The organism is Xylanibacter caecicola, assembly GCF_013166515.1.
Taxonomy (GTDB): Bacteria; Bacteroidota; Bacteroidia; order Bacteroidales; family Bacteroidaceae; genus Prevotella; species Prevotella caecicola.
In genome coordinates this window covers 1-49,179 of sequence record NZ_JABKKJ010000018.1, presented here as the reverse complement: position 1 = coordinate 49,179, position 49,179 = coordinate 1, and the positions used below count along the sequence as shown (strand labels likewise).

Here is a 49,179-nt window from a genome sequence, read left to right as displayed (position 1 = left end):
TGTTTTGTCAGTTAAAAACTTTGGCTCCGTCCTCTCTTGGGGGCGCGCCCCCAAGAGAGGACGGACAATACTCTGAAAGAGGTAATTCCTAAATCAAAATTTTGCACTTCGATTTGGAATCTTCACTGTGTGGGAGCACAGTGGGGATATTGTTTTGATATTGTGACGAGATGCAGTGCTTTCGCGGTTTAAAACATAGGTTGAAGTAAATCTATGCAAAATAAAAAAATGGCGATAATGCAGTTCAAAAAGCATCATCGCCATCTCATTATGTCTTTATAAAACCCGCAAACTTTGCCGGTTCGTTGTTTTCAGTATTATTTAGCTTCCAGCATATCCCCCTCAACGTATAGACGTACCATTGAGGTGGCAGCATTGGTACGTATGGTTATACTTTTCTTGAAATGTCCGGGGAACTTGCCTTTACCGTTGTATGTAATAGTTATCTTGCCACTCTGCCCGGGTGCCACAGGTGACTTGGTATATTCGGGCACGGTGCATCCGCAACTTGCCACAGCCTGATTGATGACCAAAGGCGCGTTGCCGGTGTTTGTAAAAGTAAATGTGCATTTCTGTACCGGTGTGTTTTCGGAAAATGTTCCGAAGTTGTGTGTCAGCTTGTCGAACTTTATTTCAGCAGCAGACTGTGCCATGATTGTTGTCACGGCAAATATAAACATAAATGATATTGCAATGATCTTTTTCATATTCCAATGTTTTTAACTTGGTTATTAACTTTCGGCAAAGTTACCTTATTTTTTTTATTTATGTATATTTGCAATGTTAATTTAAGTTTTCATGTTATTTGTCGTTCAATAACTTGTCTGCCTTTTCCTGAAATCTGTTACCGTCTACGATAAATCTCGTGTGTGTGCCTTTGGCAATTGTAAGTCCGTCGGCATCGTTAACCTCTGCTTGGAATACAAGCCTTCTGCCGTCGACAGCAGTCAGTGTAGTTTCGCAAGTTACGGTCATGCCTACCGGTGTGGGTGCAAGGTGTTCGATGTCCAGTGCTGTTCCGACAGTACAACAGCCGTTGTCCATATATCTGTCAATGCTTTTCCATGCCGTCTTTTCAATGAGTGTTATTACAACAGGTGTGGCAAGCACTCTAAGCGTACCGCTTCCTACAGATACAGCCGTGTCGGCTTCGGTGACTTTCAGTTCCGATTTGAATTTTATTCCGATTTCCATGATTACATATTAAGCTGTTTATGATGATGTTAATATTATCTGATATGCCTGTACAGGCGTTATAGTCTTTCGGATAATCCTTTGTTTTCATGCAAAGATAAAGCTTGGCGGTATAATTATCAAATATATTGATATGTAATTTTGACAAACCGATGATTTATAGTATTTTTGCATTGATAAGCATAATGTAATAGAAAGCACAAAATGAAGAAATACATATTTATCCTGATAAGTCTGTTGTTTTCTTATTCGGGTTTGGCACAGATGAAGTGGAACTCACGTTATCAGGCATATATCGACCGGTATCGCGACCTTGCCATAGAGGAGATGCTGAGATACAGGATACCGGCAAGCATAACTCTGGCACAGGGACTTCTTGAAAGCGGAGCGGGAAACAGCGACCTTGCAAGGAAAGGTAATAATCATTTCGGCATAAAATGTCACGGGTGGACCGGGGCGAAAACATACCACGACGATGATGAGCGGCAAGAGTGTTTCAGAGCATACGACAATGTACGTGACAGTTATGAGGACCATAGCCGCTTCCTTTCGCAGCAAAAACGCTATCAGAGTCTGTTCTCGTTGAAAATAACCGACTATAAAGGGTGGGCAAAAGGTCTCAAGGCTTGTGGATATGCTACAAATCCGGCATATGCGCAGAAGCTGATAGGCATCATAGAACTGTACAAGCTGTATCGGTATGACACGGCGAAGACATACGACAGGTTCATGGCAGACCATCTGTCTAAGGATGTTCCGGCAAAGAAAGGCGGCACGTTGCATCCGATACATAAATATAACAAGAACTACTATCTGACGGTAAGACAGGGAGATACGTTCCGTGGAATAGCCAAGGAAGTGGGGATTTCATATAGAAAGCTTGCAAGATATAATGAGCGTGACAAGGACGGAATATTGCGCGTTGGCGAGATAATATATTTAAAGAAAAAACAGAAGAAGGCGGATAAAGTATATAAGAGACGCCCGCATACGGTTAAGCATGGGGAAAGCATGTATTCCATATCTCAGAAATATGGTATAAGACTAAAGAGTCTGTATAAAATGAACGGGCTGTCTCCCGATTATAACCTTAAGGTGGGTGACAGATTACGGGTGAGATGATATATGTCAAAAGAACGTGAATAATATTATTTTTTTATACCTGTAATTGATAATATTTTTTGTAAACACTGTATTTTTGCATTCAGAAAATGGGATGAAAAGATATAGATATATAAGGTAGGTTTTTAAGATAAAGAGATTGTTAAGGATTAAGGTTGGCTGTTCCGGTTCTTTTGTGGTTGAAATAATAGCCGGAAGCAGTATGAACCAATAAGTTCTGTATTGTAGGGCGGTTATTGTAGATGATACAATAACCGCCTTTTTATTTATCTTTCGTAACCCTATGCTTTAGACATCATAACCCTATGCATTAGGCACCGTAAAGCTATGCTTTATGCTTCGTAAACCATAGGGTTATTGTCGGTAAAACATATTAGAGCATATTGAAGTCATCTCAACTTTTATGACGAATAAAAATCTTAAACTTTTATATCTTCTAAATCCAATCTTTACCTTTCTTTTTGGTCTGTTTTTACCCTTTCATCGGTCGAGTAGCCTGCTATACTCCCTTTTCAAGTGCAAAAACACCCTCAAAAAAATAAAGGCAAATATTGAATCTCATAAAAGTTTAGATGACTTCATTATGCACTCGCGTTAAAATAATTTTAAACTTATGACAAATCATTGGTTATGAAGATTTTTTTTTTAACTTTGCGCCTCAAACATAATTGTATAAAAAATAAATATATAGATATATGACCAGCAAATTTGCCGAACACAACGGTCTTAATCTTGTTGAGACCAACAAAGAGGTTCTAGCATCGTGGAATGAGAATGACGTTTTTCACAAGACAATATCCGAGCGTGAGGGATGTCCGGAGTTTGTATTCTTCGAGGGACCTCCATCAGCGAACGGTCATCCCGGTATACATCACGTTTTGGCACGTGCGATAAAAGACACGTTCAACCGTTATAAGACGATGAAGGGATATATGGTCCGCCGCAAGGCAGGATGGGATACTCACGGACTTCCTGTTGAACTTGGTGTAGAAAAGGAACTGGGCATAACAAAGGCTGACATCGACAATCATGCCAGTGATAAATATATATCGGTGGAAGATTATAACCGTAAGTGCCGTCAGAACGTGATGATGTATACTGAGGAGTGGCGCAAGCTTACGGAAGAAATGGGATATTTTGTCGATCTGGACAATCCTTATATCACTTATGACAACAAATATATAGAGACGCTTTGGTGGCTCCTTAAGCAACTTTATGATAAAGGACTGTTGTACAAGGGCTATACTATACAGCCATACAGCCCAGCTGCCGGTACAGGATTGTCGAGCCATGAGCTGAACCAGCCCGGTTGCTACCGTGACGTTAAAGATACAACCGCTACGGCTCTGTTCAAGGTTGTCAATTCAAAGGCAGAATGGAAAGAGTGGGGAACCGCTTATTTTGCAGCATGGACAACAACGCCATGGACACTTCCTTCAAATACGGCACTTTGCGTAGGTCCTAATATAAAATATGTGGCATTGCAGACATACAACTCTTATAACGATGAAAAGATAACCGTTATAATGGCTGAGGTTCTTGTAAACGCTTATTTCAAGGCAGAAGGCAAAGATGCTGATATGGAGGCATATAAGCACGGCGACAAGATAATCCCATATCGTATCGTAGGTGAATATACAGGCAAGGAACTTGTCGGTATGGAATACGAACAGCTTATGCCTTGGGTAAAGCCTTCTGCAAAGGTCGACGAGAATGCCCCGGACTTTGTTAAAGCATATGCAGAGGAATATCCTGAGAAAGTTTTCGTTGGCGAAAACGGTAAGGACAAGTTTGTGGAAATGGGCAGCAAGGCGTTCCGCGTAATCCCCGGCGACTATGTGACGACGGAAGACGGTACCGGTATCGTACATATAGCTCCTACATTTGGTGCGGACGATGCCAAGGTTGCCAAGGATGCGGAAATACCTTCGTTGTTCCTTATCAACAAGAAAGGCGATACACGTCCGATGGTAGACTTGGAAGGTAAGTACTATGTTATGGACGAACTTGACAGTGAGTTCGCTGCACGTTGCCTGAATGCAGAAGCATACGCAAAACATGCCGGCGACTATGTAAAGAACGCTTATTCTCCGGCATTCAATTCCGATGGCAAGTATGACGAGAAAGCGGCGATGAAAGCCGAAGACCTCAACATCGTACTGTGTATGGAGATGAAACAGGAAGGCACTGCGCTGAAGATAGAGAAACATGTACACAACTATCCTCATTGCTGGCGCACGGACAAACCTGTGTTGTATTATCCTCTTGACTCTTGGTTCATACGTTCTTCTGCCAAGAAAGAGCGCATGAGCGAACTTAATAAAACTATAAACTGGCAACCGGAAAGTACCGGAACAGGACGTTTCGGAAACTGGCTTGACAACCTTAACGACTGGAATCTGTCGCGCAGCCGATATTGGGGCACACCGCTTCCGATATGGCGTAATGAAGACGGAGAGGAAATATGTATAGGTTCGATGCAGCAGCTTTATGATGAAATAGAAAAATCTGTTGCTGCCGGTATCATGCAGAGCAATCCTATGAAGGACAAGGGCTTTGTTCCCGGTGACTACAGCCGTGAGAATTATGATAAGATAGATATTCATCGCCCGTATGTAGACAACATCGTGCTTGTAAGTGATAGCGGTAAGGCTATGAAACGTGAGTCTGATCTTATCGATGTATGGTTTGATTCCGGTTCCATGCCATACGCCCAGGTACATTATCCTTTTGAGAACCGCGAACTTATAGACGAGAGAAAGGCATTCCCCGCTGATTTTATCAATGAGGGAGTGGATCAGACACGAGGCTGGTTCTTTACGCTTCATGCCATAGCGACAATGGTGTTTGATTCTGTTGCATTTAAGAATGTAATCTCGACAGGACTTGTCCTTGACTCTAAAGGTAACAAAATGTCAAAGCATGTGGGTAATGTTATAAATCCTTTCACCATGATTGACAAATTCGGTGCAGACCCCGTGCGTTTTTATATGATGACCAACTCGGAGCCATGGGACAACCTTAAGTTCGATCCGAATGGTGTTGACGAGGTTCGCCGTAAGTTCTTCGGCACATTGTATAATACCTATAGTTTCTTTGCGCTATATGCAAATGTTGATGCATTTGACTATTCGCAACAGGAAATACCAGTGGATGAGCGTCCTGAGATAGACCGTTGGATATTGTCTGTTCTGAATACGCTTATAAAAGGTGTTGAAAAGGAAATGGACAGTTATGATCCGACACGTGCAGGACGTCTTATCGATACATTTGTGAATGATGACCTCAGCAACTGGTTTGTGCGTCTTAACCGCAAACGTTTCTGGGGCAAGGATATGGACAAGGAAAAACTTTCTGCATATCAGACATTATATACATGTCTTGAAACCGTGGCAAAACTGTTGGCTCCGTTTGCTCCGTTCTATGCAGACCGGCTTTATATGGATCTGATAAAGGTTACCGGACGTGACAATGTCTGTTCCGTACACTTGGCAAAATATCCTGTTGCAGATGAAAGTCTTATAGACAGTGAGCTGGAAGAGCGTATGAGAATGGCTCAGAAGATTACGTCCATGACACTTGCTTTGCGCCGTAAAGTAAACATCAAGGTGAGACAGCCTCTGCAGAGCATTATGATACCTGCTGTAGATGACAGACAAAAAGAATATATATGTGCTGTCAAGGAGTTGATAATGAATGAGGTTAATGTCAAGGAACTTAATTTTGTAGAAGGTTCGGGAGTGCTTGTCAAGAAAGTGAAGTGTAACTTCCGTACTTTGGGTAAGAAGTTCGGAAAGCTGATGAAAAGCATTGCAGCCGGAATGGAAAACCTCACTCAGGAGGATATTGCATCTTTTGAGCAGAACTCTTCTATAGAGTTGAACGTGGAAGGACAGAGTGTTGTGGTGGATATCGCAGATGTAGAGATTATCAGCGAAGACATTCCGGGCTGGCTTGTTGCCAACGAAGGCAATCTGACAGTTGCTCTTGAAGTTGAGATCAGTGACGAACTACGAAAGGAAGGTATGGCACGTGAACTGATAAACCGTATACAGAACATAAGGAAAGATACGGGACTGGAAATAACAGACCGTATAAATGTGATTATAACTTCTGTAGATCAGGTTGAAGAGGCCGTGGAAGCATATTCGGAATATATAAAGGGACAGGTCTTGGCTGATGACATTGTTTTGGCAGACAATGACGGACCGGAATTCCAGTTCGATACGTTCAACTTGAATATTAAAGTGGAGAAAAAATAAAGTGAAGATAATTTTTCGGAACTTTATAAACTTATATAACTTAACAACTGATGATTATGGCAGAGAAAAAACGTTATACAGATGAAGAGCTTGAAGAGTTCAAGGCAATTATCAATGAAAAGCTCGCTTTGGCACGCCGTGACTACAATCAGATGATGCGCACACTGATGAATGCAGATGGAAATGATGTGGAGGATACATCGCCTACATATAAAATTCTGGAAGAAGGGAGCGCAACTCAGACAAAAGAGGAACTGACACAGTTTGCCGCACGTCAGCAGAAATTCATACAGGGACTTGAAGCTGCCTTGATACGTATAGAGAAAAAGACATACGGAATAGATCGTGTGACAGGAGAACTTATTCCGAAAGAACGTCTGCGTGTGGTTCCTCATGCAACTTTGAGCGTAGCATCAAAGAATGCGAGGAAGGGATAAATGAACAGATATATTATATCGTATGCACGCGGATTGTCCGCGTGCATACTAATTGTTCTTGTCCTGATTATAGACCAGATCATAAAGATTGAGGTCAAAACGGGCATGTGTCTGTATGAGTCGATAAGAATAACAGACTGGTTCTATATAAACTTTATAGAGAACAACGGAATGGCATACGGCATGACTTTTATAAACAAGCTGGTGCTCAGTCTGTTCCGTGTTCTGGCTATAAGTGCGCTCGGATATTATATATGCGTGCAGATAAGGCGGAAGGCACGTCTTTTGTATATCTGTCTTTTGTCTGTTGTCTTTGCCGGAGCTTTGGGAAATCTTATTGACTGTATGTTCTATGGGCTTATATTCAATGCTTCGTCGCCTTATTATGTATCGTATATGGTGCCTTTCGGACAGGGATATTCCTCTTTCCTTATGGGCAAGGTGGTGGATATGTTTTATTTTCCGCTCATAGTCACTACGTGGCCCGAATGGGTTCCGGTTTTTGGAGGAGATGAATTTATATTCTTCAGTCCTGTGTTCAATTTTGCCGATGCCTGTATCAGTGTTGGTGTTGTGTCGTTGATATTATTTTGCCGTAACGAACTGTCACAAATTACATTTAAGAGACAATGAAGAAAGACTGCTTTATAGTGTTGTGTCTCGCAATGGCGGTTGTCTTGCTGTCGTGTAAGCCGCGTGTACCTTCCGGATACATACAGCCGGGAGATATGGAAAATATCCTTTACGACTACTATATGGCAGACGGCATGGCTAATTGTGAATACGGAGAAGTTCAGGAACAGGCGTATAACAATAGGCTGTACAAACTTGCGGTATTGAAAAAACATGGTGTGACCCAATCAGAGTTTGATTCGTCTTTAGTCTATTATGCACGCCATGCAGACAGATTACATTCGATTTATGAAAATATAGAAAAACGTCTTGGCAATGCTGCTATAGGTATGGGAGCTTCTGCCGGGGATTTACAGCAGTTTGGCTCGTCTGTTTCGCATTCAGACACAGCCGATGTGTGGAATGAAGAACGTTCTTGTGTCTTGCATACCGGGATGCCTTATAATGTATTGTCCTATGCAATAAAGGCAGATACCGCATTCCATAAGGGAGACAGAATGGTTCTGAGTTTCGATACGCATTTCATTTATCAGGACGGAACCAAAGACGGTGTGGCTCTGTTGGCGGTACGTTTGTCTAATGACAGTGTTGTGTCGCGCACGATACACATGTCTTCTGATTCTCATTATACACTGAATGTCGTTGATGATGGAAATATAGGAATAAAGGATGTATATGGTTTTATCTTTCTGACAAAAAATCAAAATACTTCTTTTTCCACTATGAAGATGATGTTTGTGGATAATATACGGTTGGTAAGACTTCACAATACTTCTGACTCAAACATACATTCAAACGGGCAGCAGAACATAAACAGTGGTGATACTCTTAATGAAAATACAGGAACAGGCAGAGGCAGTATGGCAGGAGGAGTGAATGGTGTAACTCCCCATCCCGTAAGAATATCCAATCCCGGCATGAGAACTATCCGCAGACCGTAATTCTGTATTTTTGATTTCAACATATATTTATGTAGTTCTATTTATTTAATATTCGAAGTTAATCGGTTTGACGATTGTTATGTTGTTGAAAGGTACAGGTAGATTTGCTGCAAACAGACTGGTAATACGTGGAAATATCATTGTCAATGGTGTTGTTGAAATAGAAAATGGCACGGTCAGGTCATATTACCATTTCTCGGAAGAGTTGCCTTTTACTGAATGGATAGGCGGAACAATAGAACTTTTTGAAGAGGAAGGAGTACTTGCTGCCTATGCGCATGACTGATGCTTGTCATTAAAACTTTCTTGTTCTTATTTAATAGTTAGCATTAATAATCTTTTGTTTGTTCTACATTTTTTTATAATTTTGCATATCAAAATATATAGAACACTTATGTATAGAACGAACACATGTGGAGAACTGCGTATCTCTGATGTAGGCAAGAACGTAAAACTTGCCGGATGGGTGCAGCGTAGCCGTAAAATGGGAGGTATGACTTTCGTTGATTTGCGCGATCGTTACGGTATAACTCAGTTGGCTTTCAATGAAGAACTCGATGCCGATATATTTGCCAAGGCGAATAAACTTGGTCGTGAATATTGTATTCAGGCAATCGGTACTGTAAGTGAAAGGCAGAGCAAGAACAAAAATATTCCTACCGGTGACATTGAGATAATCGTTTCAGAATTGTCGGTTCTCAGTGAAAGTCTTACACCTCCGTTTACAATAGAGGACAATACGGACGGTGGAGACGACATACGTATGAAATACCGTTATCTTGATTTACGCCGTCCAGCTGTACGTGCTAATTTGGAGTTGCGTCATCGCATGACTATACTTATACGCAATTTTCTCGATTCAAAGGACTTTATAGAAGTGGAAACACCTATATTGATAGGTAGTACTCCGGAGGGAGCACGTGATTTTATAGTTCCTTCCCGTATGAATCCGGGACAATTCTACGCATTGCCGCAAAGTCCGCAGACACTGAAGCAGTTGCTTATGGTAAGTGGATTTGACAGATACTTCCAGATTGCAAAATGTTTTCGTGATGAAGATCTGCGTGCAGACCGTCAGCCGGAATTTACACAGATAGACTGTGAAATGTCTTTCGTTGATCAGGATGATGTGATAAACCTTTTTGAAGACATGGCACGCCACTTGTTTAAAGAAGTGCGTGGAGTGGATCTTCCTGAAAAGTTACAGCAGATGACGTGGCATGACGCAATGCGCCTGTATGGAAGTGATAAACCGGATATACGTTTCGGTATGGAATTCGTGGAACTTATGGATACTCTGAAAGGCACGGGCTCGTTCTCGGTATTCAATGATGCAGCATATATCGGTGGCATTTGCGTACCCGGTTGTGCGAACTATACGCGTAAACAGCTTGATCAGTTGACGGATTTTGTTAAAAGACCTCAGGTTGGCGCCAAAGGACTTGTGTATGTTAAGTATAATGAGGACGGAAGCATTAAAAGCAGTATAGATAAATTTTACGCTCCCGAAGTATGGAACAGTCTGAAAGAAGTAATGGGGGCAAAAGAAGGTGACCTTGTTCTTATACTTAGCGGTGATAATGCAAATAAGACACGGGTTCAGTTGTGCAGTTTACGTCTGGAAATGGGTGATCGTCTTGGTCTGCGTGACAAAGACAAATTCGAATGCTTGTGGATTGTCGATTTCCCGTTGTTTGAATGGAGTGATGAAGAGCAGAGACTGATGGCAACTCATCATCCGTTTACAATGCCTAATCCGGATGACATACCTTTGTTGGACGAGCATCCTGAAAGAGTGCGTGCAATGGCATACGATTTTGTATGCAATGGCATTGAAGTAGGAGGAGGAAGTCTGCGTATTCATGACTGTAATTTACAGGAGAAGATGTTCAATATTCTCGGCTTTACTCCTGAGAGGGCAATGGCTCAGTTTGGTTTCCTTATAAATGCGTTTAAGTATGGAGCACCTCCGCACGCCGGATTGGCTTTTGGTCTGGATCGTTTCGTATCGATAATGGCTGGGCTTGACAGTATACGTGATTGTATTGCATTCCCAAAGAATAACAGCGGTCGTGATGTAATGCTTGATGCTCCTTCTGCCGTTGATGTAAAGCAACTTGACGAATTGCAAATTAAAGTTGATTTAGGTCAATAGATTTGTTGGCAAATGTGTTAAAATACTGTATAAACGTAATTTATTTGTAGGAAAATACTACCATTTCGTGCCAAAGCATTATATTTGCAGCACAATTAATCGAAAGATTGAAATAAATAGAGGTCTAAATTAATTATTATGGCAGAAAAGAAAGTAGCAGCAACAAAGGCTGCAACAGAGAAGAAGACAACGGTAAAAAGAGCATGTGCTACAAAAAAGACAATTGCAAAGAAGACAGCGGTTGTTATTAATGCGGAAAACGTTGGTTTTAGAGCAGGAGACGTTTATCAGGCACTTGCTGCAGCAGGGAAATCACTTAGTGTTGCAGAGATAGCAAAAGTTGCCAATATATCAACAGAAGAAGTTCTTCTTGGTATAGGTTGGTTGTTTAAAGAAGGTAAGGTTAAAGAACAGGAAGATAAGATTGTTCTTGCTTAACAGTAAAGATAATATTTAAAGAAAGGTCGGTAAATTATTGTTACCGACCTTTTTTCAAAAATGGACTACGAGCGCGATATACTGAATATTCTGAAAGAGGCAGGCACCGAGGGACTTTGTGTTCACAAGATAGCCCGTCATGTCTTCAATACACATAACTCATTCTTCGGAACGTTATGTTTTGAAGATGTCTATCGCTATGTCAAGCAGTATCTGTATAAAAACAGCAAGACTCGCAGTTCGATAATCGAAAAGACCGGTGTCCGTGGTTTTTATCGTCTTAATGTGACATCCGGGGATAGGGGACAGCTTATGTTTCTGTTCGAGGATGAGAAAGAAGAGGAAGCACCCCGAAAGGTAGAGGACACTTCATTGTCTTTGTTTTGATATTGTTATAAGATAATGTGGGTTTGATTATTTAAGAAGGAATATGAATAAATCAACTTCACGTTGATGTGTGTTTTCAATTTATCTTATTATTTTTAGCACCCTCTTTCCCTTACGCCCCAATTCTAAATTATCAATTATCAATAATTAGTTATATCAGTCTTTTTCCTTTCTTTTTGATTTTTCATAACCCCGAAATACTGCGATATTCTGAAACAAGAAGCTTGTTGGAGCCAAATAACGCCTAAATTCGCGTGCAGGCAGAATGTGTTTGATATCAATATGTTACGACTAAAAACAAGTATATGTGCATTGTTTGGGATACGAAAGTTGCCTGATTACGTTTCAAAAGCAGCCCTTTTAGACTGCAAAAGGCGGCATTTCAGACTGCAAAAGCACGTACTTTCCCCTCTTTTGCACGTGCTATTCTTATAAAAAGCACGTTCGTTTATAACAAAATGCAGGACCGTTCGTCATTTACTATTACTATTAACAGATTTTAATACGTAGAACAAGACTTTCAGACGACGTTTTTAATTTGGCAAAATAACACGAAAATCAAATTATAATTGACAATTTGTAATTTATAATTCGCGTGGTTTTGGTGGATTTATCCATCCACGTTATTCACGTAAAGTATGCCACTTTAGCTTGTAATGTGCGTAACATCACGCTGCAAAGTGCGTAATATCACGCTGCAATGTGCGTAGGTTTACGGTGTGAAGTGGCGCACTTTATGAGATTGCAAGGAATGGAGGGTATAATCAGGAATGGCATTTGTGACACTTGTGACAATTATGACGCCATTTCTTATAACATTCTATATATTAATAAATACCCTTCCTTTAAAGGATACATATTTTATATTCCACAGCTCTTTATATAGAAAAGTGTCATAAGCGTCACAAGTGTCATAGGAAACCCCATTTAGTGGATATTTCTCGCGACAGATATAAGGGATATCAATATGGCGACAGTGCCGTCAATGCCATTGATGTGCCTGTTGGTCTTGGCGGGAAAAGCTGGAAATATTCCGGAGTTTGATGATTATATATTAAAATAGCGGTAAAAAAAGGAGGGGAATGTTGTTTGTTGTACGTACTATGTATAATAAAGTAATATTACGATTATGTCAAAACAATATTTATTAGGACTTGATATCGGCAGTTCGTCTGTAAAGGCATCGCTTGTCGATATTGATAATGGTCTGTGTGCAGCTTCCGCTTTCTATCCGGAGAAAGAAGCTCCGATAATGGCTAAGAAGATAGGATGGGCAGAACAAGAGCCTCAAATGTGGTGGGATAACGCCAAGTTGAGTATTAAGAAGATCATGTCGGATGCAAATGTCAAAGGTTCTGACATAAAGGCAGTGGGTATTTCATATCAGATGCATGGTCTTGTTTGTGTAGACAAAGAACAACAGGTTTTAAGACCTTCTATAATATGGTGTGACTCGCGGGCTGTTCCCTATGGCGACAAGGCTTTCAACGAGATTGGTTCTGAGCAGTGCCTTTCGCATCTGTTGAATTCGCCCGGCAACTTTACGGCTGCCAAACTGGCGTGGGTAAAGGAGAACGAGCCGCAGACGTTCGAGCGTATAGACAAGTTCATGTTGCCCGGAGACTATATCGCCATGCGCTTGACCGGTGTAGCAAATACTACGATAAGCGGACTTAGCGAGGGCATGCTTTGGGACTTTAAGACAAAGAAACCGGCAGATTTCCTGTTGGATTATTATGGCTTTGACAGCAAAATGGTGCCCGATATTGTCCCGACTTTCAGCATTCAGGGTGAGATAAACGCCGTTGCCGCTGCAGAGCTGGGGCTTGCAGAAGGAACTCCGGTAAGTTATCGTGCCGGCGACCAGCCCAACAACGCTCTCAGTCTGAATGTTTTTAATCCGGGCGAGATTGCATCTACGGCAGGAACATCTGGTGTGGTATATGGCGTTTTGGGTGACATAAACTATGATAAGAAGAGCCGTGTCAATACGTTTGCCCATGTAAACTACTCGAAAGACCTTGACCGTCTTGGAGTGTTGCTTTGTATAAACGGTACCGGTATATTGAATGCCTGGGTAAGAAGGAATATCGCGCCAGAGGGTATATCATATGCAGAAATGAACGAAATGACAGATTCTGTTTCGATTGGAAGCGATGGCGTCACTATTATTCCGTTTGGCAATGGTGCGGAAAGAGTGTTGGAAAACCGTGAAGTGGGATGTTCTGTCAACGGCATAAACTTCAACAAGCACGGCAAGGCTCATCTTATGCGTGCCGCACAGGAAGGCATAGTGTTCAGTTTCTGTTATGGAATGGAGATAATGCAGCAGATGGGCATGGATATACGTAAGATACATGCAGGAAAGGCAAATATGTTCCTGAGCAAGTTGTTCCGCGATACACTGGCTGGAGTAAGCGGTGCTACAATCGAGCTGTATGAGACAGACGGAAGCATCGGTGCTGCAAAAGGCGCCGGCATAGGTTGCGGCATATACAAGAACAACGATGAAGCTTTTGCCACATTGAACAAGCTTGCCGTCATAGAACCCGATGAGCACTTGCGTTCAGAATATCTTGAAGCATATTCCAAGTGGAAATGCCGGTTGGAGAGCATGATCAAGAATTAAAACACGATACTAAGTAATAATATAGTTTTTATAAATATTAAAACACAAGATTATGGCTAAAGAGTATTTTCCAGAAATCGGACAGATAAAGTTCGAAGGTAAAGACAGTAAAAATCCTATGGCTTACCGTTATTATGACGCAGAAAAGGTTGTAATGGGTAAGAAGATGAAGGACTGGTTGAAGTTTGCAATGGCTTGGTGGCATACACTTTGTGCAGAAGGTGGCGACCAGTTTGGAGGCACAACAAAACAGTTCCCATGGAACGGTAACCCCGATAAGGTTCAGGCTGCCAAAGATAAGGCTGATGCCGGTTTTGAGTTTATGCAGAAAATGGGAATCGAATACTACTGTTTCCATGATGTAGACCTGTGCACAGAGGCAGACACAATAGAAGAATATGAAGCAAATCTGAAAGAAGTTGTTGCATATCTGAAGAAGAAGCAGGAAGAAACCGGTATAAAACTGCTGTGGGGTACGGCAAACGTATTCAGCCACGCACGTTATATGAACGGTGCTGCTACAAATCCTGATTTTGATGTTGTTGCACGCGCAGCCGTTCAGATAAAGAATGCCATCGACGCAACAATCGAACTCGGCGGTACAAATTATGTATTCTGGGGCGGTCGTGAAGGCTATATGAGCTTGTTGAATACAGACCAGAAACGTGAGAAAGAGCATTTGGCACGTATCCTCACAATGGCACGCGACTATGCACGCAGCAAGGGATTTACAGGCACTTTCCTTATTGAACCGAAACCAATGGAACCGACAAAGCATCAGTATGATGTTGATACGGAAACAGTTGTTGGTTTCTTGAAAGCACATGGACTGGAAAAAGATTTCAAGGTTAATATTGAAGTAAACCATGCAACACTTGCCGGTCATACATTCGAGCACGAATTGGCAGTGGCTGTAGACAACGGCATGCTCGGTTCTATCGATGCTAACCGCGGAGATTATCAGAACGGTTGGGATACAGACCAGTTCCCGATAGACAACTATGAACTTATTCAGGCAATGATGCAGATTATCCGTAATGGAGGTCTTGGTAACGGCGGTACAAACTTCGATGCGAAGACACGCCGCAACTCAACCGACCTTGAAGATATCTTCATTGCTCATATTGCAGGAATGGATGCAATGGCGCGTGCATTGGAGAATGCTGCTGATCTCATTGAGAACTCTCCGATATGCAATATGGTCAAGGAGCGCTATTCTTCTTTCGATGCAGGTAAGGGTAAGGAGTTTGAAGAGGGCAGGATGTCTCTCGAGGAACTTGTTGCATATTCAAAGCAGACAGGTGAGCCTAAGCAGACTTCAGGCAAGCAGGAACTTTATGAGGCAATAGTAAACATGTATTGTTGATAAAGTAGTTTCTATTTGATATAAATCCGGTTGTATGGTAATACTTATATACCATATAACCGGTATTTTTTGTAGATATATAGTTCTGTATAGAATACTTTTTCGTATATTTGCATCAAAGAATTGGCACAGCCATTGCGCACCGGACTTTTGTCCGACACTTGCCATTATTTTTCTGCGAATATTAAAATAAGTATATTTGCACATTATTAATATTAGATTTAATTATTATGTCTTGTATGAACAATCATCTTGTTATAATGGCAGGTGGAGTCGGCAGCAGATTTTGGCCGATGAGTACGAAAGAATGTCCAAAACAGTTCATAGACGTGCTTGGGGTAGGGCGCTCTTTATTGCAACTTACGTTCGACCGCTTTAAAGAAATCTGTTCTCCTGCAAATGTCTGGGTTGTCACCAATAAGAGTTATGTGGATATTGTCAAGCAACAATTGCCGGAGATACCTGAAGGCAATATCCTTTGTGAGCCTTGCCGACGTAATACGGCTCCATGTATCGCATACGTAAGCTGGCGCATAAAGTCGGTGGATCCGTGTGCAAATATAGTGGTGTCTCCTAGTGACCATATCGTTACTAATGTCAAAGAGTTTGAAAGGGTTATAAAAGGCAGCCTTGATTTCACTGCAAATTCTGATGCTATATTGACTCTCGGAATGAAACCCACGCGTCCCGAGACAGGTTATGGATATATTCAGGCAGACATGTCTTTGCCATCGTCTGCAAACAATGAGATATTACGTGTAAACTCATTCCGTGAAAAACCCTGCCTTCAGATTGCCCGTGAGTATATCAAGGACAGCAGTTTCCATTGGAATGCCGGTATTTTTGTGTGGAATGTCAATACCATCGTAAAGGCGTTCCGTGAGTTTTGTCCTTCAATAAGCGATATTTTTGAGAGTATAGATGTTTATGGAACGGATAAAGAGCAGGATGAGATAGACCGTAAGTTTCCGATGTGTGACAACATATCTGTGGATTACGCAATAATGGAGAAGGCAAAAGACATATTTGTATATCCTGCGGATTTTGGTTGGAGTGACCTCGGCACTTGGGGTTCTCTGCTTCAGTTGTCGCCAAAAGATGCCGACGGCAACAGTATAATAGGCAGTGATGTTTCGTTGTTTGACACACATAACTGCATTGTACATACATTGGGCGACAATAAGATTGTGGTGCAAGGACTTGACGGGTATATCGTTGCAGAAGGAAAAGGAAAAATTCTTATATGCAAACTTTCAGAAGAGCAGCGCATAAAGGAATTTTCAGGAGAATAAATCAAATAGTTTTTTATATAACAGGTAATTAAAGAAAATGAAAAAAGTTGCATTGATAACAGGTATAACGGGTCAGGACGGGTCGTTCCTTGCCGAGTTTCTTATAGACAAAGGTTATGAGGTGCATGGATTGCTGCGCCGTTCGTCATCGTTCAATACAGGGCGTATCGAGCACTTGTATCTTGACGAGTGGGTACGCGATATGAAAAAGTCCCGTTTGGTCAACCTCCATTGGGCGGACATGACGGATTCATCTTCTCTTATACGTATCATCGGTGAGACAAAACCCGATGAGATATACAATCTTGCAGCACAAAGCCATGTAAAGGTTTCGTTTGACGTTCCCGAATATACGGCTGATACAGATGCCGTAGGGACGCTTCGACTGCTTGAGGCCGTGCGTATTTGCGGACTGGAAAATACATGTCGCATTTATCAGGCTTCCACTTCCGAACTTTACGGAAAGGTTCAGGAAGTGCCGCAAAGCGAGACAACACCGTTCTATCCGCGTTCTCCGTACTCGGTTGCAAAGCTATACGGTTTCTGGATAATGAAGAACTATCGTGAAAGTTACGACATGTATTGCTGCAACGGCATTCTGTTCAATCACGAGAGCGAGCGCAGAGGTGAGAATTTCGTTACACGTAAGATAACTCTTGCGGCGTGCCGTATAGCCCAGGGCTATCAGGACAAACTTTATCTTGGTAATCTTGACGCCCTTCGTGACTGGGGATATGCCCGTGACTATGTAGAGTGCATGTGGCTTATCCTTCAGCAACCGCAACCGGACGACTTTGTCATTGCAACGGGAGAGATGCATACCGTACGCGAGTTCTGTACACTGGCATTCAAAGAGGCGGGTATGGAACTGCGCTGGGAAGGCGAAGGCGTCAACGAAAGGGGTATAGACGTGGAGACTGGAAAAGTGCTTGTCGAGGTCGACCCCAAATATTTCCGTCCCTGTGAGGTTGAACAATTGCTTGGAAATCCTGCGAAAGCAAGGAAACAATTAGGTTGGAACCCGACGAAGACAACATTCCCCGAACTTATAAAGATTATGGTAAAGCATGACATGAAGTTCGTCAAGAAGATACATCTTAAAGCACAGATAGAGGATTAAGCCATGTTGGATAAATCATCTAAAATATATATAGCCGGTCACAACGGGCTTGTCGGTTCGGCTATATGGAACAACCTTGAACAAAGAGGTTACAGAAATCTTGTGGGCAGGAGCCATAAGGAACTGGATTTGTTGGATCCTGCAGCTGTAAAGGTTTTCTTTGACGAAGAACAACCGGATGCCGTAGTGCTTGCGGCAGCCCATGTCGGCGGTATAATGGCAAACCTGCAGTATCGCGCGGACTTCATTTACGAGAACCTGCAGATACAGCAGAACGTCATAGGTGAGAGCTTTCGTCATGGTGTAAAGAAACTCCTGTTTCTCGGAAGCACATGTATCTATCCACGTATGGCATGTCAGCCAATGGCAGAAGACGCATTGCTTACTTCGGAACTTGAATATACAAACGAGCCGTATGCAATAGCAAAGATTGCAGGCTTGAAGATGTGCGAGAGTTTCAGCATACAATACGGCTGCAACTATGTAGCCGTGATGCCGACAAACCTGTATGGACCCAATGACAACTTTCATCTGGAAAACAGCCATGTGTTGCCGGCGATGATAAGAAAAGTGTATCTTGCGAAGTGTCTTAACGAGAAAGACTGGGATGCAGTGCGCAAGGACCTTGACCTCAGACCGGTAAACGGTGTTTGCGGAAGCAATACCGATGAAGAGATACTTGCAGAGTTGAATAAATTCGGCATAACTCCCGAGTCCGTAACCCTGTGGGGTACAGGCAAGCCCATGCGTGAGTTCCTTTGGAGCGAGGACATGGCGGATGCAAGTGTGCATGTCCTTCTCAATGTAGATTTTAAGGATACATATCCCGAAGGATGCAAGGAAATACGCAATTGCCATATCAATGTTGGCACGGGACTTGAGGTCACCATACGTGAAGTGGCAGAGAAAGTCGTTGATACAATAGGCTTTAAAGGACTTTTGTTGTGGGACGATACAAAGCCGGACGGAACTCCGCGCAAACTTACAGACGTTACAAAACTTCACAGTCTTGGCTGGCATCACACCGTGGATATAGACGACGGAGTGGCAATATTGTACGAATGGTACAGAAAAGGCATTTGTATCAATCATCAGACAATATAATCTAAAAGGCAGATTCTTATTTAAAGAAATCTGCCTTTTTTATTTGTGCTGTTATGAATAATTAGTATTTTTGTGTGTTACAAAACACCTATGACAAACATCTTGATAAATAAATATTAATTTAAAGCTTAAATAAGAAATGAAAAACTATCCCAAAATTGGTATTCGTCCTATCATTGACGGTCGTCAGGGCGGTATACGCGAGAGTCTTGAAGACAAGACAATGAATCTTGCAAAGGCAGTTGCCGAACTTATATCAGGTAATTTAAGAAATGGAGACGGTTCTCCCATAGAGTGTGTAATAGCAGATGGTACCATAGGTCGTGTGGCAGAGGCTGCCGCATGTGCTGAGAAATTCGAGAAATGCGGTGTAGGAGCCACAATCTCCGTTACATCATGCTGGTGCTACGGTTCGGAAACAATGGATATGAACCCTCATTATCCCAAGGCCGTATGGGGTTTTAACGGTACGGAGCGCCCGGGTGCCGTTTATCTGGCAGCCGTTCTTGCAGCTCATGCACAAAAGGGACTGCCTGCATTCGGCATATACGGACACGACGTTCAGGACCTCGACGACAACAGCATACCCGAAGACGTTGCTGAGAAGATATTGCGCTGGGCACGTGCGGCACAGGCTGTGGCAACAATGCGCGGCAAGTCTTACCTCTCGGTGGGCAATGTTGCGATGGGTATAGCAGGCAGTATCGTCGATGCAGACTTCCTTCAAGAATATCTTGGCATACGTGCCGAGCAGGTGGACATGACCGAAGTGTTGCGCCGTATACAGCTTGGGATATACGATAAGGACGAGTATGAGAAAGCCATGGCTTGGACAAAGAAATACTGTGTGCCCAATGAAGGCTTTGACAAGAACCGGCCCGAGAAGCAGAAAGACCGCAAGGGCAAGGACGAGGACTGGGAGTTTGTTGTCAAGATGACCATGATTATCCGCGACCTCATGACCGGAAACCCGAAGTTGCTTGAGGCAGGATACAAGGAAGAGGCATTGGGACACAACGCCATAGCAGGCGGTTTCCAGGGACAGCGCCAGTGGACGGACTTCCTGCCTAACGGAGATTTTAGCGAGACAATACTCAATACATCGTTCGATTGGAACGGTATACGCGAGGCATACGTATTTGCAACGGAGAACGACTGCTGCAACGGACTTACGATGTTGTTCGAACATCTGCTTACAAACCGTGCCGCAATATTCTCCGACGTGCGTACATACTGGAGTCCGGAGGCTGTGAAGCGTGTAACAGGCAAGGAACTTACAGGGCGTGCATCTGGCGGTATGATACACCTTATCAACTCCGGAGCTACAACACTTGACGGAACCGGATACAGTACAGATGCCGAAGGAAATCCTGTAATGAAACAGTGCTGGGAGATGACAGACAAGGATGCCGAGGCTTGTCTTGCTGCAACAAACTGGTGTCCGGCAGACAGAGACTATTTCCGTGGCGGAGGTTTCTCTTCAAACTTCCTTACAAAGGGAGGAATGCCCGTAACTATGGCACGTCTGAACCTTGTGAAAGGACTTGGTCCGGTGCTGCAAATCGCCGAGGGATGGACGGCAGACGTTGATCCGGAGATACACGAGGTGCTCAACAAACGTACCGATCCCACATGGCCTACAACATGGTTCGTGCCGCGTCTTTGCGACAAACCCGCTTTCAAGGATGTATATTCCGTGATGAACAACTGGGGTGCCAATCATGGTGCGATAAGCTACGGACACATCGGTGCCGACCTTATCACGCTTGCATCAATGCTCCGCATACCGGTTTGCATGCACAATGTGGACGACGACAAGATATTCCGTCCTGCCGCATGGAACGCTTTCGGTATGGACAAGGAAGGTGCGGACTTCAGGGCATGTGAGAATTTCGGTCCTGTCTATAAATAAAAAACATGGCGGGGCTGTGTTAAAAACAAGAAGATAAAGGAATATAGTAGAAGTTATGTGGCTGACGCCACGGAAGATATGGGACAATTGTCTTGGATCAGGCAATAAAGCATACGTCTTTTATCTACTCTTATCTTCTCATGTCTCCCTTTATCTCCTTATTGACACAACCCCGTTCTTCTTTTTATGCCTTAATAAAATACAGCATGTCAAAACAATCTATATTAAGTAAAGACGGGGTAAGTTATGTCCTCCCGTTTATTCTTGTCACGTCATGTTTCGCGCTCTGGGGCTTTGCCAACGACATTACCAACCCTATGGTAAAGGCTTTTTCAAAGATATTCCGCATGAGCGTCACCGACGGGACGCTGGTTCAAGTAGCGTTCTATGGCGGTTATTTTGCCATGGCGTTTCCTGCCGCCATGTTCATACGCAAGTTCTCGTATAAATCTGGAGTACTCATGGGACTCGGTCTTTATGCTTTTGGTGCGTTTCTTTTCCTTCCGGCAAAGATGATAGGAGCTTTCGAGTATTTTCTCATAGCATATTTTATCCTTACATGCGGCTTGTCTTTTCTCGAAACCAGCTGTAATCCGTATATCCTGTTTATGGGTACGGAAGAGACGGCGACACGCCGGCTTAATTTCGCACAGTGTTTCAATCCCATGGGGTCGCTTCTCGGCATGTATGTTGCAATGAACTTCATACAGGCGCGTCTTGATCCGCGCGACACCGATGCAAGAGCATTGCTCGACGATGCAGAGTTCAACGCGCTGAAAGAGGCAGACCTCTCTGTGCTGATAACTCCGTATCTTATCATTGCTGCCGTAATAGCGGTGATGTTCGTTGTTATTTTCTTGGTGCGCATGCCAAAGAACGGCGATCAGAGTCATGACATAAACTTCATACCTACGCTTAAGCGCATCTGCGGAATAAAGCGTTATCGCGAAGGAGTGATAGCCCAGTTCTTCTATGTGGGTGCCCAGATAATGTGCTGGACGTTCATTATACAGTATGGAACGCACTATTTCATGCAGGAAGGCATGAGTGAGCGCGATGCAGAAGTGCTTTCCCAACAGTATAATATATGCGCCATGGCACTGTCGTGCGGCGGACGTTTTATATGTACATATTTCCTTAAGTACATAAATCCCGGAAAGCTCCTCGCAATACTTGCCTTTGGGGCAATACTGCTTACCGCCGGCGTTATATGCTTCCAGAACCGTTACGGCATATATTGCCTTGTGGGCATCAGCGGATGTATGTCTCTTATGTTTCCCACTATATATGGAATAGCTCTTCAGGGACTTGGCGACGATGCAAAGTTTGGTGCGGCTGGTCTTATCATGGCGATACTCGGCGGCAGCGTGCTGCCTCCTTTGCAGGCTTCGGTAATAGACATGAAGGAAGTATTCTCGCTTCCGGCTGTCAACGTGTCGTTCATCCTGCCGCTAATATGCTTTGCCGTGGTGGCTGCATACGGTTTGCGTATGTATAGATATAGGGTGTCCGGCAAGTCATGATATGACACCTGAAAAGTAAAAACTGTTGTGAAATAATAAAAGCAATAGGGTTACGATTCAAAAAGCATAGCTTTACCATGTGTAAAGCTATGCTTTACGACCTCTAAAGCATAGCTTTATTTTCACCTGTTGTAAGATGTTGATTTACAGTATGTTGCTTCTCGCCTTTCAAAGGTCGTGTTTTGTTGTGCGAAATGCCTCCTTTTGCAACCTGAAAAGCCGTCTTTGGGACGGCGAAAGGTCGTCTTTCGTCTTTTAATATAAAATATGTGCTGTTCTCTGTTATCGGTTTTCAGCAAGAAATTTGTCAAGCTGTCTGATACCTTTCTCTGTGCAACATCCGCGTATCATCAGCAATATGAGATTATGGAAAATCTCTTTTAATGAGTATTTTCTGTACATTTCCGTTTCTATTACATGTTTCATTGTGATGTTGATAAACTTGGATATAATCTCTATATTGAATGAAGGCATGAAGAAACCGTGCTCAATACCTTTAAGAAAAAAGTCATGCCTGTCTGATTTGTTATCGCTGTGATGAGTCCTGTGCAGATAGTCGACAACGGTGGGGTATTTGTTTATGTCACAGAAAAAAGCAGGGCTTGTGGTGTCAAGCTCGTGTAATTTGTTCTTTATGAAATACACAATGATGTCTATCTCGTTTTCAGCTTTATCGGCATAGCATTCAAGATCTTGTTCAAGACGTTCATCATTGTATTTAATACATTCAAGCAACAGTATCTCCTTGTTGCCGTATATTTCATATAACGTGCGCTTCGATATCGACAGATTATTGGCTATGTCGTCCATCTTGATTTTCTTTACGCCGTTTTTCTTGAAAAGTTCCATCGCGGTTTCAAGTATCTTGCGTTTCAGACCGTTTCTGCCGTCGGATGTATTGTTTATCTTATTTTTATGCATAAGAAATACGTTTTCATCGCAAAGTTAATAAATTATTTTAAAATCTGTTCGTGTTATCGTGTTTTTTATTACTTTTGCAAGAGTTATTTACTAAAATAATAATAGTCTGAAAGCGACTGTTTCTTATTAGTTTTTCCAACGATTATCAATAATTATGGTTAAGATTTCAAAAGAAGCTGCACTGGAATATCACGAATGTGGCAGACCGGGCAAGATAGAAGTAAAGCCTACGAAGCCTTACAGTACACAAACCGACCTCAGTCTTGCATATTCTCCCGGTGTGGCATATCCTTGTCTTGAGATAGAAAAAAATCCTGATGACGCATATAAATATACGGATAAGGGAAACCTTGTTGCCGTTATCAGCAACGGTACTGCCGTGCTCGGACTTGGAGATATAGGCGCAATGAGCGGCAAACCCGTAATGGAAGGAAAGGGACTGCTGTTTAAAATATACGGTGGAATCGATGTTTTTGACATAGAGGTGGCAGAAAAGGATCCGGAAAAGTTTTGTGAGGCAGTGGAGAAGATTGCTCCGACTTTCGGAGGCATAAACCTCGAGGATATCAAAGCGCCCGAATGTTTCTATATAGAAGAGCGTCTCAAACGCACACTCGACATTCCCGTGATGCACGACGACCAGCACGGCACGGCTATAATATCGGCCGCCGGACTTAAAAATGCTCTTGAGGTGAACGGCAAGGATATTTCCAAGGTGAAAATCGTTGTAAACGGTGCCGGAGCAGCGGCAATATCATGTACCAAACTGTACGTTGCCCTCGGAGCAAGGACAGAGAACATACTCATGCTCGACTCGAAAGGAGTAATTACGAGCGATCGTGAGAATCTTACAGAGCAAAAGAAACAGTTTGCAACCGACCGCCGCGATGTGCATACGCTTGAGGAAGCGGTTAAGGGAGCCGACGTTTTTGTGGGCTTGTCTAAAGGAAACGTGCTGACACAAGACATGGTGCGCTCCATGGCAGATCAGCCTATTGTCTTTGCACTTGCCAATCCCGTACCGGAAATATCATACGAAGATGCCATGGCAAGCCGTCCCGACGTGCTCATGAGCACCGGACGTTCCGACTATCCCAACCAGATAAACAATGTGATAGGTTTCCCTTATATCTTCCGTGGTGCGCTTGACGTTCATGCAACGGCTATCAACGAAGAGATGAAACTGGCTGCCGTGAATGCCATTGCAGATCTTGCCAAGCAGCCTGTGCCTGATGTGGTGAACGATGTGTACAAGGTAAATAATCTTACGTTCGGTCCCTTATACTTCATACCGAAGCCTGTCGACCCGCGACTTATAACAGAAGTTTCGGCTGCTGTGGCAAAAGCGGCAATGGACAGTGGTGTGGCGCGTACGCAGATAACGGACTGGACGGCATACAAGCAGCAGTTGCGCCAGTTGCTCGGGCAGGAAACAAAACTCACACAGAAACTTTATGACACTGCACGCAAGCATCCGCAACGCGTGGTGTTTGCCGAAGGCCTGCATCCCACAATGCTCAAGGCTGCCGTACAGGCAAAGGCGGAGGGAATATGTTGCCCCATATTGCTTGGCAATGACGAGCGGATAGAGAAACTTGCCAAAGAGCTTGAACTAAGTCTTGACGGCATAGAAATAGTAAACCTGCGGCATGACAATCAGAGTGAGCGCCGTGAACGCTATGCAAGGATATTGTCTGAGAAGCGTCAGCGTCAGGGCTATACATTCGAAGAGGCAAACGACAAGATGTTCGAGCGCAACTATTTCGGTATGATGATGGTGGAAACAGGTGAGGCAGACGCATTTATAACAGGTCTCTACACTAAATATTCAAATACCATAAAGGTTGCAAAGGAGGTTATAGGCATACGTCCCGAGTACAAACATTTCGGCACAATGCACATCCTTAACACAAAGAAAGGAGTGTATTATATCGCCGATACGCTTATCAACAGACATCCCAACCAGGAGGTTCTCATGGATATTGCGAAGCTTAGTGCCATGACGGTGCGCTTCTTCAACGAGACTCCCAAGATTGCGATGATAAGCTATTCTAACTTCGGTACCGACGAGGGCGGAAGTCCGGCTATGGTTCATGCTGCCGTTGAGGAGATGCAGAAGCAGTATCCCGACCTTGCGATAGACGGAGAGATGCAGATTAACTTTGCGTTGGACAAGGAATTGCGTGACAAGAAGTATCCTTTCTCACGTCTTAACGGCAAGAATGTAAATACTCTTGTATTCCCAAACCTCAGCAGTGCCAACAATGCCTACAAGCTGTTGCAGGCGCTTGACATGGATGCAGAGATAATCGGGCCGATACAGATGGGGCTTAACAAACCAATACACTTCACCGATTTCGAATGTTCGGTAAGGGATATCGTCAATATCACTGCCGTTGCCGTGATAGATGCCTATGTATATAAGATAAAGAATAAATGCTGACGGGTATGTCACGAGGGTGAATAGCAGATTTATATACAAGATATAAATACACCGGAACATGGAGATTGTTGGAAAAATCCCTGTTCCGGTGTCTTTGTTCCTGTTGGAAAATATGTTGAATGTATGCTCTTACACAATGCTGATGACAATTATGTCGCCGGTGTCATCGGTTATTCTGAACCTGTTGTCGGCGCGTTCGTTTACAAGCCACACTATTTTTCCTGATGCATCTTCAACAACAAGTTGTCTTTCTTTGTCAAACAACGATTTCTTTCTGTCCGTAAGATAGTTGCTGACAAGCTTTGAACCTTTCATTCCGAACGGGCAGAAGCGGTCGCCGGGTGCAGCATTGCGTAGGGTGAGGGGGAACTTCAACTTTGAGGCATCGGCATAAATATGGTTCGAAGCAGGTATTATCCTAAAGTCGGGAGTGCGTTTCACCGCCTCTATTCTTAATTTGACGTGCCTGTTGTATATGTATGTTCCGGTTTCGGGCATGGCCATGACCTTCTTTTCCGTCTCATCATTCTTTTCTATGATAATGTCATTGCGGTCTATAAGCAGCCGGTGTGTCTTCGAAAAGAATTTGCGTCCCGATGAAGATGCCGCTGTTGTCGCATATATCTGCTCTGTCTGTGCAGGTGTATATCCGTATTCCTTTAATATCGAATACAGTGTATATTCCGGTGAAATCTGTGTTTTCAGTTTTTCAATGTCAATACGGAGACCTTTTCCGTCGTTATGTACCGTTTCCCTGTAAGCCTTGTCGATATGCCTGTCTATGATGTTCAGGGCATCGTCGACAATCTGTGTTGTCTTGAAAATGTTGTCGCAAACCGACGGGTTTATGTCTTTCAGCATCGGGATGATATCGAGTCTTATCTTGTTTCTGACAACATCGTTTATCAGATTTGTGCTGTCTGTTACGTATGTCTTGCCTGCTGTTTTGAGAAAACATTCTATCTCCGCCCGCGACACACACAGCAAAGGGCGTATTATTCTGCCGTTTACGGCACTGATGCCTTTAAGTCCGTGCAGTCCGGTGCCGCGTATAAGGTTGAGAAGGAGTGTCTCTACGGAGTCATCGCGATGATGTGCCACGCAGATACCGTCGGCACCGATGTCTTTGCGCAGCTGCTCGAAGTAGGCATAACGCAGGTTTCTTGCAGCCATTTCGATGCTTATTTTGTGCAGTGCGGCGTATTCTTTTGTGTCAAAATGAACAAGATGAAGTTTTATTCCTTCACTCTTGCACAGGTCTGTGCAGAACTTCTCGTCTCTGTCCGACTCATCTCCGCGCAAATTGAAGTTGCAGTGTGCGGCTTCAATGTCATATCCCAAATATTTCAGGACATACAATAAAGTCACGCTGTCCGCACCTCCGGACAGCGTGACTATGTATTTCCCGTCTTTATGCAGAAGCTGTTTTTCTGCGATGAAACCGGATATTTTATTGATAAAAGGCTTATTCGACATACAATACCAGACCTTTAAGATACTCTCCTTCGGGATGATAGATGTTTATAGGGTGGTCGGCAGGCTGGTGCAACTGATGTATAATCCTTACTTTTCGTTTGGATATGGCAGCCGCAGTGAACACCGCGTTTCTGAAATGTTCCTTTGTAACAACCTGACTGCAACTGAATGTGAAGACAATTCCGCCCGGTTTTATACGTTCGAATGCCTTTACATTGAGCCTTGTATATCCTTTCAGTGCGTTTCTAAGTGCCGTTCTGTGCTTGGCAAAGGCAGGAGGGTCGAGTATTATGAGGTCGTACACATCCTTTGCATTGTCCAGAAACTTGAACGCATCCTCGCAAAAAGCCTTGTGCCTGTCGTCATCCGGGAAGTTGAGACTTACGTTTGCGTTTGTCAGTTCCACTGCCTTTGCACTGCTGTCCACCGAATGTACGAGCTTTGCTCCTCCGCGCATTGCATAGAAAGAGAAGCCGCCTGTATAGCAGAACATGTTGAGTACGCTGCGGTTCTTTGCGTAGTGTTCGAGCAGACTGCGGTTATCCCGCTGGTCAACAAAGAACCCTGTTTTTTGCCCTTTAAGCCAGTCCACATAAAACTTCAGTCCGTTTTCCATTGCAATGTTGTCATTGCTTCCGCCATATATGAAGCCGTTTTCCTGTCCGAGTTCCGCTTTATAGGGCAGTGTGGTCTCACTTTTATAAAAGACATTCTCTATTCTGCTGCCCATAACATCGGTCAATATGCGTGCTATGGTGTTTCTGTGGATGTGCATGCCTACGCTGTGCGCCTGCATTACGGCTGTCTTGCCGTAGCAGTCTATTACAAGCCCGGGCAGATTGTCACCCTCTCCGTGTACAAGCCTGTAGGTGTTGTTGCGGGCATTGTCTGCAATTCCGGCACCGATGCGCATGTCCAAAGCCTGTTTCAGCTTGTTTTTCCAGAATTCATCGTCTATTTCCACATCGTCGAAAGACAGCACTCTCACGGCGATACTGCCTATCTGGAAATGTCCTGTTGCGATGAAATCGCCGTTTTCTGCGATTATTCTCACCGTTTCACCTTCTTCTATTCCATCGTCGGTGTGGTGTATCGCACCGGAAAACACCCATGGATGAAATCGGCGCAGGCTTTCTTCTTTCCCCTTTTTCAGGTATATGTTCTTATACATTGCTTATATTGTTTTCTTCGGTTATAACAAGTTCGTAGTCTTTTGTACGTTCTATCCTCATCAGTTCTTCATAAAGCATGATGCATGCCCATGCATCGGTGGCTGCATACAGCTTTTGTCTGTCGGACAATATGTCGCATTCCCAGTTTGTAAGCCTTTGGTTCTTGCTTATCTTCTCGTGGAAGAAGTTGGCATAGAGTTTCTGAAGGCTGAGGTCTTCTATGCCGATTTCGCCTACACGTTGCTGCAGATCGATGAAATTTCCGGGTTGGAAGTCGGCACATCTGTGGAGAGAGAGGATGTCATCATGCAGTGATACGCCGACTTTGGGCACACTTTGATCCTCCAACAGTCTTATTATTGCCGGTGTCATTCCTGTATGGTTCAGTCTGAAAAGGAAACATATATCATGCGTGGACACTTGAAGCAGGGACACTTTGTAGGTTCTTCCTTTCTTGAAAGACGGACGTGTTTCGGTGTCAATGCCCAATATGTCGTGTGAAAGCAGGAACTTTACAGCCTTTTCTGTTTCCTCCGGAGATATGATGACTATTATGCGGCCACCGAAAACAGCCTGTGGCAATTCTGCTATCTTTTTCTTGTCAAACCTATTGTATAAAACTTTTTTCATCCAAGTGATTTATAACGATGTGCAAAATTAGAAAAAAAAAGCGATTTTATGGCTCTTTCTAGGTTTTTTCAGTTACTTTTGCATTTAATATATTCAACTCTTTTATAAAAATAATAAATCATTATATTTCCGGATGGCTAAGAAAAAGAATACCCGTAAGACAGGGTTTAGCGAAATAATGGGTATCAGCAACATATTTCAGAATGATATTTTTAATTTCATATTCGGTATATTAATATTGTTGTTGTCTGTATTTCTTGTAATTGCATTCATATCTTATATAATATCGGGACAGAACGATCAGAGCATTATCCTTGATCTTAAACCCGGTGAATGGAGCAACAGCGAAAGGGTTTTCCATAACAGTTGCGGTTCGCTCGGTGCCTTTGCCGCATATTTCTTCATGTCAAGGTGCTTTGGATTTGCCGCATTTGTCATTCCTGTGTTTATGGCTTTGCTCGGACTTAAAATGGTAAAGGCATATAATGTAGGGCTGCTTAAATGTTTCATGTGCCTCACCATTATCATGCTTTGGTCTTCAGTGGCATTATCCAAGTTTCTTGCTCCGTTTGCCGGAGACCTCATTTTCAGCCCCGGAGGCGACCACGGACTGTTTTGTTGTCAGTGGCTTGAAAATGTCATTGGCGTTCCAGGACTGATGGCTGTGTTGTTTCTTGTGGCAATAATGTTCCTTACATATATAAGCAGTGAGACCGTAACGGTTGTCAGAAAACTGCTTAACCCCGTAAGTCTCATAACAAACAAGGTTAAGTTTAGAGTCAGGGTAGGGAATGAGAGTGATGAAAACACTGCGGATAATGAGGAAAAGAAGATACCGTATGTTGAAGATCCGGAAGTTTTTGATGACCCGCAACCTCAGACAGTAGACTTTGGCAATGCCGGTATGGCTTCGGTTCCGGTGATAGAAAACCGTATCAAGGCGGATTTAGGCAATGTAGAAGAGCCCGGATTTACAGTGAAGGAAACGGAGACAGAAGAGGGAGCCGATGATAAAACGCTTGTTACCGAACCGGATATCAACACTCCGATAAACCCAAAAGAACCGTGGACAAAGTATAAATACCCCACACTCGACCTGCTTAAGAAATATGACAATGACGGCAAGCCTTACATTGACATGAAGGAACAGACGGCAAACAAGAACCGTATTGTAGAGGTATTGAACAACTTCGGCGTACAGGTACGCACCATTACAGCCACTGTAGGTCCGACAATCACACTGTACGAGATAACGCTTGAGGACGGCATACGCGTTTCAAAGATACGTAATCTTGAGGACGACATTGCACTGAGCCTTTCGGCTTTGGGCATACGTATAATCGCACCGATACCCGGAAAGGGTACTATCGGTATCGAAGTGCCCAATGCAAAGCCCAACATCGTGTCCATGGAGAGTATCCTGAACTCGCGTAAATTCCAGGAAACGAAAATGGATCTGCCCATAGCGATAGGCAAGACTATTACAAACGAGGTGTTTATGGTGGACCTTGCAAAGATACCCCACTTGCTTGTAGCCGGTGCAACGGGACAAGGAAAGTCCGTCGGACTTAATGCCATTATTACATCGTTGCTGTATAAGAAGCATCCCAACGAACTTAAACTCGTACTTATCGACCCCAAGAAGGTGGAGTTCAGCATATATTCGCCTATCGTAAATCATTTCCTTGCAAAAGTCTCTGATGACAACGAGGAGCCTATAATAACAGATGTGACAAAGGTTATACGTACGTTGAACAGTTTGTGCCGACTTATGGATACACGTTATGACCTGCTTAAGTCTGCCGGTGTGAGAAATATCAAGGAATATAACGAGAAGTATGTAAACCACAGGCTTAATCTTACGCATGGTCATGAATACATGCCCTATATAGTAGTCATAATAGATGAGTTCGGCGATCTGATAATGACTGCCGGAAAGGAGATAGAACTGCCTATTGCACGTATCGCTCAGTTGGCGCGTGCCGTAGGTATCCACATGGTTATTGCCACCCAGCGTCCTACAACCTCTATCATAACGGGTAACATCAAGGCAAACTTCCCGGGACGAATGGCATTCAGAGTGGGGGCTATGATAGACTCGCGTACCATTCTTGACCGTCCCGGAGCAAACCAACTCATCGGTAGGGGTGACTTGCTGTTCCTTAACGGCAACGAGCCGACACGCGTTCAGTGTGCTTTTGTTGACACTCCTGAAGTAGAACGCATAAATCAGCATATAGAACAGCAGCCCGGACCGGTAGAGCCGATGGAACTTCCCGAGCCAATACAGGATGACGGCTCCGATATGGGTGGCGGTTCTATGGACGTACAGAACCTCGATCCGCTGTTTGAAGAGGCGGCACGCGCAATTATTGCCACGCAACAAGGTTCTACAAGTATGATACAAAGGCGCTTTTCCATAGGCTATAACAGGGCGGGACGACTTATGGACCAGATGGAAAAGCTCGGCATCGTCGGTGCCGCTCAGGGCGGTAAGCCGCGCGAAGTGTTGATCCAGGATGAGAATAGTTTGACTAATGTTATCAACAATATAAGAAACTGACAGGAGATTAAGGTATGAAAAGATTTGTATTTTTATTGACTTTGACGGTCTTTTCCTTGTGCATGTCTGCACAGACACAGGTTCAGGCACGTAAGATATTGGACAAGACGGCTTCAATTGTCGGCAGAAAGGGTGGGGCGTCTGCCTCTTTTACGATAAAGGGAAAGCATGGAAACGCTTCCGGAAGAATATCCATAAAAGGCAATAAGTTCACGGCACGTACTTCCGATGCTATTGTTTGGTTCGACGGAAAGACGCAGTGGACATATATGAAAAGCTCGCAAGAGGTGAATGTGAGCAATCCCACCGAGGCCCAGCAGCAGGCAATGAACCCTTATAAGTTTATAACATTGTATAAGAACGGCTTTAACCTTAGCATGAAAAATGTTGCTTCCGGCTGGCAGATACATCTTGTTGCCACCAACAAAAGCCGTTCGATAAAGGAGATGTATATTACAGTAGGCAAGGATTATCTGCCCAAGGAAGTGAAGATGTTGCAGTCTTCCGGCTGGACAACCGTTGCCATTTCCGGTTTCAAGGCTTCCAACATCAGTGACAGTGCGTTCCGTTTCAATGCACGAGAGTTCCCTCATGCCGAGATAATAGACTTGAGATAAGATGAACCGCTTTCAGCTTTTCAGGATATTGCGCCGTCACATACGGTTGTCAGAGAGGCGCAGCATGGTGTTTGAGCAGAACAGGGTGGCAAAGTTTGTCATGTATTTGCTTGCTGCGTTCATGTATGTATACATGCTGATGATTTCCGTTATGCTTGCTGTTGTGGCAAACGACTCCGAAACACTCACTTCATACGAGTTCATATTTGCACTTATGCCATTCCTGCTTGTGCTGGACTTCTTCTTCCGTTTTATCGGACAGCAGACCCCTTCGCAACTTGTAAAGCCGTATATGCTGCTGCCCATGCCCAAGTATGCGTGCGTGGAGTCTTTCGTTCTGTCAAGTATGGTGTCTCTAAACAATCTTCAGTGGATGCTGATAACCGTTCCTTATGCCATAATGACAATGCTTTTCAGTGAAGGATTGCTTGTGTCGCTTTGTTTCCTTATCACTTTCCAGCTCATTGTCATAATCAACAGCCAGTGGTATATGCTTGTGCGTACATTGCTTAGCGTAAGCATGCTGTGGTGGCTGTTGCCGGCTGCGGTCTACGCCTTGCTGTTCATGCCCTGGTACTTGGCGGACATAGACAATTTCTTCGATATTTTCTCGTATGTCGGCAGATGCTTCGCCGATTATAATCCGTTGGCATATACCATCCTTTTTGCGGTTATCGCGGCATTCTTCTTCATAAACAGGAAGATGCAATACCATTTTACGTATATCGAGAGCGGTAATGTGGAGAAGACAAAGATGAAGAATGTGACGGAACTTTACGCGCTCGACCGTTTCGGGGAATTGGGAGAATATCTTAAACTTGAGGTAAAAAGCATAATGAGAAACAAGAACATGCGTCGCTCATTCATTGTCTCCACATGTCTTATCACGGGTCTTAGCATGCTGATATCGTTTACTGATTTCTATGAATACAACAGTTTCTCGCACGATTTCTGGATAGTATACACATTTGTATTATACGGTGCGACCACGTTGATAAAGATAATGAGTGCCGAAGGCAACTATATGGACGGTTTAATGTCGCACAAGGAGAATATTTTCTACCTGCTGAAGGCAAAGTATTATTTCCATGGTACGATGCTGTTGCTGCCGTTTTTGCTGATGACACCTGTCGCTTTTGTAGGCAGATGTTCGTTCCTGATGCTCTTTTCCATGATGATTTTCACGGTCGGACCCATTTATTGTATGCTCATGCAAATGGCTGTATATAACAAGCAGACCATTCCATTGAACACAAAATTCATAAGCAAGGGGAATATGGAGACCAACTATTTCCAGATTGTGGCAGAGATGATAGCCTTGTTCATGCCTGTCATACTTATTTCTTTGCTCAGGGTTGCGTTAAATGAGGTTACGGCATATCTCCTGCTTTTGGTTACAGGACTTGCATTCATTGCCCTGTATAATCTCTGGATACGCAATATTTACAAGCGTTTTATGAAACGGAGGTATATAAATATGGAGGCTTTCCGTTATACAAAGTGAGTATACGAGAGCGAAGAAACAGTATAAAAGTATAAATGATGTCCGATGAATTGAAATAAGTAGTAAAGGCTTTCAATTCGTCGGACATTATTTGTTCATTTGTAATATCGTTTTATTTCATCAGGACTTTCCTGCCGTTCTTGATGTATAAACCGTGTCGTGGGTTGTTTACACGACGCCCCTGCAGGTCGTATACGTCTTCTTTCTGGGTTTTCGTGCTGCTTGTAATTTCATTTATATCCGTAGTATTTGATTTCGGGAAACGCACGGCAACGTCATCGTATGCGAAATATGCAGGTTGTGAAAAACCGTAACCGTTATCTGAAGAACCTGTTATATTGAATGTGATTTTCGTTACTTCGCCAAGCGATGATAACTCAAACTTCGTCCAGTCCATGATGATATTCTCGGGACCGTTGCAAAGATATATCTCCGCAGTACCTGTCTTCTCGTCGCCGTTATATCCTGTAGCAACAATCTTCACCCAATCGTCAGGACCTATATTTGCCGTAAGACTGTTACCGTTTACATAACAGTTCAGGGCGTATGTGCTGTTTGTCACGTACATGTGGTCGACAACCCGTGCCGTTCCGTCACTGAATTTCAGTGCAGGCAGCGCCTCTTCGCCCAATCCATAACCGGAATTGTCTGCATATCCGAAGTGCATAGCGAAGTTATCGGAGCCGTTATGTCCGTTGCCTTTGCGGCTTACATCGTCTCCCGCATCCTTATTGTATACGGTAAGCTGGCTCATAAAGTCGCCGTAGCTCTCTATATTACTTGTTCCATAGTTGGATATGGCGTGTCCTCCTGACCAGTAGCACCACGAACCGTAGCCTTCGGACAGGATATTCGACAGCCATGTGCTGTTGTCGTCGCTCCATTTGTATGCCTCTTCCTCCGATGTAACGCCCATGCCAGACTCACCATAGAGCATTGTTCCGCCATATTGCGGTTCGGATATAAGTGAAGACCAGTCGGTTCCGCCTGCAAAATTGATGTCTCCTTTGTAGTCCTTGTCTTCAAATGTCAGCACACGAAGCTCATAATTCTCTTGCGCATTGATGCACAATGTGCCGCCTAACAACACTGAAAGTAGTAATTTTCTCATAATTGATTGTTTGTTAAAAAATTAAATATGTCATTTGATATAAATCTTCCTGCCGTTCTTTATGTAAATTCCGCGTGAGGGAGACGTCACTCTTCGACCTGTCAGGTCGTATATATAACCGTCCTTTTTAGACGAAACCGTGGGATTGCTTATTCCCGTAGGTTGCTTTGGAGTAATGATTATCGGATTGTCATCATATCCTTCTATAAGGTGCAGATCCTGAAATCCTGCCACTTCGGTAGACGTTTCGCCCAACCAGCCGCAGTATTGGAATATGCCGCAAACCACTTTCACGAAGTTTATCTCCTCAAGGTCCACATGTTTTCCGTCCTTATCCACAGCCCAGTCTATGTCAAACGTCGAGTAATCATCTGTATTCAGCGACGCATCCACATATCCGTATGCGTCCGGAGCATAGCGGTACAGCACCCAATATGTGCCTTTACCCGACCGGTCTATGCCGTTGTTTGGCAGTTTTCCGCCCGAAAATGTCAGGGTCTCGCCCTTTTCCCATAAGGGCCAGTATGTCTGTTTGTGGAAAGAGTTTTTTATATGATACCCGGTCGAGTCGCGCCTTTCACCGTTCTCCGTCCACGTAGCCTCCCATTTTATGTAGTTGTCGTATACGGAACAGAACTGTTTGTGCTCGCCTTCCTCTGCCGTAGGCTTGTGGTAGGTTATGGAGAAATCGTGTATTTCCGTCGTATAGTATTCTGAACCCGCCAGCTCATACCACTGTGCCGTCTCCACATCATTGCCCACGCCCACGTATACGATGCCCGGCTCGAACGAACCTCCAATCGTTTCCTGTCCGTATACAGGGTCTGCGTTGGCGTAGAAGCCGTTGCCGGTGATGCGTAGGTCAGAGCCTCTGAGGTTTTTCACCGGATGATCGAACTGCACTGTTACGTATCCGCCGTATGTACCGAGATGTATCAGTTCCCCGTTTCTGAGGCTTTCCGTCGCTTTTGCGCACATATCCTCATGGGTTGACTCGCTGTTTGCTTCGGGAAGCGTGTTGACGAACTGTCCGGGAGCCGGATGTAGTTGCAGGACAGTGACGTCCTGACTCTGTGCATACATGCCCAAAGCCATACATGTAAAGGCAGAGAGCATAAGTTTTCTTTTGGTTGTCATTTGTCTTTATAATTAGGTATTGCCAGAATATGGGCAGGATTGATATATATTTTCTGCGGATTGAACACCTCCGTGCCGTCGCTTCTGTATCCGTATATGAAGCCTGCCGTGGCATAACTCTTGGCATCGGTGAAATAAATGTTGCCGGTGTATGGAGAAACGTACAGCTCGTACGGCGACTGAAGTTCTTTCAGTTTCTCCGTAACGGTGCTGTTGTATATACCGTATGTGGCAGACATCGTCTCCGGATCTATGGTATAGAGGTGGTAAACATACTCGTAGGTGTTGTAAGAGAACTCGCTTCCCACCGTGTAGAACATCTTTCCGTCTGTGGTGTTGTACGTGCAAGGGAAGTCGAACACATGGTATCGTTCCGTCTCGCAGTCGAGTATCACGGTCTTCGGCTTCACGTCGTAATAGTCGCCGCATGAGTTTATGCAGAGAAACCTGCCCGCCTGCGACATTTCCCCGTAGAGATTTATGCAGCCGGTGTCTATTGTCCTCAGCGTTTTCATCGTGGCGGCGTCTATAACCTGTACGGTTGTCTCATATTCATGTGCCTCGGAAAACGAGTATCCGCCCGTGTTCGCCACGTACAGTCTGCCGTCATACAGCCGTATGCCTTCCGGTTCCCAACCCGTTTCGCACGTTGCGACCACATCCTTTGTCCTGAGATCTATCTTTGCCACATAGCCTTTTGTGAAGATACGGTCGCCGCATATATGCGCGTATGACGTGATATACAGATATTTTCCGTCCGTACACATCCGGCGGTTGTTGGGTACGTTCTCCGTAGCGCCGCATGCCTTGCCGTCGGGATGTATATACTGTATGATGTTCGACCAGTTTACGGCTATGGCAATCAGCGTGTCGTTGACATGCAATATGTCGTTAGGAGTGTCGCCGAGCTTTATTCCGTTAATGCTTCTGAACCATTGGTTCGTCATCTTGCCCGTACTTCCGTCATAATAAGACAGTTGTCCGTTGTCCGACTGCCAGTTTCCCTCATTGCATATTATGAGGTTCTCGCCGGCGATTACCTGTACAGGAGGCTCCGGCACAATGGTTTTCTCTCCGTCATTATCGGTAGAGCATGCCGCCACGACAAGTAAAAGAATAAAAAAAAAGATACTTTTTCATTTTCTATAAGTGATATTTTAGTGTTATTGCAAATCTCCTTCCCGGCATGGGCCAGCGCTGTATCATCTCGTATCTTACGTCGAACAGGTCCTGATACTCTGCCTCTATGCCAATGTCTCCATACCGGTAGCCCACCTTTATGTCGGTGCAGTTGTATGCCGGCAGCGGTTCTTCGATGGCATTTTCGGCTGTCCAGTAACGCTTGTCCACGAACATGTGCGACAACGAAGCCGACATTTTCTTCCACGTAAAGGTGTAAACAGCCGTGAAAGACCATTGCGGCGAGTATGCTATATAGTCGTTATAGGCATCTTCCGTAGGGTCGGTGCGGTTGCGGTCGTCCTGATATGTGCCGGTAAGAAGCAGGCTGTGCTGCCTGTATCTTGCGTTTATCGACACGTCTATTCCCATACATCTTGTGTATCCGTAGTTGAGCATCGTCCATTGATACGACCCTTTCAGCGGCAGACATACGATGCGGTCCTCCACGTGATTATAATACCAGTCTGCCTGTATGTTGAGCCATTTGTCGGTATATGTCAGTCCTATGTCAAACTGTTTTGTGTACTCGGGGCGCAGGTTCCTGTTGCCTACAAGCGTGTAGTACAGGTCGTTAAGCGTCGGCGCGCGGAACACGGTCTTGTAGAAACATCTCAACATCCAGCGCTTGAACGTGTATGACGCCAGTGCGTTATATGTAAACCGCGACAGGGGCTTTGTCGTTCCGCGTGTGTTGTCGGATATATGTGTGTACAGTCCGCTTATGTTCATGTTAATACCCTTGTTGTTGTAGAATGCCGACAATGATGTCTTGCTGTCGAGACGGTACACATAGTGAAAGTTCTTTACGTCGGTTGTAAGGTCGGACCATCTTAAGTCCGTGGATACCGATGTGCCGAAGCCCTTGTATGTATACCCTCCCGACAGGGCGGTGTATATGTCCTGCTGGTGGTATCTGTTGTCTGCGTGTACGGAAATGTTCTCAGGATAGTCTGAGCAGTAGTGCAGAAAGTCGTTGGAATATTTCACTATTCCCCTTAAACCGAACTTCTCCGTCTGTTTCTTGTACGACAGTTGCGTAAAGAAATTGCGGTCCCACTCTCTGCCTACATCCGTGTATGTGTCCGACAACCGCCGCACGACGCCGCCCGGAAGTCCCCTCCGAGAGTTGAAATAATACGTATGCCACTCCAAACCTTTATAGAAAGCACACCCCTCGATGCGGAACATCGTGATGTCAGAGTTGCGCCGTGTGCCGGTGGTGTCTTCATATTCGGTGTGATATTCAAAGGGGTAGTCGCCCTTGCTCCTTGTCATTGCGGCGTCGATGAAACCAAGTTTTTTGTAAGAAAACGTCATACCTGCCTTGTGTGTTCCGAACGATGCGTTTGTGTATGATGCCATCAGGGATGTGCTGTCTGGGCGGTGCGTCTTCATATACACGGTGGATGCCGATGCGTATTCGCTCGCCGTCATCAGCATTTCCGCCTTGTTGGCATTGAAGAGCGACACCGATTCGAGGGTGTGCAGCGAGTATTTGCCAAGGTCCACCGTGCCGTTCTGCGCATTCGTTATCCTCACTCCGTCGAGATATACGCCGACGTGTTGAGAGCCTAACGAGCGCACGTTGATTGTTTTCTGACCGCCAAGACCTCCGTAGTCTTTTATCTGCACACCGGCAAGATACTTCAGTGCGTCGGCGACAGAGCTTGAAGGAATGCCGTCGATCTGCTCTCTCGATATGGTCTGATGCGGTGTCACGTCCTTTGTACCGGTCACCACAACCTCGTCAATCCTGTAAAGCGAGTCGGTGTGCAGACGCTGTGCCCGGACAGGATGTGCGTTGATCGCTACGGATACAACGACACATACGGATGCAATGAGCCTCCGGCTCTTTATGCAACAAGTCATGATAATAAAAGATTTACGTGCCCATAATCCCGCGGACACTTGTTACTATTGGCACATGGCAGGTCTTCTGACTTGATCCTTACAGGCAACCGGCCTTCCCGGAATATTGTCAACGGTGTTTCGTCACGCCCGTTGGCAGTCCAGTGACCATTGTGGTTGCCCTCTGAAAAAGGACTCACAGCATCGGGTAATGTCGCAGAATTTCACTGCGGTTCCCATCTTAGCCCGGACACATCGTGATGTTATGTGTCGGGAACCAAATGCGATGCAAAATTAAATAAAAATTAAAAACGTGCAAAATAAAGTCATGGAAAATGGACGGATATATGTGTTTTGCGTGTTAATTATTATATAAAGACGTTAAAACCATGCTGCTGCTTTTTGTCATGATTTTGATGTGAAATAGAGAAAATACAACCTTAAATGGCGTGTTTTGGGTGTTTGAAGATGCCATCATAAGGTTATAGAACCGTATTTTGTTGCACAAAGAGGTGCGCTTTGTGCAATATTCAGGGGCGAATGCAGCTTCTTGCGCTTCCGGATCGACTCTTTCCTGTTGTTTTTGCACGTGCCGGAATACCTGTTTTTAATGTCTTTCCTCCCTTGTTTCATCCCTGTTTTCCGTAAAGCATAGGGTTCTGGTGTCTAAAGCATAGGGTTATACATCGTAAAGCATGCTGTTTTGCGTCGTGATGTGCCGCACTCTAGGGGCTGAAATGCCGCATATTAGAAGCTGAAATACGGCATTTCACACTCTAAAATGCCGCATTTGGGAAAAACAAGGGGTATTATTCGGGATTGTTTGTCATAAAACGGACGTTTGCAACGTCCGTAGTTAGAAATCGTGAATGTCTGCCTTTCCATTTTTGTCGTATTTGGTCGGGATCGCAACTCCGTTTGGTTTTATTCCAAAAATGGCGCATGTTTTTGTTAAAACGATGCGCCGTAATGTTAATGGATGTAAATAAAACAGACTCAATGAATTAGACAAACAACCTTTGGAGAATGTATCAAAATATAATATCTGCTGTTTGTAGGGACATATTCTTGTATTTGTCCGGTACAGAATCACTGATTTTCAAACTGTTACAGGCGGACAAATACAAGAATATGTCCCTACAACGTGGGTGATTGATTATTCAGACACCCCCCCCATGAAGGGCGTGTATGAATAAGAAATCATGCCATGCACACACCCAATATTGAATTTTTTACATCCCCTTCAACTACATGTTGTTGCTTCTCAACATGCGCCTCACCTCGGCAAGTGCCTTCACCCAGTCCGTATCGAGCGAGAATTGGGTGAGGTAGTTGTCGTTGTTGTAGTAGCTAAGAACAAGAGGTTTGTCCATGTCGAAGAACCTCGGGTTGTTTATTGAGGCGCTTTTGAATATGTTCAGAATGGTTGTCTTTTCCTTTTTCTTGTCGGTCTTGCCCATTTTGTCCATATACAGGTTGATGAATTCGTATAAGGCAAATGCCTGATAGTCGAGCACTGTCACCGCGCTGTCGGGCATTACTTCCTTTGTTTTCATTGCCATATAGTTCAGTTCGTCGACCTTAAACAGGTTTATCTTCTTGACCTGAGTGCTCTTTGAAGGGTCGCTGACAGCCTTTTTTGACAGCCTCAATATCTCCTGATACACTTCCTGACCGTTTGCACTTATGCTTGTCATGCAGAGCAGAAGCGCCATAAATAAAAGTTTCTTCATTGTTCTATGCTTGTTCTATATTACGTTTCAGATACATTCTGTTGCTGATACACCGCGGCAGTTCCTCGTCGTAGTGGCATACCATTATCATTGTCTTGTTCTTTCTCAGGCAGAAAGCCTCGATTACGTCCCTTGTCAGCCGGCGGTTGTTGTCGTCCAGACCGTGGAAAGGCTCGTCTAGAATGAGCAGTTCCGGGTTCTTTACGAAAGCCCGCGCAAGCAGTACGAGCCTTTGCTGACCGCTTGACAGTCTGAAGAACTTAGTGTTTTCCAGTTCCTTTATGCCGAATATGTCCATCCATTTGCGGCATGTCTCATACTCCTTTTCATCGGGTCGGGCATACAGACCCATGGTGTCGCGCAGTCCTCCGGCTACAATCTGTATTGCCGGGATGTCGTGTTTGAAAGCCCTGTGCATTTCCGGAGAGACATATCCTATGTGCTTCTTTATCTCCCAAATGCTCTCTCCCGAGCCTCTTTTCCTGTCGAACAGCGTTATGTCGCAGGCGTATGCCTGAGGATTGTCGGCACATATCAGACTGAGAAGCGTCGACTTGCCCGAGCCGTTATGCCCGCTCAGCGCCCAGCGTTCTCCGTTTTTAATGGTCCAGTCTATGTCTTTCAATATCGTTTTGGCACCATACGCTATCGTCACCCCGTTCATTACCACGATGTTCCGGCTGTTGTATTCGTTGTCGCGACATGGCACGGCGAGGACTTTCTCCCTTGTTCCGCCGTCTACGGATTGCAGTCCGGCAGACTTTCTTGCGGCAAGATACTCGCCAAGCGTTATCTTAGGCATGACATTCATGCCTTTTACCTCGACAACATGAGTGATGAAGTCGGGTATATCGTCGGTCTTTGATATTATGATAATTATCTGTAAAGTATGCTCTTGCGACATTTTCCGGAACAAGTCCTTAAGTTGCTGTCTTGCTTCCGTGTCCAATCCTATGAAAGGATTGTCTATAAGCAGTACCCTTGGGGCTGCAAGCAGTGTGCGTACCAGTACCAGCTTGCGCATCTCACCGCTTGAAAGCAGTATGACATACTTGCTTGACAGCTCTTCAATGCCGAACATACGGTACAGGCGGCTGCGCATCTCGCGCCGTTCTTCGGTGTCTTCGCCCGACATGTTGTATGCCTCGTCGAGCATCGATCCTGCGGTGGGCGTGTCTTCGTCTATCTCATGCTGGTTCCAGCGCTGCTGAAGAAAGTAGGTACTGTCGTAGTCTCCGTACGAATCGCGGAAAGTTATATACTTTATGTTGTCCGATACAAGACTCCTGTTGCTCGGGTAAAAGTCGTATTCTGCCCCTTTGCCTGTTATGGGATGCCGTCCCGTTATGATATCTGCAAGCATTGACTTGCCGGCACCGTTGTTTCCCACAATGGCGATATGCTCGTTGTCGTTGAGTTCGAAGTCAACCGGTTCCGCCATGCGCCATTCCGGCATGCGCGCGACACCGTTCTTTATGCTTATTATTTTCCGCATAGCCTGTCGGGGTTTTTGCTTATGAAGTCTTTCCAACCATGATAGCTCACCTTCGTTTCCGGTCTTCCCGCCTGCATGAAGTGGCAGTATGCGGCTCCGAGGGCGTCGGTAGCGTCCATGAAGGGTGTCATGTCGTCTTCCTTTATGTTGAGAAGCCGTTTCAGCATGTCCGCAACCTGTTCTTTTGATGCCTGTCCCTGTCCGGTTATAGCCATTTTTATCTTAAGCGGGGCATACTCGTGTATGGGTACATCGCGGTGTATTGCTGCCGCTATGGCTACTCCCTGTGCCCTTCCGAGCTTGAGCATGGACTGCACGTTCTTGCCGAAAAACGGTGCTTCTATCGCCATTTCGTCGGGCAGATACTCTTCTATTATACCGGTGATACGGTCGAATATACGTCCCAACCGCAGGTAGGGGTCGTGCATCTTGCGCATGTCTATCACGCCCATTGCCAGCATCGAAGCCTTGTTGCCCACCACCTTTATCAGTCCGTAGCCCATGACGTTGGTTCCGGGGTCTATACCTAATATTATCTTTTCAGCCTTTACGTTCATCGGTGCTCAGAAGAAAGGGTTCATAAGTTTCTCGTCGCGTATGGATGTCTTCGGTCCATGACCGGGATACACTACGGTATCTTCGGGCAAAGCGGATGTTATGCGTGTAAGACTGTCGATAATCCGGTCGTAATCGCCGCCCTCAAGGTCGGTCCGTCCCATGCTCATACGGAAAAGAGTGTCGCCGGAAAAGGCTGTTTTTTCGTCGCTGCAATATAAAAACACCGAGCCTGGCGAGTGACCGGGGGTTGATATTATCTTGAATTCGTGGCATCCGAATGCGACTGTGTCGCCGTCTTCGAGGAGCGTTCCCGGTTGCTTAACGCTGCTTTCATATCCCGAACCGGTGAAATATACAGCCTGTTCGGACAGTCTTTCGTAAAGACAAACGTCCGCCTTGTGCAGGGTAGGACGCAGTCCGTATGTGGTGAAAATGAAGTCGTTGCCGAAGTTGTGGTCTATATGTGCGTGGGTGCATAGCAGATGACGCGGTTTCAAACCGTTGTCACGTATATAGTCTGCAATGCCGTTTCTTTCCGTTTCGCTTCTTGCCCCGCAGTCTATTATCACGCATTCGTTTGTCTCATCGCTTACGACGTAGCAGTTTTCCTGAAACATGTTACATACGAATTTCTTTATATTGAGCATGGCTTTGTTGTTTTGTTGTGGATATGCAGCTGTTTTGTCCGTATCTTGTAGAAACGTTGTAGGCACATATTATAATGGTACATATATCAAATGCTTCTCCTTGAACCATTCTTCTTCAAACCATGTGCTTATTTCCGTGGTCTCTACAATGTTTTTGAAGGGCTGTGTCTCGTGGGTAAGGTCTCCTCCCTTAAGGCAGAAGATACCGTTTGCCATGGAGTTTATGCCTTTGGCGGCGACATTCTTGCGTACAATCTTTATAAGATCGGGCAACGGCATTACGGCTCTGCTCACGATAAAGTCGTATTTTCCCTTCTCGTTTTCTCCGCGTAGATGTTCCGCCTTGCAGTTTTCAAGTCCTATTGCTTTGCTTACTTCCGACGCAACGAGTATCTTTTTCCCCGTACCGTCGATGAGTTTGAACTCTGTTTCAGGGAACATGATGGCAAGAGGTATGCCGGGAAAGCCGCCGCCTGTGCCGAAGTCGAGAACCTTTGTGCCGGGTCTGAACCTTATGGCTTTGGCTATGGCGAGCGAATGCAGTACGTGGTGCTCGTAAAGGTTGTCTATGTCCTTGCGGGAAATGACGTTTATCTTGCTGTTCCAGTCTTTGTACAACTCGTAGAGCGCGGCAAACCGGTCTTGTTGCTCGGCGGTGATGTTCGGGAAATATTTCAGTATGCTATTCATAATCTTTTCTTATAAGTTTCTTTAAGTCGGATATCGGTATTGTGACACGTATCTCGCCCATGTCGCGGCATGCAATTTCGTTCTCGCAATATATGAATGTTATATCGTCTTCTCCGATGATGAAGTTTTCGGGCGCGTATATGTCGATGTTCGCGAATATCGTTTTTTCGTTCAACTCTTCGATGTTGTCCGCGTCGTAGTCGTCATACAGCTGTTCGACGATTGCCTCTTTGAGTCCTTGTTCATGCCCCGGCACGAATATATCGCTAAGTCTGAGCATCTTTCCGGTCTTGACATTGAAGTTCAAGGCTAAAGTCTGATGCGTGCCTTGTGTGCCTCCTCCGTTTATATATACCGATGCGATGTATGTCATAATGTCTTCGCCGTTGCTCCTTACGTCGGTCTTCACTGTGTATTCGTAGTTGTACGACGCAGCGTGTTCCCTGTCGCTGCGGTACATCCTGCCGTATTCTTCACGATAGTCTGACAGAAAACGGCGTACAAACGAGTCGACGGCATGCACGGGCGACAGGCTTTCATTGCTCAACGACAGATAGTCGGGGGTGAGAACGCCGTTTCTCAACAGTGTGTCGTTAATCATCCGGGCGTGTTTTCCGCCTTTGAAATATTTTATGGAGAGGTTGATTTTGCATGTCGGCGCATTGGTTTCGTTGCCCAATGACACGGCAGTATCTACCGTGATACTGTCAATTTCCATTCCTAAATTGTCTGTAGTCGCCTTTGTATTACGTCCGCACGACACGGATATACATGCAATGAACATTATGACGACCGTAAAAAACGATGTTCTAAACATTAAAACGATTGCTTGTTTGTATATTCTTGACAAAATTACTGCAATTCCGCTTAATTGCAAAATTATTATAGTAATTAATGGTAAATAAGTGATTTTTCGTAATTTTGCACCGTTTATAATTATTATAGGTATTGTTTTATATGGAAAAATTCAAGGCTGCGCTATTCGATCTTGACGGTGTGGTGTTCGATACCGAACCGCAATACACCCTGTTCTGGAGTTCTCAGTTCCGTAAGTATTATCCCGAAACAGAGGGACTGGAGCATAAGATAAAGGGACAGACGCTTGTATGGATATACGACACGTACTTCAGGGACATGCCAAAGACACAGGCGGATATCACGGCTGCGCTCGATGAATTTGAAAGGAACATGGAGTTTGAATACGTAAAGGGGTTTGCTGACTTTGTGAAAAGCCTGCGCCGGAATGGTGTGCATACTGCCGTCGTGACGAGTTCGAACAGGGTGAAGATGCAGAATGTATACGGCAAACGCCCCGAAATGAAGGAACTGTTCGATGAAATCCTCACTTCCGAGGACTTCAAGGAGAGCAAACCGTCGCCCGAATGTTACCTTACGGCGGCGGGAAAGTTTGCCGCAGGCAGCGATGAGTGTGTTGTTTTTGAGGACAGCTTCAACGGATTGAAGTCGGGTAGGGCGGCGGAAATGTCTGTTGTAGGTCTTGCAACGACAAACGGAAAAGACGATATCCAGCCGTTTGCAGACGTTGTCATCGACAACTACGAAGGCATGGATTATGAAAAAATATACGCTTTGATATTTGCGTCTCATTAAAATAAGCTATCTTTGCACCCGTTTTTATATGCCTTGGGCATATCCTTTTGTTATTTAAAGAATAAATATTCATTAATAAAACATTGAAACATGGCAGGATATTTGGTTAACGATACACGCAAGGTCACCACACATCGTTTTATAGAGATGAAGCAACGCGGGGAGAAAATCTCCATGCTTACATCGTATGACTTTACTACGGCAGGCATTGTTGACGGTGCAGGAGTGGACGGAATATTGGTCGGCGACTCAGCATCCAACGTTATGGCGGGAAATTCAACCACGCTTCCGATGACCGTGGAGCAGATGATATATCATGCGCGCTCGGTTGTACGTGGCGTGAAACGCGCCCTTGTGGTTTGCGACATGCCTTTCGGCAGCTATCAGGTGGATCGTAAGGAGGGCGTGAAGAACGCTATCAAGATAATGAAAGAGAGCGGATGCGACGCGCTGAAGTTAGAGGGGGGAAGCGAGATCCTCGACACTGTCAAAGGAATACTTGATGCAGGAATACCTGTTATGGCGCACCTCGGACTTACTCCGCAGAGCATCAACAAGTTCGGCACATACGCCGTGCGTGCAAAAGAAGACGCCGAGGCGGAGAAACTGCTTGCCGACGCGCGTCTGCTTGACGAGGCGGGATGCTTCGGACTGGTATTGGAGAAGGTTCCCGCAGGGCTTGCGGCAATGGTAACCAAAGAGATAAAGATGCCTACTATAGGCATTGGTGCCGGTAACGGTACTGACGGACAGATACTTGTCGTCGATGACATGCTGGGAATGACCAAAGGTTTCAGTCCCCGTTTCCTGAGAAGATATGCCGACCTTAACAGTGTGATGACCGATGCCATAGGACAGTATATCATGGATGTGAAGAGTAGCGATTTCCCTAACGAAAAAGAATCGTACTGATGTACACACAGAACACGCCTGTACATGTAAGTTTGTGGCATAAGGATTTCTGGTTGTTGGCTTTGTCCAATATGTTTCTTTCCTTTTCAGTTTACATGTTTATTCCCGTTCTTCCTCTTTGGTGCGGGCAGTTGCCGTCGGGAGAGGCATGGTGTACGGCTGTTCTTATGGGAGTTTACGGATTGGGACTTTTCTCTTTGCTTCCCTTTTCGTCTTATATCATACAACGCTATCGCCGCAACAATGTCTGTTTGACGGCGATAGTGCTTATGGCTGTCTCCATGGCGGCCATGTTTTATTTGCAGGATACTGCGACAATGTCGCGGGATGCGATATTTTGCATGTCGGCAGTGTTGCGTTTCATGCTCGGTGCCATGTTCGGACTTGCCCATACAGTGTTGACAAGCACGTTGATTATAGACAAGTGTGAGTCGTTTTTGCGTACGGAGGCAAATCATGCCGCGGCGTGGTTCTTCCGCTTTTCGCTGTCTTTGGGACCGTTGACGGCTGTAATCCTTTACAGTATGTTGGGATATGGTACGGTGTTGCTGACATCCGTAGCCTGTTGTCTTTTGGCGATATTGTTGATAAGATTGGTCGATTTTCCTTTCAAAGCACCAGAGGAGAATATGCGTCTGGTTAGTCTTGATCGCTTTTTCCTGCCTCAAGGCGTGCGGTTGTTCTTCAATCAGATGCTGATAACGGCTGCCGTGGGACTTCTGTTGAGCATGGAACACACTGCGTTCTTCTACGGTGCGCTGATGGTTGGCTTCTTTATGGCGCTTCTGGCGCAGAAGTTTGTCTTTGTAAATGCCGAGTTGCGGAGCGAAATACTTACCGGATTGCTGCTTATAGGCTGTGCCATATTGATACTGTTGTGCCGCGACGGCGGTGTGGCTTTCCGTATCGTGCCGGTGCTTATGGGACTTGGTACGGGACTTATCGGCTCGCGTTTCCTGCTTTTCTTTCTTAAACTTGGCAATCATTGTCAGCGCGGAACATCGCAGAGCACGTTCTTCCTTTCTTGGGAGAGCGGGCTTGCCGTCGGCTTGACTCTCGGATACTTTCCCGGTTTGGATAGCAATGGCACGCGCCTTTGCATATCGCTTGTTGTCATTGCCGTGGCTTTTGTGATGTATCAGTTCTCCACCCACTCGTGGTATGTAAAGCACAAAAACAGATGAAAAGGACTGTAAGAAATGGATAATACAGATAATATTCTTGCCGTTTATGCCGAACGTTATGAGAACGAGGCGTTCTTGCGCGATGATCCGAGCCTGTTCATGCACAAAGTAGAGGGTACGGCAAACCGTGAGACAATGGCTTTCATTGCATCATGCTTGAGCTATGGCAGCCGCAAGCAGTTCTTTCCGAAGATACAGTATATTCTCGATGTGTCGGGAGGCGACGTGCACGAGTGGGTTTTGTCGGGGTGTTTCGATGCGGATATTCCGGATAATGACAAGTGTTATTATCGTCTGTACACCAATCATACGATGAATGTATTCCTGCATGCGCTGCGTGCCATGCTTGAAGAGTATGGTACCATTGGCGGATATGTGCGTGCCACGGCACACGACGGCTTTTCTGCCGTGGCAGCAATCACGGCTTTTTTTGCCGGCAAGAACGTTGGTGCCATAATTCCCAAGGATACATCGTCGGCATGTAAGCGTGTGTGTATGTTTCTGCGTTGGATGGTACGCAGCGGTTCACCCGTAGACCTGGGTCTGTGGAGTGACTTTATCGACCGCCGCACCCTTATCATTCCAATGGATACTCATGTTGTTCAGGAAGCCAACGCGTTGGGACTTCTCAACGGCAAATGCGCATCGATGTCCGCAGCCAGACGTCTTACAGCAAGGCTTGCACAGGTCTTTCCCGATGATCCGATGAAGGGTGACTTCGCGTTGTTCGGATATGGGGTGAATAAAGGAAAATGAATTAGGTGTCATTTGATAGAAAAAGAGAAACAAGTAACGGTATAAATTCAAATAGTATCTACATATATACATAAAAAAGACTAAATTCATATTGGCATTCTTACTGTTTATTGTATTTGTCTTTATGTTTAATTTTGCCTTTGGTAACTATAATGTATTGCTGCCATTATTCAATGGCTGTATTACAACATTCATAGGCTTTGTCATTGCATTTTCATTCATCGGTCGTATGTAGAAGTATTTGATTGCCAACTATATGCAGTTAATACGATAGAAAAGTGAACTGGAATTTACTTATGGGTCTAAGGAGAGTGAAGATTTAACGATTTTAACCTATTTTGACGCAAGCAGGATTCAAATTAATAACGCAACAACTTTAGAATTGTTTTATTTTCTCCATATTTTTGTTTTATAAACTCGATTGGTGTTTTGAAATCCAGTCTTTTTCTTGGTCTGTTGTTGATTCTTTCCTGT

At 44.7% G+C, this 49,179-nt stretch carries 40 protein-coding genes and 1 riboswitch; of the genes, 24 read left to right on the top strand and 16 right to left on the bottom strand.

The window, feature by feature from the left end; genetic code table 11:
• Window positions 1-317: 317 nt before the first annotated feature.
• Together HPS54_RS09935 and HPS54_RS09930 are read right to left on the bottom strand one after the other, a co-directional pair.
• Window positions 318-707 carry a DUF1573 domain-containing protein gene (locus HPS54_RS09935; protein ID WP_172345298.1) on the bottom strand — a complete coding sequence of 130 codons (390 nt, stop codon included), beginning with the start codon at window positions 705-707 and terminating at the stop codon, window positions 318-320.
• Window positions 708-801: 94 nt separating this feature from the next.
• On the bottom strand, window positions 802-1,194 hold the full coding sequence (locus HPS54_RS09930; protein WP_216653071.1) for a thioesterase family protein: 393 nt from the start codon (window positions 1,192-1,194) through the stop codon (window positions 802-804).
• Window positions 1,195-1,398: 204 nt separating this feature from the next.
• Here HPS54_RS09930 and HPS54_RS09925 point away from each other — a divergent pair, with 204 nt between their 5' ends.
• The 16 genes from HPS54_RS09925 to fucP all read left to right on the top strand — a co-directional run bounded on the left by HPS54_RS09925 (window position 1,399) and on the right by fucP (window position 22,515).
• A complete protein-coding gene (locus HPS54_RS09925) occupies window positions 1,399-2,316 on the top strand; it encodes a glucosaminidase domain-containing protein (protein WP_172345297.1) in 918 nt (305 codons plus the stop codon).
• 695 nt (window positions 2,317-3,011) lie between these two features.
• Window positions 3,012-6,578 carry an isoleucine--tRNA ligase gene (gene ileS, locus HPS54_RS09920; RefSeq protein WP_172345296.1) on the top strand — a complete coding sequence of 1,189 codons (3,567 nt, stop codon included), beginning with the start codon at window positions 3,012-3,014 and terminating at the stop codon, window positions 6,576-6,578.
• A 56-nt stretch (window positions 6,579-6,634) separates the two neighbouring features.
• Window positions 6,635-7,015, top strand: coding sequence for a TraR/DksA family transcriptional regulator (locus tag HPS54_RS09915; protein ID WP_172345295.1), 381 nt, complete (start codon window positions 6,635-6,637; stop codon window positions 7,013-7,015).
• Window positions 7,016-7,648, top strand: coding sequence for a lipoprotein signal peptidase (locus HPS54_RS09910; protein ID WP_172345294.1), 633 nt, complete (start codon window positions 7,016-7,018; stop codon window positions 7,646-7,648).
• Window positions 7,645-8,589, top strand: a complete 945-nt coding sequence (locus HPS54_RS09905; RefSeq protein WP_172345293.1) for a DUF4296 domain-containing protein — start codon at window positions 7,645-7,647, stop codon at window positions 8,587-8,589. The genes HPS54_RS09910 and HPS54_RS09905 overlap by 4 nt, the downstream gene beginning before the upstream one ends.
• Before the next feature lie 67 nt (window positions 8,590-8,656).
• Window positions 8,657-8,875 carry a hypothetical protein gene (locus tag HPS54_RS09900; RefSeq protein ID WP_172345263.1) on the top strand — a complete coding sequence of 73 codons (219 nt, stop codon included), beginning with the start codon at window positions 8,657-8,659 and terminating at the stop codon, window positions 8,873-8,875.
• A 108-nt stretch (window positions 8,876-8,983) separates the two neighbouring features.
• Window positions 8,984-10,744 (top strand): aspartate--tRNA ligase, encoded by a 1,761-nt coding sequence (gene aspS, locus HPS54_RS09895; RefSeq protein WP_172345292.1) that lies wholly within the window; start codon window positions 8,984-8,986, stop codon window positions 10,742-10,744.
• A gap of 138 nt (window positions 10,745-10,882) precedes the next feature.
• Complete coding sequence (locus HPS54_RS09890; protein ID WP_172345291.1) at window positions 10,883-11,182, top strand: winged helix-turn-helix domain-containing protein; 300 nt, start codon at window positions 10,883-10,885, stop codon at window positions 11,180-11,182.
• A gap of 60 nt (window positions 11,183-11,242) precedes the next feature.
• Window positions 11,243-11,569: a hypothetical protein gene (locus HPS54_RS09885; protein ID WP_172345290.1), complete on the top strand. Its 327-nt coding sequence runs from the start codon at window positions 11,243-11,245 to the stop codon at window positions 11,567-11,569.
• A 1,129-nt stretch (window positions 11,570-12,698) separates the two neighbouring features.
• Window positions 12,699-14,198 carry a xylulokinase gene (locus HPS54_RS09880; RefSeq protein WP_172345289.1) on the top strand — a complete coding sequence of 500 codons (1,500 nt, stop codon included), beginning with the start codon at window positions 12,699-12,701 and terminating at the stop codon, window positions 14,196-14,198.
• 49 nt (window positions 14,199-14,247) lie between these two features.
• Window positions 14,248-15,564, top strand: coding sequence for a xylose isomerase (xylA, locus tag HPS54_RS09875; protein ID WP_172345300.1), 1,317 nt, complete (start codon window positions 14,248-14,250; stop codon window positions 15,562-15,564).
• A gap of 230 nt (window positions 15,565-15,794) precedes the next feature.
• The gene (locus HPS54_RS09870; protein WP_172345288.1) at window positions 15,795-16,856 is read left to right on the top strand and encodes a mannose-1-phosphate guanylyltransferase; all 1,062 of its coding nucleotides are present in this window, start codon (window positions 15,795-15,797) and stop codon (window positions 16,854-16,856) included.
• 37 nt (window positions 16,857-16,893) lie between these two features.
• Window positions 16,894-17,976 (top strand): GDP-mannose 4,6-dehydratase, encoded by a 1,083-nt coding sequence (gene gmd / locus HPS54_RS09865; RefSeq protein WP_172345287.1) that lies wholly within the window; start codon window positions 16,894-16,896, stop codon window positions 17,974-17,976.
• Between the two features lie 3 nt (window positions 17,977-17,979).
• A complete protein-coding gene (locus HPS54_RS09860; RefSeq protein ID WP_172345286.1) occupies window positions 17,980-19,080 on the top strand; it encodes a GDP-L-fucose synthase family protein in 1,101 nt (366 codons plus the stop codon).
• A 139-nt stretch (window positions 19,081-19,219) separates the two neighbouring features.
• Window positions 19,220-20,992 (top strand): L-fucose isomerase, encoded by a 1,773-nt coding sequence (gene fucI, locus HPS54_RS09855; protein ID WP_172345285.1) that lies wholly within the window; start codon window positions 19,220-19,222, stop codon window positions 20,990-20,992.
• Between the two features lie 206 nt (window positions 20,993-21,198).
• Window positions 21,199-22,515 (top strand): L-fucose:H+ symporter permease, encoded by a 1,317-nt coding sequence (gene fucP / locus HPS54_RS09850; RefSeq protein WP_172345284.1) that lies wholly within the window; start codon window positions 21,199-21,201, stop codon window positions 22,513-22,515.
• 282 nt (window positions 22,516-22,797) lie between these two features.
• Here the strand turns inward: fucP and HPS54_RS09845 are convergent, their stop codons facing one another.
• Window positions 22,798-23,436, bottom strand: a complete 639-nt coding sequence (locus HPS54_RS09845) for a TetR/AcrR family transcriptional regulator (protein WP_172345283.1) — start codon at window positions 23,434-23,436, stop codon at window positions 22,798-22,800.
• Window positions 23,437-23,590: 154 nt separating this feature from the next.
• Between HPS54_RS09845 and HPS54_RS09840 the strand changes: the two genes are divergently transcribed.
• Window positions 23,591-25,879 carry an NADP-dependent malic enzyme gene (locus HPS54_RS09840; protein WP_172345282.1) on the top strand — a complete coding sequence of 763 codons (2,289 nt, stop codon included), beginning with the start codon at window positions 23,591-23,593 and terminating at the stop codon, window positions 25,877-25,879.
• 129 nt (window positions 25,880-26,008) lie between these two features.
• Here the strand turns inward: HPS54_RS09840 and tilS are convergent, their stop codons facing one another.
• The 3 genes from tilS to HPS54_RS09825 are packed head-to-tail and all read right to left on the bottom strand — an operon-like array spanning window position 26,009 to window position 29,157.
• Entirely contained in the window at window positions 26,009-27,355 is a 1,347-nt protein-coding gene (gene tilS / locus HPS54_RS09835) for a tRNA lysidine(34) synthetase TilS (RefSeq protein ID WP_172345281.1), read from the bottom strand.
• Window positions 27,345-28,526, bottom strand: coding sequence for a class I SAM-dependent rRNA methyltransferase (locus HPS54_RS09830; RefSeq protein ID WP_172345280.1), 1,182 nt, complete (start codon window positions 28,524-28,526; stop codon window positions 27,345-27,347). The genes tilS and HPS54_RS09830 overlap by 11 nt, the downstream gene beginning before the upstream one ends.
• Window positions 28,519-29,157, bottom strand: coding sequence for a 3'-5' exonuclease (locus tag HPS54_RS09825; protein ID WP_172345279.1), 639 nt, complete (start codon window positions 29,155-29,157; stop codon window positions 28,519-28,521). The genes HPS54_RS09830 and HPS54_RS09825 overlap by 8 nt, the downstream gene beginning before the upstream one ends.
• A gap of 133 nt (window positions 29,158-29,290) precedes the next feature.
• On the opposite strand from HPS54_RS09825, the gene HPS54_RS09820 reads away from it, so the two are divergent.
• Genes HPS54_RS09820 through HPS54_RS09810 form a run of 3 tightly spaced genes read left to right on the top strand, consistent with a single transcriptional unit; the run spans window position 29,291 to window position 33,841 of the window.
• Window positions 29,291-31,720, top strand: coding sequence for an FtsK/SpoIIIE family DNA translocase (locus HPS54_RS09820; RefSeq protein ID WP_172345278.1), 2,430 nt, complete (start codon window positions 29,291-29,293; stop codon window positions 31,718-31,720).
• A 14-nt stretch (window positions 31,721-31,734) separates the two neighbouring features.
• On the top strand, window positions 31,735-32,337 hold the full coding sequence (lolA1, locus tag HPS54_RS09815) for an outer membrane lipoprotein periplasmic chaperone LolA1 (RefSeq protein ID WP_172345277.1): 603 nt from the start codon (window positions 31,735-31,737) through the stop codon (window positions 32,335-32,337).
• Between the two features lies 1 nt (window position 32,338).
• Entirely contained in the window at window positions 32,339-33,841 is a 1,503-nt protein-coding gene (locus HPS54_RS09810) for a DUF5687 family protein (protein WP_172345276.1), read from the top strand.
• Window positions 33,842-33,953: 112 nt separating this feature from the next.
• Here HPS54_RS09810 and HPS54_RS09805 read toward each other — a convergent pair whose 3' ends face one another.
• From HPS54_RS09805 to HPS54_RS09760, 10 genes are all read right to left on the bottom strand, one after another.
• A complete protein-coding gene (locus HPS54_RS09805) occupies window positions 33,954-34,952 on the bottom strand; it encodes a DUF4465 domain-containing protein (RefSeq protein ID WP_172345275.1) in 999 nt (332 codons plus the stop codon).
• A gap of 30 nt (window positions 34,953-34,982) precedes the next feature.
• Window positions 34,983-36,089 carry a PKD domain-containing protein gene (locus HPS54_RS09800; protein ID WP_172345262.1) on the bottom strand — a complete coding sequence of 369 codons (1,107 nt, stop codon included), beginning with the start codon at window positions 36,087-36,089 and terminating at the stop codon, window positions 34,983-34,985.
• Window positions 36,086-37,192: a YncE family protein gene (locus tag HPS54_RS09795; RefSeq protein WP_172345274.1), complete on the bottom strand. Its 1,107-nt coding sequence runs from the start codon at window positions 37,190-37,192 to the stop codon at window positions 36,086-36,088. Before HPS54_RS09795 ends, HPS54_RS09800 begins: the two co-directional genes overlap by 4 nt.
• A gap of 40 nt (window positions 37,193-37,232) precedes the next feature.
• Window positions 37,233-39,140 (bottom strand): TonB-dependent receptor plug domain-containing protein, encoded by a 1,908-nt coding sequence (locus HPS54_RS09790; RefSeq protein ID WP_172345273.1) that lies wholly within the window; start codon window positions 39,138-39,140, stop codon window positions 37,233-37,235.
• Between the two features lie 40 nt (window positions 39,141-39,180).
• Window positions 39,181-39,416: riboswitch (cobalamin riboswitch) on the bottom strand.
• A 950-nt stretch (window positions 39,417-40,366) separates the two neighbouring features.
• Window positions 40,367-40,852, bottom strand: a complete 486-nt coding sequence (locus HPS54_RS09785; RefSeq protein ID WP_172345272.1) for a hypothetical protein — start codon at window positions 40,850-40,852, stop codon at window positions 40,367-40,369.
• A gap of 4 nt (window positions 40,853-40,856) precedes the next feature.
• Window positions 40,857-42,347, bottom strand: coding sequence for an ATP-binding cassette domain-containing protein (locus HPS54_RS09780; protein WP_172345271.1), 1,491 nt, complete (start codon window positions 42,345-42,347; stop codon window positions 40,857-40,859).
• A complete protein-coding gene (ruvC, locus tag HPS54_RS09775) occupies window positions 42,335-42,904 on the bottom strand; it encodes a crossover junction endodeoxyribonuclease RuvC (RefSeq protein WP_172345270.1) in 570 nt (189 codons plus the stop codon). Before ruvC ends, HPS54_RS09780 begins: the two co-directional genes overlap by 13 nt.
• Window positions 42,905-42,910: 6 nt before the next feature.
• Window positions 42,911-43,552, bottom strand: coding sequence for an MBL fold metallo-hydrolase (locus HPS54_RS09770; RefSeq protein WP_172345269.1), 642 nt, complete (start codon window positions 43,550-43,552; stop codon window positions 42,911-42,913).
• Window positions 43,553-43,621: 69 nt separating this feature from the next.
• Window positions 43,622-44,242 (bottom strand): 16S rRNA (guanine(527)-N(7))-methyltransferase RsmG, encoded by a 621-nt coding sequence (gene rsmG / locus HPS54_RS09765; protein WP_216653069.1) that lies wholly within the window; start codon window positions 44,240-44,242, stop codon window positions 43,622-43,624.
• Window positions 44,235-44,960, bottom strand: coding sequence for an RsiV family protein (locus HPS54_RS09760; RefSeq protein ID WP_172345268.1), 726 nt, complete (start codon window positions 44,958-44,960; stop codon window positions 44,235-44,237). Before HPS54_RS09760 ends, rsmG begins: the two co-directional genes overlap by 8 nt.
• Window positions 44,961-45,199: 239 nt before the next feature.
• Here HPS54_RS09760 and HPS54_RS09755 point away from each other — a divergent pair, with 239 nt between their 5' ends.
• The 4 genes from HPS54_RS09755 (at window position 45,200) to HPS54_RS09740 (ending at window position 48,705) form a co-directional block, all read left to right on the top strand.
• Window positions 45,200-45,853: an HAD family hydrolase gene (locus HPS54_RS09755; RefSeq protein ID WP_172345267.1), complete on the top strand. Its 654-nt coding sequence runs from the start codon at window positions 45,200-45,202 to the stop codon at window positions 45,851-45,853.
• A gap of 90 nt (window positions 45,854-45,943) precedes the next feature.
• Entirely contained in the window at window positions 45,944-46,765 is an 822-nt protein-coding gene (panB, locus tag HPS54_RS09750; protein WP_172345266.1) for a 3-methyl-2-oxobutanoate hydroxymethyltransferase, read from the top strand.
• A complete protein-coding gene (locus HPS54_RS09745; protein WP_172345265.1) occupies window positions 46,765-47,949 on the top strand; it encodes an MFS transporter in 1,185 nt (394 codons plus the stop codon). Before panB ends, HPS54_RS09745 begins: the two co-directional genes overlap by 1 nt.
• 15 nt (window positions 47,950-47,964) lie before the next feature.
• On the top strand, window positions 47,965-48,705 hold the full coding sequence (locus HPS54_RS09740; RefSeq protein WP_172345264.1) for a TIGR02757 family protein: 741 nt from the start codon (window positions 47,965-47,967) through the stop codon (window positions 48,703-48,705).
• Window positions 48,706-49,179 lie beyond the last annotated feature (474 nt).

Bases quoted from the DNA above. Each gene is read 5' to 3' on its own strand.
- HPS54_RS09810 (WP_172345276.1), top strand. From the start codon at position 32,339: ATGAACCGCTTTCAGCTTTTCAGGATATTGCGCCGTCACATACGGTTG.
- HPS54_RS09780 (WP_172345271.1), bottom strand. From the start codon at position 42,347: ATGCGGAAAATAATAAGCATAAAGAACGGTGTCGCGCGCATGCCGGAA.
- HPS54_RS09800 (WP_172345262.1), bottom strand. From the start codon at position 36,089: ATGACAACCAAAAGAAAACTTATGCTCTCTGCCTTTACATGTATGGCT.
- HPS54_RS09860 (WP_172345286.1), top strand. From the start codon at position 17,980: ATGTTGGATAAATCATCTAAAATATATATAGCCGGTCACAACGGGCTT.
- HPS54_RS09885 (WP_172345290.1), top strand. From the start codon at position 11,243: ATGGACTACGAGCGCGATATACTGAATATTCTGAAAGAGGCAGGCACC.
- lolA1 (WP_172345277.1), top strand. From the start codon at position 31,735: ATGAAAAGATTTGTATTTTTATTGACTTTGACGGTCTTTTCCTTGTGC.
- HPS54_RS09755 (WP_172345267.1), top strand. From the start codon at position 45,200: ATGGAAAAATTCAAGGCTGCGCTATTCGATCTTGACGGTGTGGTGTTC.
- HPS54_RS09840 (WP_172345282.1), top strand. From the start codon at position 23,591: ATGGTTAAGATTTCAAAAGAAGCTGCACTGGAATATCACGAATGTGGC.
- HPS54_RS09820 (WP_172345278.1), top strand. From the start codon at position 29,291: ATGGCTAAGAAAAAGAATACCCGTAAGACAGGGTTTAGCGAAATAATG.
- ileS (WP_172345296.1), top strand. From the start codon at position 3,012: ATGACCAGCAAATTTGCCGAACACAACGGTCTTAATCTTGTTGAGACC.
- HPS54_RS09905 (WP_172345293.1), top strand. From the start codon at position 7,645: ATGAAGAAAGACTGCTTTATAGTGTTGTGTCTCGCAATGGCGGTTGTC.
- HPS54_RS09845 (WP_172345283.1), bottom strand. From the start codon at position 23,436: ATGCATAAAAATAAGATAAACAATACATCCGACGGCAGAAACGGTCTG.
- HPS54_RS09915 (WP_172345295.1), top strand. From the start codon at position 6,635: ATGGCAGAGAAAAAACGTTATACAGATGAAGAGCTTGAAGAGTTCAAG.
- HPS54_RS09930 (WP_216653071.1), bottom strand. From the start codon at position 1,194: ATGGAAATCGGAATAAAATTCAAATCGGAACTGAAAGTCACCGAAGCC.
- HPS54_RS09890 (WP_172345291.1), top strand. From the start codon at position 10,883: ATGGCAGAAAAGAAAGTAGCAGCAACAAAGGCTGCAACAGAGAAGAAG.
- HPS54_RS09740 (WP_172345264.1), top strand. From the start codon at position 47,965: ATGGATAATACAGATAATATTCTTGCCGTTTATGCCGAACGTTATGAG.
- HPS54_RS09760 (WP_172345268.1), bottom strand. From the start codon at position 44,960: ATGGAAATTGACAGTATCACGGTAGATACTGCCGTGTCATTGGGCAAC.
- HPS54_RS09805 (WP_172345275.1), bottom strand. From the start codon at position 34,952: ATGAGAAAATTACTACTTTCAGTGTTGTTAGGCGGCACATTGTGCATC.
- HPS54_RS09925 (WP_172345297.1), top strand. From the start codon at position 1,399: ATGAAGAAATACATATTTATCCTGATAAGTCTGTTGTTTTCTTATTCG.
- panB (WP_172345266.1), top strand. From the start codon at position 45,944: ATGGCAGGATATTTGGTTAACGATACACGCAAGGTCACCACACATCGT.
- HPS54_RS09790 (WP_172345273.1), bottom strand. From the start codon at position 39,140: ATGACTTGTTGCATAAAGAGCCGGAGGCTCATTGCATCCGTATGTGTC.
- tilS (WP_172345281.1), bottom strand. From the start codon at position 27,355: ATGTCGAATAAGCCTTTTATCAATAAAATATCCGGTTTCATCGCAGAA.
- ruvC (WP_172345270.1), bottom strand. From the start codon at position 42,904: ATGAACGTAAAGGCTGAAAAGATAATATTAGGTATAGACCCCGGAACC.
- HPS54_RS09870 (WP_172345288.1), top strand. From the start codon at position 15,795: ATGTCTTGTATGAACAATCATCTTGTTATAATGGCAGGTGGAGTCGGC.
- rsmG (WP_216653069.1), bottom strand. From the start codon at position 44,242: ATGAATAGCATACTGAAATATTTCCCGAACATCACCGCCGAGCAACAA.
- gmd (WP_172345287.1), top strand. From the start codon at position 16,894: ATGAAAAAAGTTGCATTGATAACAGGTATAACGGGTCAGGACGGGTCG.
- HPS54_RS09770 (WP_172345269.1), bottom strand. From the start codon at position 43,552: ATGCTCAATATAAAGAAATTCGTATGTAACATGTTTCAGGAAAACTGC.
- HPS54_RS09880 (WP_172345289.1), top strand. From the start codon at position 12,699: ATGTCAAAACAATATTTATTAGGACTTGATATCGGCAGTTCGTCTGTA.
- fucI (WP_172345285.1), top strand. From the start codon at position 19,220: ATGAAAAACTATCCCAAAATTGGTATTCGTCCTATCATTGACGGTCGT.
- HPS54_RS09830 (WP_172345280.1), bottom strand. From the start codon at position 28,526: ATGTATAAGAACATATACCTGAAAAAGGGGAAAGAAGAAAGCCTGCGC.
- HPS54_RS09910 (WP_172345294.1), top strand. From the start codon at position 7,016: ATGAACAGATATATTATATCGTATGCACGCGGATTGTCCGCGTGCATA.
- HPS54_RS09825 (WP_172345279.1), bottom strand. From the start codon at position 29,157: ATGAAAAAAGTTTTATACAATAGGTTTGACAAGAAAAAGATAGCAGAA.
- aspS (WP_172345292.1), top strand. From the start codon at position 8,984: ATGTATAGAACGAACACATGTGGAGAACTGCGTATCTCTGATGTAGGC.
- HPS54_RS09745 (WP_172345265.1), top strand. From the start codon at position 46,765: ATGTACACACAGAACACGCCTGTACATGTAAGTTTGTGGCATAAGGAT.
- HPS54_RS09935 (WP_172345298.1), bottom strand. From the start codon at position 707: ATGAAAAAGATCATTGCAATATCATTTATGTTTATATTTGCCGTGACA.
- fucP (WP_172345284.1), top strand. From the start codon at position 21,199: ATGTCAAAACAATCTATATTAAGTAAAGACGGGGTAAGTTATGTCCTC.
- HPS54_RS09785 (WP_172345272.1), bottom strand. From the start codon at position 40,852: ATGAAGAAACTTTTATTTATGGCGCTTCTGCTCTGCATGACAAGCATA.